A 57671-nucleotide genomic window follows, 5' to 3' on the forward strand; every position below is an offset into this window, starting at 1 on the left:
TACAGAAGCAGGACTTCGTGTGAACGCGATGACGGACGTGACCGGCTTCGGTCTGGCGGGGCACGCACGCGAGATGGCGCTGGCCAGTGGCGTCGCCATCGAATTCACGATGCGTGACATTCCTTTGCTCAACGGTGCCCTTGAATGTGTGCGCGCGAAGACGATTCCTAGTGGACTGGTCACGAATCGCGAGTTCGCCGAATGTGTTGTCGAACCACAGGCGGACATCGCGCCCGATCTGCTGACGCTGTTTTTCGATCCGCAGACAGCCGGAGGACTGCTCATCTCTCTTGATTCGCGGGATGCTGCGAAGCTCGAGAACATCACTCGTGAAGTGGGCACACCGGCCATGCGCATCGGGCGCGTGATCGAACGCGGTGATGGGAAACCCATCCGCCTGCTGTAGGAAAGCTATGTCGACCGCCGCACGCCACTACGAAGATCTTCTAGCGGAGCACTACCTCTGGATGTACGGGGTGCCGTTCGAAACGAAAGTTGCGGAACAGAAATCTCTGCTCGCGCATGCTATCGCTTTGCTAGCACCCGGTCTTGACCGGGGGGTCGCGTTCGACCTGGGTAGTGGTCCCGGGGTTCAGAGCATTGCGCTTGCCGAGCTGGGGTTTGCTCCTGTGATCGCGATCGATTCCAGCCGGCGTCTTCTGGACGAGTTACTCGCGCGCCGTACGGCTCATCCAATCGAAGCACGGCACGCGGACCTGACTACACTGAGCGCCCTGAACATGCCTCAGAATGCCTCTGCAATTGTTTGCATGGGAGATACGCTGACCCATCTTCCTTCCAAAACTGCTGTTGAGACGCTGTTCGCGGATGCACATCGAAAGCTCGCACCCGGCGGCATTTTCGTTCTGACCTACCGAGACCTGACCGGCGAACTCCACGGGATCGATCGCTTTCTGCCCGTCCAGGCTGATGATCGTAAGATCATGACCTGCTTTCTCGAGTATGTGAGCGAAGAGTCTGTCCTCGTCCATGATTTGATTCATGTGCGAAAGGAGAGCGGATGGGAGTTGAAGAAGAGCAGCTATCAGAAGCTCCGTCTCGCTCCGGACTGGGTAGCGACTGCTCTCAGCAATGCCGGCTTCGCGAGCGTACGTCAGGAGCAGGCAGGCAGGCTCCTCCTCTGTGTAGCGAAGAAGTAGCTGCGAACAACAGCCAAGGTGAGGTTCAGCCGTTCCTCGCCTACACGGAACGGAGCTCGCGAGAGCGTACGTATGCCGCAGTCCTCCTCTAGTTCTGGAAGAACTCGGTCATCTGTGGTGCGGCATCGGCTCCATTAGGGATGTTGGCTACGCCGAGTGCTTTCATCGTAAGTGACAGCAGGCTGCGGTGATCGTATTCCTGCGTAGTGCCCGAGTGTCCAGCCTTCACATGCGAGCCGACAAGAACCGCGACGACGTGCCCACCACCATTGGTGACATCATCCGCCGACTCATCAAACGTAATGATGAGGAGTCCGCTTTGCGAGAATGCAGGATTCGCAAGCAGTGGTGCGACGTTGGTCTGTAGCCAGTTGTCCGCATGCTGCAGACGGCTGCTCAACGAGCAACTAAGGATGCTGCCATCCGCGCAGCTGTGAACATCATTCTGCGCATTCGGAATGATGAAGGAATAGTTTGGCAGCCTGCTGCTGTTCAAATCAGTTGCAAATTGCGCGAAAGGCACGACACTTGCCGTGAGGGCTGCGCTCTGCTTCACATCGCTGAGATACACGAAGGGATTGTGGTGCTGCAGATATGAGCCGCTATCGCCGCCGAGGTAACCAGTCGAGGGCAATGACTCCGCGTACACCTTCCACGTCTTGCTGGCGGCTGTCAGTTCTCGCGCGACGTTATCGGTACTCACCGTATCTCCGTAGAAATCATTGTTGGTCAGTGGCAGCCCGGTCGTGAGGATGAAGTAATTGGGAAGCGATGGGTGCGAATTCGCGTAGTAGTGCGGCACCATGGCTCCCTTGGTCATCAGGCTGTTCAGGTAGGGCATGTTCTGGGTGCCGATCACGTCGCCATAGTTTGCGTTTTCCAGAGTGATGATCGCGACATGCTGCACCTGCGGCACGCTCGCTGTCGCGCCTCCCGAGCCATTCCCCACGTTGCCTGAGTAGCCGCCGCAGCCTGAGACGAGAACAGCAACTACCGAGGTAAGCAGGAGAGACGTAGGCGTTTTAGACATATAGCCTCAGATGCTGCGAGTTGCAATCGGGTAAGTACGGCAACTCGGCTCAAGTTGCTTCGTGTCTTGCGCTCAGGCTTATCTATGTCGTCTTACAACCTCTGCTCTGCGCGGATGAGTTGATCCGCGACTTCGTTAAGATTGCGGCCGGTAAAGTCCGGTGCTGACACAAGCGGAAACCAGGCAGTCCCGAACCGTTGCACCAAGGCCGCCTTGTACCCGCAGGCGCTCGCGCCGATCAGATCCCACGGATGTGCTGCGATCATCGTCAGGCGGGAAGGCTCGATTGCAAGGTCTTGCGCTACATACCTGTAAGGCTCTGGGGCAGGCTTGTAGGTGCGTACCGCCTCGACAGAAAATACACGGTCGAAGAGCGTCGCCAGTCCAGCATGCTCGATCTGTTTGTGTGCAGTGGCTTGCGATGAGTTTGTAAGTGCTACTGTGCGGAATCCATGCTCTCTCAAACGGCGCAAGGCGTCGGCTACTTCAGGATGGGGCGGCAGCGATCCCAGCGCCTGTACGATGTCGCTGGCTTCGTTCTCGTCCAGGGCGACATTGTGACTCTCCGCAACCATTCGCAGCGCCGCGTCGGCCAAGACGCCAAAGTCCGCGTACTGATTTACCTGGGTCATGGTTTGAGAGTAGAGGAGGAGCTGAGCAAACCACTGTTTCAGGACGGCGCCCTCGCCGAACAGCTTCTCGAACCGAGGCCGCAGTGCGCTGACATCGAGCAAAGTCTCGTTTACGTCGAAGACCAGGACGGAGGCCACTGCCCCCTGCTGCTTTGTCACGATTCATCTCCAAACCGAAAGTGTGTACTCCGATTTGGATTCCTGCCTGGTGGAAGAGGTGCGGCGGTGGTCGGCATTTCTCTTCGATGGCGTGCGCGCCGAAGCGCTGCAAGCGCAGATATCAGCGAAGGGGTGGAGCGAAACCTGCGGGTCAAACATAGACGCCGGCGAACCGGAGGGCGCGCTTCCCTGCGCGCAGCATCAGTTGTGGTGTTCGCGTCCGTTCTGAATGCTAACAGGCTGTACATGCGAAGCGGGCTGCATGCCCTCTGCCACTGTTCCTGGCACCATCTTCACGAGACGGCGAAGGGCGTCAGCGACGAGCGGGTCGCCCTGCTGCCGCGAGCGCACGGCGACGAACGATTCCAGCGCCTGAACGCCCGAGGTGCTATGCATGCCAAGACGAGCGAGGCCGTCGTAGTAGTTCACGACGGGAACGATGTGGAAGGTGGGCTCCTCGTCGAGAAAGAGCGCGCTTGCCTCACCGGTTCTGCGCAAGCAGGTGTCAAACTCAGAATCCGCCTCGGTGTAAGCCTTGGCCGCGAGATACGCACGTCCGAGGTAGAAGTGCATCAGCCACACGTCGGCGATCTTCTGCCCTTCGCGCAGCTCAGCGATGGCCGGAATCGGCTTGCCAGATTCCAGGAGCGCTGCTCCCGCAATCAAATGTGCATACGAGCGGGCGTCCACGTTCAGCTCTGATCCGAGGCTATTCGCAATGACGTTTGCTTTCGCGGGAGCACCTGATTCGACATAAGCGAGCGAAGCCAGCACGCGCGGCCCTACGTCCTGCGACAACTCAGTGGCATGGTCGGCGGCGCCCAGCGCGGCGGCTGCATGGTGGCGATAGCTCTCCGCTTCGGCCAGGTTCGCCCACTTGATGGCGGCCTCGTCGCGGTTCTTCTTGCTGCTGTCCTCCTCAGCGCCCTTGCGGAGCAGCGCAGTCGCATCCTCCAGCCTGCCCTCGTAGAGCGCGAGGTCGGCCTTGCCAAGCATGGCGCGCGATGCACCGGCGTCATTCAAAGCGCTGAGTGCGTCCCATGTCGCTGAAGTCTGTGGCCGCCCGAGTGCGAGCTCAGAGATCGCCTTTCCGACAAACGCCAGATTGAACTTTGGGTTGAGTTCGAGTACCCGGTCCTGCTCGGAGATGGCCCGCTCGAACTGGCCGGCATACATCGCGTACAGCCCGACATTGTTCCGCTGCAGCACGTTGTTCGGTGCGAGCGACAGCGACTGGATACCTTCCTTGAGCGCGCGATCCATGTCACGCGCGTAGAAATACGCCAAGGCCAGATTGGCGTGACCCGCTGAGTCGGCCGGGTACTTGCTCAGCAACTGGGTGTACTCATCGATGGCCTTGGGATAGTCCCGCTCCAGAAGATAGTAACCGCCTCGCGTACGATACCGCTCGCGTTCCGACATGCGACCGATGGTCGCCATCGCCTGCTGAAAGTAGGTGGCAGCCACCTGCTTGTTGCCAGAGTTGTACTCCATGACGGCGAGACCGGAGTAGGCACGGCCCATCTTCGGATCGAGCTTCAGCGCCTGTCTGTATGCGGCGATGGCCTCCGGGTAATTGCCACTCCACTGAAAGTCCTGTGCCTGCGCATAGGCCTTCGCTGCTTCAACCGATGTGGTGGTGTACGTCTCGGCCGCGTTCAACTGCGCTGAGGCGGGCGTTGTATCACCGAGCGCCGTACGGATGCGGGTCGCCAGCTTTGGCAGATCGCGCACCACCTCATCTCGCGCCTGCGCGCGAACACTATCGTGTTCGATCACTTTTCCAGTGACGGTGTTCACTGTGCGGGTGCTCAGCACAAAGCCGCTGCCTTTGCGCTCGACTTCTCCGGACACGATGTACGCAATGCCCTCGCGGCGGGACAGCATACGAGCGGCGTTCTCGTCCAAATCGGCGCCACCGTTCGTCAACTGCCGAACCAGCTTCTTGGCAGCGCTCCGGTTGTAGATATTGATGAACGATGCGCCTTCGAGGGCGGTCGCAATCGGCTGCTCGAGCGACTTCTCGAAGACAGGGTCGCCTGTCTTGTTTTGAAAATCGGCGACGAGCACTGAGACTTCCGGCGGCACGCGGGTGTCTCGCCGCAAGGACTTCATCAAGAGACCGAGGGCGATCAGCACGATGGCGACTATCGTCAAGTCATACAGGCGCCTGCGGCGGCGCTGTCCGTTGTTGAGCACCGCGGCATGGCGCAGGCCGGCTTTGTCGTAGTCCGCGTCCCACAGAACCACGTCACCCACGCCTTTGAGCGCGTAGGTGCCAAGCCGGCGCATGCGAATGCCGTCCAGGTCACCGATGGTGCGACGGGCGGCGTCGGTGACGATGATCTGTTCCGCAGAGCCGACGGACTCCGCGCGCGCAGCGAGGTCGACGTCAGAGCCGTGCCAGCTATTTTCGAAATACTCTGGCGTGCCGATATGCAGCCCGATCCGCAATCGAAGGAAGCCGGAGGGGGTCTGAATGGGATCGTCGCGTAAGCGCTTCTGAATGGCGGCACAGCACTCGAGGGCGGTGCTCGGGTCCTCGAAGGTGAGGAAGAACGAGTCACCGATGGTCATGATCTCGCGGCCGTTGTAGAGGGCCAGCGTTTCGCGGACAGACCGGAGGTGGCGACTCTGGATATTCGCGAGATAGGCGCGGTCGCGCGAGGAAGAGTCCGGGCCAAGCGAGGCCGCTCGCTTCGCCGCGCTCGAGCCGACCATGTCGGTGAAGACAAGCGCGATCGGTACGGTAAGACGCTCTACCTCTTCAACGTATTCCGTTTGTTCCACAAGGAGTCGCTCTATCAGCCTTCGGGCCTACAGCATAGCGCCTAAGCGGGTTTGTCCTCTAGTGCTGGTTTGCAGACAGCGCGCAATATCTTGCAGTCGCCTGCTGTTCGCAAGCGGGACGAATACAAAGTAGATATGTGAATTTAGTCGAGGTTGACGCAGATGGCGATTGACAAAGCTCTAGCCAAGTTCTGACACTCAGATAACCCCCCTCGGCCCCTGCACTGAATCAAGCCTCGCTCCAATCCTGGAGCAGCGGCAAATCTATGGGTGAAATCATGCGTCGTTTGCTGTCCCTTCTCGTTCTGCCTGCCATTCTCGTCCTGCCAGTCTTCCGCGCCTTTTCGCAAACCGCAGGCCAGAACATCAACATGGTGTCCGGCACTACGTTGCCCGGAGGAGACCCGTATCTGCAGCGCCAGAACGAGCCGTCCATTGCAGCATCATCCCGCAACGCCGCGAGACTGATGGCCGGTGCGAATGACTACCGCACGGTGGACATTGCGGCGCCAGCGGGCGTGACCGATGAGACGGGCGATGCGTGGCTGGGCGTGTTCAAGTCCTTCGACGGGGGCGCCACGTGGCAGAGCACATTGCTGCCCGGGTATCCGCAGGACACGACGGCAGTGGGTCTCGCCTCTCCGTTACACGGCTTCAGCACAGGAGCGGATCCGCTGGTGCGGGCGGGCACGAACGGGCTGTTCTACTACAGCGGCATCGTCTTCAATCGCGGCACCAATCAGGGTGAGGTGTTCGTGTCACGCTTCATCGACCTGGCGAACAAGGAGAATGGCGATCCCATTCAGTACCTTGACGCTGCAGTGATCGACGGCGGCACCTCTGGACAATTTCTCGACAAGCCATGGCTTGCCGTTGATGTGCCGCGTGGTTCCGCCACATGCACCATCTCGACCAAGCAGGATGGTAAGACCGTCACGCAGACCATCCCGGCAGGAAACGTCTACATCGGCTACAGCGCGTTCGTAGGCGGCACCAACAACACGCACACCCAGATTCTGGTGGCGCGATCGACCGATTGCGGGCAGACCTGGACCAAGCCCACCAAGCTTTCCGAGAGCTACCAGGTCAATCAGGGGACCTCGATCGCGATCGACCCGACGAATGGGACGGTTTACGTCGCCTGGCGCCAGTTTTCGAGCACGAATACCCCGAATGCGGTTCTGGTAGCCAAATCGACGGATGGCGGCAATTCGTTTTCAAAGGTGACCACGGTCCAGTCGCTTCCTGACTTCAACCTGGCGACACCGGCCACGCCGGCTTTCTTCGATCAGGGTATTTCGAGCACGATGTTTCGCAGCAATGCCTACCCCACTCTCGGGGTGGATGGCAGCGGCGTCGTGTACCTGGCCTGGTCGCAACGCGGCGTCAATGGCAATGCCGATGCGCGCATCGTGCTCTCTACGTCGTCGAACGGCGTGAACTGGAGCGCTCCTACCCCGATTGACAACACCGCGATCATCGATACTGCGGGCACCAGCTTCACCCACGGCAGCCAGCTGATGCCGAGCCTCACTGTAGCCGGCGGCAAGGTGATGGTCCTCTACTACGATCAGCGCGAGGATCACACTGTCGGTCAGTACTCGCTGCTCAGGACTCCGGCGAACGACCTCTTCTACAGCGAAACCAGGGTGCCGATCTCGGGCGATGGCGGAACGCCGGATGCGTCCACCGCTATCTTCACGCCGTTCATCTCGGACGCCGGGCTCGGCACGCGCCACACGCTCGATGTACGCGTCAGCCAAGCGGACACCAGCCGTTCACCGCTCTTTCAATCTGCGTACGTCTCGCACTATCAGTTCGGCGTCTTCGACGGCCAGTCCAGCATGGATACCTCGCTGCACCAGTTCCAGTTGAATCCGCCCAACCTTCCGATGTTCCAGGGCGGCACCGTGCCGTTCATGGGCGACTATATCGAGATCGGCAATCGCGCCTTCCTGTCTCCGGCTGAGGCGAACAGCAACAACTGGCAGTTCAACGTTGGCACGAGCGGAAGCTCCGTCGGTTTCGCCTCCTGGACGTCGAATCAGGACGTTCGCCCGCCGGCGAACGGTGATTGGCAGCTGACCAACCCTGCCTGCCAGGTCGCTCCACTGGACGGATCACGCAATCAGAATATCTACTTCAGCCGCATCAGCCAGGGCTTCTCGTTCCTGGCGCCACAGCAGAACAAGCCACTGCGGACCGACCTGCAGCGCGCTTTCGTGCTCGACCTATTCAACTCAACCGACCAGCAGCACAGCTTCGCGCTCACTCTCCCGGCTCAACCTGCTGGAAACGGCTGGGCATCGTTCGTCGTTGCACCAACGCCGCTATCCAATCCGCTTCCCAGCGCTACGACGACGATCCATGTCACCCTTGCGCCGCGCTCGGGTGCAACGCGTAGCGTGTTCGCGCTCTCGACCAACGCAACGGCTCCGATCCAGGTGCGAGCGATTGAGATTCCGAATCCGGGTGCAGCCTCCGTCGCGGGCACGGCGCTCAGTGGGTTCATCGTTCTCAATGGCGATTCCACTGTTCCACCCCTAGTCAACCCCGATTCCGCCCCGGGTTTGCCCGGTATTCAGACGCTTGAGCTCTATACGCCAAACATCTCGAATCCGAATATCTCTAACCCCAATATCTCCAATGTCAACTTGGCCAACCCGAATATTTCCAACCCGAATATCTCCAATCCGAACATTTCCAATCCCAACATCTCCAATCCGAATATCTCCAATCCGAATATCTCTAACCCCAACATCTCCAATCCGAATATTTCCAATCCAAATATCTCGAATCCGAATATCTCCAACCAGAGCATTTCGAACACGGCCGTGAGCGACATCAACTACACGGTGACGAACAATGGCAACACGAACACGGGGTACCAGGTCAGGCTGGTTCAGTTGGCGTCTGTGCCGGGCAGTCCCAAGCTGCAGCTCATTCTGAGCCGCAACTACAACACTCCTGTCAGCCTGGGCTGCCAGTTGCTGCAGGAGAGTACGAATATCCCGATCGCGAACGTGGTCAACCCGACCACGATCAGCCCCAGCGATGTCGGTAGCAACACGTCCAACCTGCAAGATCCGGAGCAAAACCCGACTCTGCACCTCGCACCGGGCGAATCAGCAGTGATCACGATCCGCGGGTTCGTCGAGCAAAGCGAGATGCAGGGCATTTCCGATGCGATCGTGCCTGCCGTACTGGCTGAGGGACTGAGCGGGTCCGGCAATGCCGTGGCTCCACTTCGACTCTTGTCCCAGACGTTCAACTACATCCTGCAAGGGGAGCAGCACTCGTTCACGCTGACGCCCTTCGGCGGAACCGCACCCTATGTATGGTCTCCCGTGAGCCTGCCGGCGGGTTTCCTGCTCGATCCCGCGACCGGCACCGTAACCGTACCGTCGAATACCCCGGCCGGCCTGTATACCTTCTCCGTTCAGATCAAGGACGCAACCGGGGCCACCGCTATCCAGTCCTATTCGATCCTGGTCGTCGCGCCCCTGCAGATCACCACAAAGACACTGCCCGACGGCATCGCGGCGTCGCAGAACTACAGGACCAGCCTGGCTTCGACGGGCGGCACCAGCCCAGTAAGCTGGTCCGTTACGACCGGGCACACGCTTCCGACCGGCCTCGCTCTCTCCTCGTCAGGTGGCCTGGCCAGCAATGGGACGGCTCTCGTCGCAGGGAGCTACGACGTCTACGTGACGGTGACTGACAGCACTCCGGGCACCCCGCTGACCGCTTCGACAAAGCTGACGCTCCGCGTCAATCAGTTGCTGAGTGTCTCCTTCTCCTCTCTGCCAGACGCCGTCATTGGAGCCTTCTATGACGCCCCTCTCACATCAACGGGTGGCGTGACACCGTACGTCTGGTCCGTGTCGGGCAATCTGCCGGCTGGTCTGGCGCTGGGCACCTACAACAATGTGCCCGCGATCTACGGCACCCCTACAGCAGCGGTGAGCACCACCTTCACCTTGACGGTGCAGGACGCATCGAGCCCGAATCAGAGCGCGTCGTCCCTGCAAACAATCCGCGTGTCCAGCCCCCTGTCGATTACAACCGCCAGTCTGCCGAACGGAAGCGGCGGATCGGCCTACAACGCTGCGCTGGCAGCTACGGGCGGTCAACCGCCGCTGACCTGGTCAGTCTCGTCGGGCAGCTTGCCGGCTGGGCTAGCCTTGAACGCGACGACAGGCGCTCTCAGCGGAACACCGACGGGCTCCGGCAGCTTCCCGTTCACGGTGACAGTCCGGGATGCGAGCACACCGGCGCAGACCGCTTCGCACGCTTACACCCTCGTGATCACCCAACAGCTCACCTTGATCTTCACGGCCCAGCCAAGCAACTCGTCACCGGGCAGCCAGATCACCCCATCCATCAAGGTGCAGGTGCTCACAGCGAGCGGAGCGAACGTGCCGAACGCGACCGTGACCCTGACCATCGAGAGCAATCCGGGAGGATCGACCCTCACAGGATCCACAGTCGCTACGACCAGCAACAAAGGGATTGCGCTGTTTCCCAGTAACACGCTGAACAACTCGGGCGTTAACTACACGCTGCGAGCTACAGCAATCACCAGCACGGGCGCGACCGGCACAGTCGTCTCTGCTCCATTCTCGGTCCGGTAGGATTCCAGGGCCGCCCGATTGGTTCGGGCGGCTCTTGAACTCCTCCCGAGAATGGGTCAGGCTGCATCGCTCAACAAACTTGCCCATCGGCCACGTCCGTGGGACAGTGGAGCACAGGAATCCAGCCCTCCATGCAGGACACGTCAAGCTCTGATCGAATTACGCGCGCCATCTTCGAGCATGCGGCTGGTATCAGCCGTGAGCGCGATATTGCCGGCATCATCCGACTGAATGCGGACTTTGCGCGAGATCTGTCCGGAGCCGACCGGTGCAGCCTGTGGCTACTGGACCAGGAAGCTCACGAGCTCTGGACGAAGGTCGCGCATGGTGTCGAGCAGATACGCATCCCGGAAGGCCAAGGGCTGGTTGGCGCTTGCGTGCAGACGGATCAGGTAATCCTGGTAAACGATACGGCGAACGAAGGACGGCTGCTGCGCCGCGTGGACCAGTCGAGCGGCTATCGGACGGAGCAGGTGCTTTGCGTGCCTCTACGCACGGAAGGCCGCGTGATAGGCGCGCTGCAGCTGCTGAACAAGCCGAGCGGCTTCACCCCCGATGATGCGGAGTTGATGGGCCTGCTCGCGCACTTTGCAGCGAGCGCGATCGAGAGCGAGCGGCTGCGCCAGGATGCTGAAGGGGCGCGACTGCTGCGGCACGAGATCGACCTTGCGCGCGACGTACAGACACAACTTCTTCCCGTGCTCGAAGAGGAGATCGCAGGCATTGAATGCCACGGCTTCTGCCGCCCGGCCAAGATGGTGGGCGGCGATTACTATGACCTCATCCCATCCGAGAGCGGCTCGTTCGCCTTCACACTGGGCGACGTGTCTGGCAAAGGAATTCCCGCTGCAGTGATGATGGCGAGTATCCAGACACTGCTACGCAGCCTGCTTGAACGCGATGTGGAAGATCTTGCTGGCCTGATGAGCAGCCTCAATCGCACGCTGTATGCCAGTTCGACGCCGGACCGCTACTCGACTCTCTTCTGTGGCGTGATCAGTCGCGATCGTCGCGATCTACGCTACGTGAACGCAGGTCACATTCCGCCGCTGCTGTTGCACACGGACGGCTCGCTCGAGCCGGTGGAAGGAGGCGGGCTGCCGGTCGGCATGGTGCCGCAGTGGAGCTACGAGCAGCACAGGGTCGCGCTTGAGCCTGGCGACATGCTGGTCGTCGTTTCCGATGGCATCATGGAAGTCCGCGACCGCGAAGGAGAGTTCTGGGATGAGGCCTGCGTGTCGGCTGCGGTGCGCGAGCACGGCGCGAGGTCTGTGCCTGAGCTGTCGCAAAAGCTGTGTGCCCTGGCCGACCAGTACGCCAACGGGGCGGATCAGTACGACGACATGACTGTGGTCGCTGTGCGCGTCTCCTGACGCCTGCATCAGCTGAGTTCGACCGTCTCCCCTTCCACAGCAAGATCCGTCGCCGGAAATTCGCAGCGCGCCTCTGCCAGGATGCGCTCGAGTGCCACATCGTCGTGCGTCGGATGATGATGAAACAGGATCAGCCGCCCGACGCCTGCGCGACGTGCTACCTCGGTCGCATGCAGCCAGTGCGTGTGGCCCCATCCTCTATGCTGCTCATACTCTTCCGGCGTGTACTGGGCATCGCAGACCAGCACATCTGCACCCACTGCGGCACGGACGAGCGACGCATCGCATTCCGGGTCGCCATGCTCATGATCGGTGGCGAAGACGAACGACCTTCGGCGGCAGTCCAGGCGATAGCCCACCGATCCCTGTGGGTGATGCAGGGGGAAGTTCGTCACCCGCGTTGTGCCGAAGTGAAGCTCCCGGCCCGCCACGCAAACAAACCGCCTGGCTGCAGGCAAGGTGGAGAGGCGAATGGGATAGTACGGGGGAGCCATTTGTGCTTCGAGGATCTTCGACGTCCGCTCCGGCGCACTCGCGGCATAAATGGTGATTGAGTGATCTGGAGAGTACAGTGGCGCGAAAAATGGAAGCCCCTGGATATGATCCCAGTGAAAATGTGTCAGAAATAAGTGCAAATTCAGAGGGCGCCCCTCGGCTGCGGATAGGAGGGTTGCGCCGAGCTGCCGTGCACCGCTGCCAGCGTCGAAGATCAGCGTCTCGCCAGAGTCGAGTTCTACCTGGAGGCACGGTGTATTGCCACCCACGCCAGCATTCCATGGATCGGGAGTGGGCAGAGCGCCGCGAACCCCCCAGAACTTGACCAGCATCCGGTATCGCCCTTTCCTCAGAAGCTGGCTTTTAGCAGAATGGAGCGAGTGTGACAGGCTGCGGTAGGCGCGTCAATAACCATAGACAGCTCTGAGCTGGCCGCAAGCGCTCAGCGTTCATTACGGTCACAGAACATGACATAGGTCCCAGATAGCTGGGCTTAGTGCCTCGTCTGTGGCGCCGGCCGGAATGGATTGGGCACTTCGGTCGACGAGTGCGTGCCGTTCAATCGCGCACACACTGCAAATTCCGCGTCCGCCTGCTGAGTTAACCCACGGCGGCGGTAGACCTGGCCCAGCTTGAAATGCAGCGCCGAGGCGGATGGTGCGAGGTGCGTCGCTTGCTCGAGCTCACGTTGAGCATTCGCCAGATCGCCTTTTCCTTCGTACGCGCGCGCCAGCCGCTCGTGAATCGTCGCATTTTCCGGCGCGAGGCTGGCAGCGCGTGTGAGCGCCTGCACAGCGCCTTCGGTATCTTTTTCTGTGGCCAGGAGATCACCAAGGTTGAGGTAGGGCTGCGCGTCTGTCGGCTGAGCGCCTTGCCATGCAACCGCAAGCTGGAAGGCTTTCTTCGCATCCTGCGTTCGCCCGAGCCCCTGGTAGGAAAGCCCGAGATTGTCCTCGGCTGCCACATCCTGCGGCCGCAGGGATAGCACGTGCTCGAAGCTGGCGATGGCCTCCTCGAAGCGATTCTCGTTGTATTTCGTGCGCCCAAGCAGATACCAGGCTTCCGCGTCCTGCGGCCTCTCCGTTGTTACGGCCGTGAACCACTTATCCGCATCGGCGAAGTCGTTGAGCAACACGTAGTCCGAAGCGACAGCTCGCAGGTCTTCAGCGCTCGGCCGCTGGTACTTCGCGCCTGCAGTGTAGGCATCCAGCGACTCGCGCGGCTTCTGCTGCCGCAAGAACACGTAGCCCAACAGGAAATGAGCTTCCGCTTCGGAGGGGTGCTGGACGAGATAGCGGGAGAGAGCTGCTTCCGCCTCAGGCAGTTGCCCTGCCTGCACCATGGAGCGAATACTGTTGAGCGAATTATCCGCTGGTGCAGAGGTCTGTTGGGCGAGCGCCGCTGAAGCGAGCAGCAGAATGCACGCTGCTCTGCTGAAGAGCATCAGGCAATCACGTTTGAAGCGCATCACTTCTTCTTCTCTGGGGCAGCGCGATGCGTGCTGGCGGTTGCGTCGTGGGCAGCTGGCGAACAGGTCGGGCAGAGCTCGCCAGTGATGCCATGCCCCTGCTCGACCGTGTAGATCCGATCCACTGCCGGCAAGGTGAGCTTCTCAATGAGACCGCCGGGCCAGCGTATCTCGACCGCGTCCACGTGTGCAGCATCGCCAAGCCCAAAGTGCACGCGTGGATCGTTCGACGAAGCGAAGCTGCCGCCGCTCAGCACGTCTCCGTGTTGTCGAGCTTTTTCCGTCGTCACCCAAACGCTTGCACCCGTCGCATCGCGTGGCGCACCAGCGCCGCCGACGAGCCGGAATTCGACCCAATGGTGCCGATCCGCACTGACATTGCGCAACAGAGTGGGCGAAACATCAAGGTTGTTCAGGACGACATCAACCTTGCCGTCGTTGAATAAGTCCCCATAGGCTGCTCCGCGCGCCGGGATCACCGAGGCCAAGCCGGTTCCCTGCACTGCGGGCACAAGCGAGAATCGGCCCTCGCCAAGGTTCCGAAGGAGCAGCGGGCGCTCAGCGAAGCTGGTCCCCCAATCATTCTGATCGACCTGGCGGTACACATGCCCACTTGCAAGGAAGATGTCCTTCCATCCGTCGTTGTCGTAATCGAAGAAGCCGTTCCCCCAGCTCAAGAATGGAATCGTGTCTTTTGCAACGCCGGATTCGTAACTCACGTCTGTAAAGTTTAGGTCTCCGTCATTGCGGTAGAGCACCTTGTAATCATCAGAGAAGTCGCTGTTCAGGATGTCCAGCCGCCCTGCATTGCGAATGTCACCCACGGCGATACCCATGCTTGCCGTTTCGCGTCCATCGTGATTCACGGCATAGCCGGATTCGAAGCTGAGATCTTCGAACGTGCCATCACCCTTGTTGCCGTACAGATAGTTGGGTGTAGAGTCATCCGCGACCAATAGTTCCGGCCGGCCGTCGTCATTCAGGTCGACGAACAACGAGGTCAGCCCGTAGTAGCCAGGCTTATCCGACACCCCGGCTTTGTCGCTCACATCTGTGAACCTGCCATTGCCGTCGTTGTGAAAGAGGTGATCGTGCTCACCACGCAGTCCGCGTGGTCCGCAGAAAACACTCGCACCCCGATATTGACAGTAGTTCGAGACGACCGCATTCGATCCGGCCACAGGAGGATTTCTGAAGTCGTACACCGTGTACCCGGGCACAAACAGGTCGAGCTTCCCGTCACCGTCGTAGTCACCAAAGGTCGGCCCCGTGGACCAGCCGCCCAGCGCGACGCCCGCCGACTCTGCTATGTCCGTGAACGTGCCGTCATGGTTGTTGTGAAAGAGTCGGTTTTTCCCCACGTTGGTGACGTACAGATCCGGCCAGCCATCATTGTCGTAGTCCGCAGCCGCGACACCAACACCCCAGCGATCATTTTGAACGCCTGCTTTTGCCGACACATTCGTGAAGGTACCGTCATGATTATTGTGGAATAGCGCGGCGTGCGGCGGCTCGGCGTGTCCATTCATCGCGTCATAGGTCATGCCGTTGACCAGGTAGATGTCGAGCCATCCGTCCCTGTCGTAGTCAAGCAGAGCCACGCCACCTCCAAGCGACTCCACGATCAAGCTTTTCTCCGGTGAGCCGCCTCGATAGCGCCATGCCGCAAGACCCGCTTCACTGGAAGCGTCTTTGAACACGGTCGGTCCCGTCTCGACGAAGCCGCCAGCCGTAATCGGCCGATGCTTCGCATCGTGCACTGGCGCATAGACGCCCCCCGTGCTGGCGCCCCCGGCAGGAGCAGGCGCCTGCTGCGCGCTGCAAAGAGCAGCCGCGACACACACCCACACAAGCGATGTTCGTACGAACCAACGCCTCGGCTCTTCGCGTGATGAGAGCAGGACGCGCCGCTGCCAACACTGCTTAGTGAGCACCGCTCTTGATGTCGATCGATTCATTCGCTTGTGCGGCAACGTGTTCGCTCGCCTCCCGCTGCAGGCGGCCATAGGTGTGCATCTCCTCCTGCGCGGCAGCCGCCTTGCCCTGGGCGCGGTAGACCGAAGCGAGCAGGAAGTGGATCGAAGGCTCGCGCGGCGAGTCTTTTTCTGCGAGTTCGAGGTCAGGCAAAGCCTCACTGTGTCGGTTGAGTTTCACAAGAGCCCTTGCCCGCTCCACGCGCGCCTGCATCAGCCGAGGGCACAGCGTCACAGCCTGGTTCAGTTGAGACAGCGCATCCTCGGGTGGACCGTTCTGCTCAAGGATGGTGTTGCCCAGCTTCCAGTGAGCGGTGCAGTTATTGGGATCGTGCGCCAGACCTGCCTCAAACTCTGTCTTGGCTGAATCCCATTTGCTAAGCGCCCAATACGCGTTCGCCATGTGCAGATGCGGCGACGATCGATCCGGCGCCAGGTCCACGGCCTTCTTGTATTCGACGAGCGCGCCATCGTAGTTCTTCATGCTCTCGTCGATCTCTCCCGTCACTTCGTGAGCCACGACTGAGTTGGGATCGATCTCATTGATCTTCGTGAGTGATTCTTCGGACAACTGCAGATACGTATTTCCAAGCAGATACCAAGCCTCCTGGTCGCGCGGATTCTGCGTTGTGTACGCCTTCAGCAAGGTGATCGCCTGATCGTACTTGCGCTCACGGATCAGGACCTTGGCCATCGAGACCTGCACGAGTGCATCCTGCGGATTGGCATTGAGAGCGACCTGCAGCGGCGCCTCGGCCTTCTCGGCCTCACCGAGTTCGAGATAACTCATCCCCAGCATGGCCGAGGCGGTCGGCATCTGCGGGTTCAGCTTGAGGCCGGTAGCCAGCGTGTCGGCCGCATGGCTGTAGTCGTGCCGATTGAAGTAGAGGCGCCCGAGATTGTTGTAAGCCGCTGCCAGGTGCGGCGCGAGACGAATCATCGAACGATACTTCGCAATTGCTGTGGTCTCGTCGCCCTGCTTTTGCGCCGCCTGTGCGTCGGCGTACAGCCGCTGCACCTCCGGTGTGACCTCGTCGTCCTGCGCGTGAGCGGAACGCCACGCAGCTGTCGGGAGGGCCGTCGCAAGCAGAAGAAGTGCAAGGGGAGCGACTCTGGAGCGCATTGTGATGCGGCCAGGGATGAGCATCATGACACCGAATTATAGAGCGGCAGCAAAGAGAAGGCCGGACTGATTTACCAGTCCGGCCAGTTGTCCCAGGGAGGGCAACGCTGACTTAGAACTCGATTCGGAACTGCACCTGTCCCTGTCGGTTGCTGTTGCTCTGGTTATGGTTCGTCAGTTGACCGAAGGTGCTGTCGCTTCTGTTAGTGTCCGGGCCGTTGAGGATTGCACGGTTGAACAGGTTGAAGTAATCGACCTGCAGGATGCCCTGAAAGCGCTCACCGAAGTAGAAGTGCTTACGGACGTTGGCGTCCTCGTTGTAATACGCCGGGTTGCGCAATTCCGAATAGTTCCGCTTGGCATTGCCCAGGACGTATTGCGACGGAGTGGCCACGAAGGCGTCCGTGTTGAAGACCTGCGGGTTGGTCTTGGTGTTTGGGTACTGAACGAGCGCCTTCTTCTGGCTGCTGGCAGAGAAGGTCTTCAGCCCCACGCCGGGCACACGGTTTGGCCTGTTGAAGCCATTCGGGAAGGGCGTTCCGTTTTCGTTCACACCGAAGGCGGTGCCCGATTCGTAGTCCAGAATCCAGCCCACCTGCCAGCCACCCAGCAGCTGGCCGGTCACCCCGTGATTGTTGAAGTGCGCCTTGCCAGGTCCAATCGGCAGCTCGTAAGTACCGCTGACCTTCAGGGTCTGGGGTTCGTCCGAGTTTGACACTGCCCACTCGGCGCTCTGGTTGTACTTGTTGATCCCGCCTGCGGTGAAGCTGCTGAATCCGCTGCTGGTGTTGTCCATCAGCCGCGAGAGCGTGTAACCCGCGAGGAACGAGAGGCCGTTGGTGAACCGCTTCTCTGCCTGGAACTGCAGAGACTGGTAATAGGTCGTACCAGAGGATTCGAAGTTGTTCTGAATGTTGGAGTACTGCGGGTACGGCACCAGCGACTGAGCGACAGTAGCCGAACCACCAAAGTCGTTGACGAAGTTGGCGTATGGAAGCGTGAAACCCTCCGATTGGGCGCAGCCGCTCTGGAAGCTATCAGTCAGGACAGAGCCGTTGACATTGTCGGAGCAGGTGCTGATCACACTACCATACTGACTGAGATACTTGGGATCCAGCTGGTTGATCGGGTTCAGATTGCTAGGCAGGTGGATCACACGGTTGCCGACCCACGCTACCTGCAAGAAGGTGCTCCACGGCAGCTCGCGCTGCACGTTGAAGTTCCACTGCTGACTATATGGAGCGTAGCCGTAGGTTTTGCTGAGCGCGTGGATTGTGTTGCCCACGCCAAGCCCCGGGCTGAATGGAGTGGGCGCAGGGTTGGGCAGCTGATTCGCATCCCAACTGCCGAATGAAGAGGTGTTGTTGCCAGTGCTGTTGCGGCTGAACGAACCGACGAGCAGGTTGCCGTAATTCACGGCCACCTTATTGGTTCCGTACTCGTAGGCGCCTCCGTTCAGGAAAGCGATCGAGAATCCGGCCTGCACCACGGTTTTGTTGTTGATCTGGTACGCGAGGCCGAGGCGGGGGCCAAGGTGACCGTAGTGGATGTCCGCTCTGTCGTAACCAGCGCAGCCGGTGCAGGAACCCAGCCTGGTCGCCGCTCCGGCACGCCCATCCGCTGCCGGATTCAAGCCAGGGTGATTCGGATCAAAGAACACAACGAGGTTGTGGTTCTCAGTGAAAGGCGCCTGGATGTCCCAACGCAGGCCGACGTTCAGCGTCAACTTCGGCGTGAGCTTGATGTCATCCTGGATATAGGGAGAGATTGCGAAGTTCCGCAGACGCAACTCTTGCGAGTTGCTGCGATTTGCGGAGTTTGGCAGGCCCAGCAGGTAACTTGCAAATGCGCTGCCCGTATTGTCCAAATTGCTCGGATCTGCCGTCTGCTTCTGGCTGAAGTTAAACTGACCACCGGCTGTCTGCTCTTCGTTGTCGTCCTGATAGGAGCGGCGGAATTCTCCACCGATATTGAACGTGTTCCGTCCCTTGCTCCATAGGTAGTTGTTGACGATCGCGATGCCCAGCTTGCGGTTGATCGACTGCAGCCATGCGCCATCAGTACCCCAATTGGTGAGCTGGTGATTACCGTCGAAGGTGATATTCGGAGGAATGACACCCTGCTGAACGGCCGGGAAGCTGAACTTGGTCTGGTTGAACTGATTGTTAACTTCGCCGATCCAGCCGAAGCCGGCCGTCATGACGAGGTTGGAGGTCAGCGTGTTGTTGTAGGTCAGCAGAAAACCGCTGCCCTTGGCCGGCTCAAATTTTTGGCTGTTCAGCGGGTTGGGTGAAAGCACGAAGTCCCGATTCGGATTCCCATCGAAGCTGTAGTTGCTAAACGTATTCCGCCATTGGCTATAGTGCAGACTCTGGCGTGCGTTCAGGTTCTGATCGATGGTGAAGCCCCACACGTGCTGAATGTGTGGGTTGATGAACGGTGCGTAGCTGCGGTTCGAATCAAGGCCGGGGCGATCTGGATCGGGGAGGTACTGCAGAAGAGAGGCCGAGGTTGGGCTGATACGACCCATCGGAATCACATTGCCGGGGAACTGCTGGCCGGTGAGCGGATCGAAGATCGGGATGACATTACCGCTATCATCGACGAAGTCACCGAAATCTCCGGTCTTCTCCCGTGCGGTCGGCACTGTGTTTGCCGCAGTGGCCAGGCTGTTCTGCTTGTACCACTCCTGGCTGTAGTGGAAAAAAGTCTTGTCCCTGCCGTTGTAGACCTTCGGGATCCAGACCGGACCGCCAACGGTAAAGCCGTAGTTGTTCTCGTGATCCGTAGGGATCCCGGGATGGGACGTCCAGTACTTGTTGTTGAAGAAGCCCGTGGAGTCGAAGAAGCTGTTGCGATTGATCTCAAACAGATCGCCGTGGAACTTGTTTGTCCCTGAGGCCATCTGGTAGGTCAATGCGCCCTGACCGAGGCCGAACTGCGCGGAAAAGGTCGAACGTTCGACGCGGAACTCCGAGACCATCTCGAACGGCGGGTTGAAGTTCGTCGTGTAGCCTTCGGTCTCCGGCTGCGGCGCAGGGATGCCGTTGTAAAGAATCTCCTGCTCGAAGTCGACACCGCCACCAATGCGATGCGAGAACGTGCTGCCCGTGGTGCCGGGCGCGAGGAACTGCAGCTGATCGATTTGACGGCCGCGGCCGCTCACCTGGTTTGGCAGCGACGCGACGACCTCAGGCTCGATCGTCGATCCAAGCTGCGGGGCGGTGGTGTTCAGCGCGATCGGGTTCGCCGTGATCTCGACCGTTTCATTGGCAGCGCCGTTCGGCAAGGTAAAGTTGATGGTCGAGATCACTGTGACTTCGACATTCACCTTGTTCTGCACGGAGCGCTTGAAGCCGGTCTTCTCGACGGCCACGTCATAAACGCCGGGCGTAAGACCCGTGAACGAGTAGGTACCCGCGCCGGTCGTGACGGTGTGGTTCTTGACCGCGGTGCCTTCGTTGGTGATGGTGACGCCCGCGTCGGGGATCACGGCGCCGGACTGATCTGTCACGGTTCCAGTGATGCCGGCGTTCGCCTGTGCAAGCGCCGTGCGTCCAGCAAGAAGCAGGAGGCACAGGGCAAGGACGTAATAAGCGCGTGCCAGGACAGACGAGCGCCTGCCGCGTTCAGGGTAGTGGGTGTTCACAATGGCCTCCTCAAAACAGCGCAGTGGGACAAAACGATTCCAGCGTTGCGGCAGTTGACTGGCTGCCTGCGAAACGCAGCATTTGTGTGTGTGTTAACGCTCACACAACTGGCTGGCGAAAACCCTAAGTCTGGCCCGATCTTGTTGTCAAGTGAATTCGCCAAACCCGCCCCAGCGTTCCCTCCCCAGCCATCGGTGTCCCCACGTCGGATCGTTCCAGGACCGCTTCCCGCAGTGTGTAGCTCCGCGGGCAGACGACTCTTTTTCCTCCTGTGGCGCCCATGGAAAGCAGCACGTCCGAGTGCCCGATTCGGCTGTTGAGGTTCCCGCGAAACTCTCCGTCGAGACCCCTCGCCCGGATGGCCGAGGCGACTGGCAAGAAGCCTGCTGGATGCTTAGGGAAGATCGAGGATTCGCAGTTCCGATTGACGTGAACGACGGCCCTTCATGCTGGCCATGTACCAGTTCCCGGCTCTGCGCCCGGATAGACCGTGGGCAACGAAGGTCTGATGTGGAAGGCGTGGCGCTATTTTGCCTGCAAGAGGTTTCCATACCCGACGATGATGGTCGACAGAATGAGCAAGAAAAGCCCTGACCCAACCAGAGTCCGGGTCCGTCGACTTGTGTCCCGCCATTCATGCAGTGCGATGCCCCACAGAGTGGCGAAGATGATGATGCTGGCCATGTGCAGAGTCCAACTTGAGAAGTCGTATTGCCCCATCTTCGTCTGCCCCATGGAGTAGAAGAAGAACTGGAAGTACCAGATCACCCCGGCAAGGCTCGCAAGCAGATAGTTCCGCAGAAGCACGTCAGGCGGAATACGTGATGCCTGCTGGGGATCGCGCCTGTCTGCTTCCATCCTGGTCTCGCCCGTTGCCACAGTGCTGCCCATGGGGTTCGATCCGGGAGCGCCAAGAAACTGCGCTGCCGATCTGTTCCGGATGATGAGCACGGCCGACCAGATGAAGTTTGTGATGAACCCTCCCCAGAGAACGACAACAAGCACAGGAAGATTCTGCCAGAGGGCCGGGCGATGCTGAGCCAGGAGCGCACTGCGCGTCAGCGCAGCCAGGGGCTTTCCTGCTGCAAGGCCGTACGCAAAGCAGGAACTCATGACGCCGGCAAAGATCGCAACGGCCAGGCCCTTGCCAAACGAGAAGTCGCGCTCACCCAGGGCGGCTTTATCGACTGCCGAGACTTCCCTTTCCTTGGAGTATCCGGCCATGCCATTGACGGCAATCGCGAGAAGGCACACTGCCACTCCCAGCAGGATCATGCGACCGCCGCTCTGATGAGCGATGGTGACGATCTGCCCGCTGACCAGCGGAGGCATCAGTGTTCCGAAGGCCGTGCAGAAACCCAGCGCAATCGCATACCCGAGCGCGATGCCGAGATAGCGGATCGCCAGACCAAACGTGAGGCCGCCGACGCCCCATAGAATGCCCCAGAAGATCGCGGTCTTGACCACACTTGGCGGAGCGGCCCCGAGCAATGACGAGAGGTGCGGCACAAAGATCGACCCGAGAACCAGCGGCGCGACAATCCACGCGGCGAAGCCCTGAATGATCCAGTAGATCTCCCACGACCAGCGCTGGATGGGCCGGAACGGAATGAAGTTGCTCGCGGATGCTAAGCCGCCGATCCAGTGATACATCACGCCGAGCAGAGGATTGGTTCCCAAGAGTGCACCTCAGGCCCAGATGTCGACGCAAGCGCCATGTCCGAACCGCTGAACATCGTAGCCCACGGGTGAACGCAATCCTAAAAGAACCCTCTACTGAATATCGGTCGACGCGTCTACACTCTCCATGCTGCAAGCAGCGAGGCTCAGGAGAACGAGCGACGTGGACGACGCCTTAGGAAAGCTCGACGGCTTCCTCATCGAAACCATCCTGCGGATTGCAAACATCACGATGGTTCCGCGTGACCGCGTATGCGCCTTGCTCGCGAAGTGCAACATACACTTCGAGGAGTGTATGAGCGACGCTCCGCTGCATGAAGGGCTGGTCCCCTTTTACGCCGAACTAGCTTTGACACAAACAGCCATCAAACACCGCATGTGCGCGGTGACCATTCTGTTTCTTGCGGGACCGGAAGCGCCGTACACCGGCGGTCACGCCATCCCCGTCGATGGCGATGGGGTTTTTCTCCGGTGAGCCCGAGCATGCGCAACAGCGAACTGCCTGCGATCGTAGCGATCGACCTGGGCGCGGAGAGTTGCCGCGTCTCGACGCTTGAGTGGATTGGCGAGACCCCTCGAGTCCAGCTTGTGCACCGCTTTCCGAATGCACCGGTTTCCCTGGGCCACTCTCTGGTGTGGGACCTTGACCGGATCCTGCTTGAACTGCGCGCCGGCGTGACGCGCTGCGCTGAACAGGTCTCGTCGAAAATCGCTTCGATCGGCGTCGATGGATGGGCCGTTGATTATGTTCGGCTGGATAGCCATGGGTCGCCACTACATGCGCCATTTTGTTATCGCGATCCGCGCACCGAGGTGATTGCGATTCAGCTGCAAAGGCGCTGTTCGAACGTGGACTTGTTCGCGCTCAGCGGCGTTCAGCCGCAGCGTATCAATACTCTCTTTCAGCTGCTCGCGGACGAGGCCTCGGGCCTGTCGCCATCCACACCATGGGTCACACTACCCGAGTACGTGCTCATGACACTCGGCGGCCAACGTGTGGCCGAATACACGAACGCGACTCACACGGGGCTGGTCGATCCGAAGCGCCGGACCTGGAGTCGCGAGCTGTTCGAGATCAGCGGCCTGGACAGCAGCGCCCCGCCCACGATGGTCGATACAGGCACCGACATCGGCATGCTCTCCGCCACATTCAGCGACATGGCGGCGCTTCGCGGAACGCGGCTAATAGCAACGGCCTGTCATGACACGGCTTCCGCCGTCGCCGGTATTCCGCTCGGCGGCGACGGCTGGGCGTACATCAGTTCGGGAACGTGGTCGCTGGTCGGCACGCTGCTGGATGAAAGCATCATCACAACCGACGCACAGGTAGCCGGCTTCACCAATCTGGGCGCCGCTGGCAATCGCATCTGTTTCCATCGCAACGTGAATGGCATGTGGATGCTACGCCAGGTGATCCAGCAGCTTTCTTCACCAGGTGGCACGTGGTCCATGGCTGAACTTCTGGCTGCGTGCGAAACGCTGGATCCACCTGAACACCTGCTGGATGTCGATGATCCCGCCTTGCTGCTGCCGCATAACATGGCGGAGCACATCAATGCGCAACGGCGTGCACGTGGGGCATCCCCCATCGACGAGACGAGCCGGTCTGTGCCCGCGTTCGCCAGCCTGATCTTTCACAGCCTGGCCGCACGATACGCGGAGGTTTTGAGCGATCTGCAGCGTATCGCTGGGAAACGCATGAAACGGCTTGCGATCGTCGGCGGAGGAAGTCAGAACAAGCTGCTTAACCAGCTGACGCAACAGGCGACCGGGCTGGAGGTCGTTTGTGGAGTGGCCGAAAGCTCAACGATCGGGAATTTCGCCGTACAGCTCGCAACCCTGGAAGGGCACCAGAACTCCCGTGAGAGAATCGCCCACTGGGCCAACGTCCTTACCGCTCCGGACGAGTGTTGATATGCGCATCTCGCTTTTTGTCGCTTGCTATAACGACACACTGTTTCCGAGTACAGGCAAGGCCGTGGTTTCGCTGCTCGAGCGCCTCGGGCATACGGTGGACTTCCCACTGCAGCAAACATGCTGCGGGCAGATGCACTTCAACACCGGCTACTGGCAAGAGGCGTACCCGATTGCGAAGCGGTTCATGGATGTGTTTCGCGACGCTGAGGCCGTTTGCATTCCATCCTCCTCCTGCGTTGCCATGATTCGTGACGCGTACCTAACACTGGCTGAACGCAACCACGATGCACGCATGCAGGAAGACCTCGCAGCCGTCTTACCGCGCGTGCATGAGTTCACAGAATTGCTTGTGGACCGGCTCCATGTGGAGGATGTGGGCGCCTACTTCCCTCATCGTGTGACTTATCACCCGAGTTGTCATAGCCTTCGCAGTCTCTGCCTGGGCGACAAGCCGATGCGGCTGCTGCGCAAGGTGCGCGGCCTGGAGCTCGTCGAGCTGGAGAACGCCGACCGCTGCTGCGGTTTCGGCGGCACGTTCGCAATAAAGAACGCCGAGGTCTCGACTGCCATGCTGGGGGACAAAGTGCGCGCGGTGCAGAACACGCGGGCGGAGTACTGCACTGCCTGCGACAACTCCTGCCTGATGCACATGGAAGGCATGCTGCACCGGCAGTTCGCCGGTGTGCAAACCGTACACATCGCAGAGCTGCTCGCTTCCGTGGCGCCGCATTGAGTCTTGTTCAGTTGAACTCGCGCGGCACCGACTCCTTCCCAGAGGCTGCGGCCATTCTCTTGCGCGAGTCGCAGCTACGGAAGAACGTGGCGCACGCCACCGATGTGATCCAGAGCAAACGCGCCGCGCTAGTGGCTGAGAAGCAGGACTGGTCGGCGCTTCGTGATGCGGGCGCGGCCATTCGCGATGAGAGCCTGCGGAGGCTGGATGTCTACCTGCAGCAGTTTGAGCAGAACTGCATCGCGGCCGGCGGCGTGGTGCACTGGGCAGCCGATGCTGCCGAAGCACAGCAGATCGTCCTCGGGCTACTCCGCGAACAGCACGTCGACGAAGTTCTCAAGATCAAGTCGATGACTTCGGGAGAGATCGGACTCAACGAGTGGCTCGAGCGGCACGGAATCCAGGCGCACGAGACCGATCTGGCGGAGCTGATTCTTCAGCTTAGCCGGGATCAGCCTTCGCACATCGTCGTTCCGGCGCTGCACAAGAACCGGCAGCAGATTCGCGATCTGTTTGCCCGCGCCATGAACCTGCCCGATCTTTCCGACGATCCCCATGCACTTGCAGCGGCAGCGCGCGACTATCTTCGTGAGAAGTTCCTGCGCGTGAAGACGACCATCTGTGGAGCCAACTTCCTGATCGCGGAGACGGGCGGCATCTGCATCGTGGAGTCTGAAGGCAACGGGCGCATGTGCCTGACGCTCCCCGACACGGTCATCGCGATCGCCGGCATCGAGAAGGTCATCCCGCGTCTGATTGACCTCGGAGTTCTGCTGCAGACGCTGCCGCGCTCTGCGACGGGTGAACGAATGAACCCCTACAACTCTGTCTGGAATGGCGTCATTCCCGGCGATGGTCCGAAGCGCCTCCACGTCATTCTTCTCGACAACGGTCGCAGCGGCATTCTGGGCGACGCACTGGGTCGACAGACACTACGCTGCATCCGCTGTGGCGCATGCCAGAATGCCTGCCCGGTCTACCGGCAGACCGGCGGACATGCTTACCAGTCGGTGTATGGCGGTCCCATCGGCGCGATCCTCACACCGCAGCTGCTTCACTTGCAACATGGGCAGTCGTTGCCGTACGCCTCGTCCCTTTGCGGAGCGTGTTACGAGGTCTGCCCGGTTAAGATCAACATCCCAGAAGTCCTTACGTATCTCCGGTCACGTGTCGTGCGCCAGGGCGGCGGCAAGCTGCGCTCCGTCTTCGATCAAGAACGGATTGGCATGAAGGTGCTGGCCAGAACCTTTCTTGCGCAGCGACGTTTCGAATTTGCGCAGCACATGGCCAGGACAGCGCAGTCGCCGTTTGTGAAGCGTGACGGATATATTCATTCGCTGCCCGGAATGGCCGGCCGATGGACCCTCTCACGGGACCTGCGTGCGCTACCGTCTCAAACCTTTCGAGAGTGGTGGACGGCCAGGCAGCACGGGGGTTCATCGGTGTGAGCCGCGAGACCGTCCTCAAAAATATCTCGACCGCGATGCAAACAGGAGCAAGCGATGCGCAAGGTCCTCACCATGCACCGATTGCCACGCCGTCCCACGCAGCAGAGGAGGTCACGGCTCTCTTTATTGAGCGGTTGGAGGAGTATGAAGCACGGGTTTTCCGCGCCTCACCCCTCGATCTGCGTGCAACGATCGCGCACGTCCTGCACGAGTCTGGAAAGACACGCATGCTAGTTCCACCTGAAATACCGGCAGAGTGGCTGGAGCCTTCAGTCTGTTGGGTGATCGACCAGTGTCTTCCAAACGATGAAATCGAGTCGTTCGACGGGGTGTTGACCTCGGCCACTGCCGGTGTCGCGGAATCCGGCAGCATCGTTCTGCGGCATGGCCCATCGGAAGGCCGTCGTGTCCTGACCTTGCTGCCCGATTACCATCTCTGCGTTCTCATGACATCGCAGATCGCTCCGTCCTTGCCCGCCTGTATGACCCTGCTCGCGCAAGAGAAGAGCCTTCCCATCACGTTCATCTCAGGGCCTTCCGCCACCGCCGACATCGAAATGACGCGCATCAAGGGCGTTCATGGGCCGCGTTTCCTCGATGTTGTTCTGGTCCGCGATTACCCCTGAGCGGCAGCTTGCGAGCTGGCACTCGGGCCCGCTTGCGCGCAGGCAGTCACGGGAAACCGAGCCGCCATTGATGTTGGCCTGCAGCGAGTAGCTATAGATCACCCCTGGCCCGACCGTCGAGTCCTGAACTCCCCCGAGACCGCTGGCTGTCGGCGCAAAGGATGCGCTGCTGAATGCGCAGTATCGTACGTGACCGATGCTGAGAGCGGGCTGTCGGCGGACGCTCCGGTCGCCTTCGTCGTCAAGTTCACAGTCAACCGTTTGCAGTCGCGGTGACCGAGCTGCCAGCCACGGACTGGATCGCGCTCGCTAGAGCGGCGGCGATTGCAGCACTGCCTTAATTGTGTCCGAAGCTAACGGTCGCGACCTGACCTTCAACGCTCGCCCTGGCGGACCCGGAGTCATAGACCGTGTAAAGAGATCATGAGCCCAGTCAGAGTGCCGCCTGACGAAGTCGCCTTGAAGTCTGGCGTACTGTGGCAGAGCTTACTGCAGCCGCCTTCTGCGATCGTCGCAGAAGGCGAGAGTGCATCGTTCGCAGCCAGACCGGTGGCAAGGCTCGTTGTGCTGATGGTCGTGCCAGACAAGGTGGCGCTCACAGGTGTGCCACTGGCATTCAGCCCATTCGTGAGCGCCTGAGCTACAGTGATTGATGTGCTGCCTTGGAAATGTTGGTACTTGCTGTGAAGCCGTTGACCGTGAATGGCGACGGTGCCGCCGTCGTTGGCAAAGCGGCTGCTCGTGGGTGTGCTGCCAATCTGGGTAGGCGGCCTCGGAACCGGAGATCGTCGCGGGATCCGGTCCGCTGGTCGCGACACCTGCACCTAAGTGCTTTGCTCTGAGCCTCCGATTGGATGCTGCCGGTTGCCGCTGTGGGAGGAAACGGTCGCTAGACCATTATCAGTTCCCGACAGGACACGTTGCCGGCTGTCGTAGGTAAGAGACCGTGATGGCAGCCTCGTCCTTCGAGAAGGTAGGGTGGCCCTTACTCGCGCATACAGAGGCAGCCTTTGAAGCTCTACTTGCTTTCAGACGATCCTCTGTCCAGCTTTCGTACGCTGCTCGCCGGCCCTCTGCGACTCGGAAGTAATGCACAGCTCAACGGCCTGATGAGAGCGGAGGCTTCGTCGAACCGGTGGGAGTTGATTTGGGGGGGCTCGCTACAGGTTTCACCTCAAGGCACTCACTGAGATAGGGCCTGGGTCACCAGGACTTCGATAGAGGGGATGGCCTGGTCTAGCAAAACTGCCCTTGGTGCTTCCATTTGCCTTAGCTCCTGCAGATCGTCATTCGCTGTTGATCGGGGAAGAGTGGCCTTTCGTGCCAGCGCGTCGAGAGCTCCGAGTCCGATCGTCGCAGCGCGGCTGAGATCGCGAGAGACCGGAACAAGCTCTGCCGTCAGCGCAGACTTTGGCAATACCGGCTGGAGCGTGCGGTTGTTCTCAGACCACTGCGTCAGCCGACGCCGTGCATCCTCAAAGTCGCCCTCGCTCGCTTGTCCCGCCGCGATCCGGCGGACCACGAGCGAGAAGTCCCGAGCCTCCCTGCTCTCTGCTGGGATTGCGTCGACTAATCGGTTCAGCGGTGTGTAGGCGGTGTAGCTCCGCAGTTCTTCACGCTTGTACTCCTTCGGCGGCTCGACCACGCTTGCGAGCACACCCAAGGCCACAAGGTCGTTCCCGACGACGAGCCGTTGAAAGGGCGGCCGGTCGAGGAAGCTAGGCTGGCTTCCGTACCAGGCGAGATTCTGTTCGAAGAGGTCGAGCCGGCGGTACATCGATGCGACGTCGGTGTCCGATTGCAGAGACCACAACCGCTCTGCCACAGCTGCGGCTCGCGGCCAAACACGCGTGGTGAGAATCTCAGGTGTCAAAAACTCCGTCCATTCCGCGGCTTCCCCGCCCACGATACGTGCCTTTTCCTGTGGCGTGAGCTGCGCTGCGGACTTGTCCAGCGGATCAACGGCAAAGTGCCGGGACGCTGGTTCATTCAGATCGAGGTAATAGCCCCATGACAGTAGTCCACGATTGCCGGCGCGTGCAGCCTGCGCGAGCGAATCCTGCCCTCGCCACGACTGAATGACGACATCCTTGGGCGTGCCCGGCTGCAACACCTCATCCCATCCAACAGTCACCTTCCCATGCTGAGTCACGAGTCGTTGCACGCGGCCGGTGAAGTAGGCCTGGAGCGCTGCGTTGTCCTTTAGATTGTGCGCGCGCATGAATTGCTGAATGCGGGGGTTTGCGTCCCACTCCTTGCCGTTGCACTCGTCTCCACCGATATGGAAATACGCATCGGGAAATAGAGCCGCCATCTCGCCGATGAAGGCATCGAGAAAGGTGTATGTGCTCTCCCGGGTCGGATCCATGGCAGGGTCGAAGATTCCCCATTTACGGATGATCTCGTAGGGTCCATGCCCGCTCGCCAGGTCGGGATACCCAACGAACCATGAGGTGGCATGTCCGGGCATGTCGAACTCAGGGATCACGCGAATGCCGCGGTCGTGCGCATACGCCAGGATGCCGCGAACCTCTTCTTGCGTGTAGTACTGCCCGTCGGACCCTTCCTCCTGCAGCAGCGGGTAGCGACGGCTCTCGATACGAAAGCCCTGGTCTTCGCTCAGGTGCCAGTGGAAGACGTTCAGCTTGGCCGCCTCCATCAGGTCCAAGTTCTGGCGAATGACATCGAGTGGCATGAAATGCCGACCGACGTCGATCATCAGACCGCGCCACGGAAATCGCGGACTGTCATCGATGCGCACGCCTTCGATCACGTAGCCCTGGGGCGCGTTCCGTACGAGCTGCAGCAGCGTCTGTAAGCCGTGCAACGTACCAAGAGACGTTGGCGCGCTGAGCTCGATCGCGTTTGCGGCCACGACAAGGCGGTAAGACTCGTCTTCGCCGAGCTCCTGCACAGGTTTTCCTGAAGCAGTTGTGCGTATCACCAGCTTCGGAGTCGCCGCAGTCGGTTGTGGAAAGCGAGCTATCCCTGTTCGCCTCTGCAACTGGAGAAGGAAGCGGTCACGTGCGCGGTCCAGTCGAGCATCTTGGAATCCCTCGAATACCACCTGCAAGCCACCGTCGATCGGCACCTCACCGGACCCAGCGACGACTGTCACCGGCAGGGGCATAAGAGTGGACTGCTGGTCGGCAGCATTTGCCGGAAGGCATGCGGCCATCAGGAGCGTCACGCTGAGTGCGCGTCCCCAGGCGGTCATGAAACGTCTTGGGAGCAAGGAAAGCTTGCGCGCGATCAGCGGATCGGCGTGGGTCATCTTCAGAAACATCCAATCCTCTTGGTGATGAGAAGGAGCAAAGCCGCGGCACTCGATGGCGCGCGGCCCGCTTTAGAAAAGGAACCGAGCGGAAAACTGAAACTGTCTTGGTGTGTTCACATCCGCCGTGATCACTCCAAACTGTGGTGCATAGGTAGCCGGATCGTTTACCACGTTTTGGATGCTTGGGAACGAGGGCGCCGCAAACTGCGGCTTGTTCTCAATGTTGAAAGAGGAAACATCGAGATGGAGGCTCTTCTCCTTCGCAAGCGCAAATGTTTTGCCCAGTGTCAGATCGACATCCTGCGCTCCCATCGTGCGCACGTGATCCAGGTAGGCTGGTGTGTTCCCAGCAACGAAAGGACTCGCAGGCACGGCGAAACATGCCGGGCTGAACCACTGCTCTGCAGTGCGCGGCATGCTCTTGCCCGGATCACAGGTCACGTCTGCACGCTGATTGAGAAAGGATGGGGTCACGCCTGAAGGTGGCGAGTTGATAGGGACGCCTGTACTGAGATAGGCGATACCGTTAATCGTCCATTCGCCAAGGATGACATTGGCGGGACCGGTGAGCGAGAGCGCCCGGCCGCGCCCGACCGGCAGGTCGTAAGAGGCCTGTGCCGTGAACTGATACTTCACATCCTGCGGGCTGACGGACCACTCCAGGTTGAGATTCCTGCCATCCTGTGGCGCCCCCGCGTGCGAGCCTACGAACCCGAGTGGCGGGTTGCCGTCGTTCGTCATCAGCTTGGCCCACGTGAAGGATGCCAGTGCGGTGAAGTGGTCGGTCAACCGCTTCTGTACCTTTGTCTGCAACGAACTGTATTCGGAGTCGCCACCCGGATAGCCATGCACGAGCACGCCGTTCCCTGATCCATAGTTGCCGCTTCCAAACTGCGGGAACGCCTGCAGGGCAACGAACAGCGGGACTGTCGGAGATCCGTAGTTCGCGTTCGTTGGCGGCAGAACAGACTGCCACTGATTCGGCGCAGTGGCGTCCAACAGATCGCCTTGGTAATGACCAATGGTTGCGAGGTCCAGTTCATTCAGGTCGAGCACGCCAAGCGGCAGGAAGAGTCCGCGGCTGCCCACGTAGGCTGCGCTTACCACATAGTGACGCGGCAGCTCGTACTCCAGGCCGAAGTTGTAGTTATAGGTCGTCTGCGTTCGCTGCTTATGCAGGACGGTGTTCAGAGTCGTGCCCAGGTTATTCGCAAGCCCCGACGGAGCAGTGATGAGTGGCACGACGCCTTGAGGGAATGGGTTGCTGAGCGAGTAAGGTCCGGTCGTGCTGGGATCAGGGCTGCCGTCCGGCGCACCCGGGCAGAAACTCGAGCCGTTTAAAACCGTGTTGCCTGCCGCGTCGTAACACGTGGAGTTCCAGTTCGTCGTCGACGAGTAGCCGTCGCTATCCTGGGCCGCACCAGCGACCATCTCCGAGCTGGGACCGTAGTAGATGCCCGCTCCTGCTCGCACCACCAGACGAGGAACAGGCTGCCAGGTCACGCCGAGTCGAGGACCGAAATCCGCCTTGTTGGTCTGGAATGGCGAGCGGTGACTTCCATTCGTGTAGATTTCCGCACCCGTATAGGCGACCCCACTTGCTGTGGTACTCGCGTTGGGCTGGAAGTACTCCAACCGGTTATGCCGCTCCGTGCGTCCGCCGAAGATATCCCAGCGTAGCCCTGCAGTGACAATCACCTTCTCGGTGGGATGCCACGTGTCCTGGACAAATGTTGCATAGTAGTTGCTCGCCTCGGCCACAAATAGGTCTTTGGTGAAGTTGGTGTTCTCAACACCTGGGGCAGCTCCCATTCCAATCAGGAACGAAGCGAAGTCGCTGCCGCCAATACCCGTGCTTGTCTGCTGATCCGTTGCGGATATATCAAACTGATAGTTGCCTGAAGGGGCGGGCGGCTGTCCCGCGTTCAGAAAGCGCTTCATGTACTCGGCGCCGACACTCAGCTCGTGCTTTCCAAGTACCTTTGTGACCGCAGCGCTCACATCATGATTCATGCTCGCGAAGCGAAAGGTGTTGTAGTTGGCCGTGCCGCCGATCCCGCCACCCACATCTGAGAAGGTGACGTACGGCAGCGTCTTGTAGACCTCTTCCTGCGCGAGCGAGGATGGGAAGCCGAGCGTGGTCAGGTCCACGCCAATCTGGCGGGGATCGCCCCCCTGGTTTTCGTAGTGGCGTGTGAATGAGTAGCGAAGCTGAATGGCAGTCGTCGCATTCAGCGTCAGGTCATCGCCTATCAGGAAATTGCGCCCGTTCGTGACATTCTGGGCATAGTTCAAGTCGTAGTCGTTGTTGAATGCATTCACACCTGAGGTGAATAGGCGATCGAAGGAGAAGCGGCCGAAGAGTCGCTGCCGCTCACTGATCGCATCATCGATGCGAACGTCGAAGCGTTGTGCGCTTGTTGGATCGAGCCCCGGGACGTACAGGTTGTTCACTGCGCCGTTCGTTGCCTGGTCGCAGGTGGTCGGATCCGGAACGTTGCATTTGGGGAACTTCGAGAGGAACTGCAACGCGATTGGATTCGGGTTCGGGATGACATTGTTTGCGAACGGTTGGCGCGTTCCGTCTGCATTCTCCGGCACCATCGGGTTGTAGATGGTGAAGCTATCAGCGGAGAAGTCGCCCTGGCGCTCTCGCGAAGTGGGCACAGTGAAGATGTTCGAACCGTCGAACTGCTGCTGCTGCGTCGCTTCGTAATCCGCGAAGAAGAACAGCTTCTTATGCAGGATCGGGCCTCCAATCGAGCCGCCCTCCTGATACCGATGGAACGCTGGTGATTCGTTGCGCGATCCACTGGCAAGCTGACTCTGCTTGTTGAAGTAGTCGTTCGCTGCCAGAATATCGGGTCGGATGTAGGTGAACACATCTCCGTGGAACTCGTTGGTCCCGGACTTGCTCGCCAGACTGATCACACCCGCGCCGCCGCTCTGGTAAGAGGCGGGTGTGTTCTGTGTCTCCACACGGAATTCGTTCACGGCGTCCTCGGGAATCTCGAGTGCCGGAATGATGGCGGCTGCGTTGTTCTCCGCGATACCAACCGGGCTTCCGTCAAGCATGAAGTAGACCGACCCCTGAACGGCGCCGTTGATCGTGTACGACGAGACATCGACACCGGGACGACCACTTGAGATATTTGTGATCGCGAACGAGCTCGAGGAATTCGGTGAACCGTTCGCCGGAGTGACACCTGCGCTCAGCTGCACGAGATCGAACACGTTTCTCGTCAGCAGAGGAACTCGTTCGATCGTGGCCGCAGACAGAAGCTGGCCCACCGTCGAGCTGGTCGTCTCTGCAAGATCGTCGCTCGCCGTGACGTTAACAACGTCCGTGGCGCCTCCGATGTGCAGAGCGATGTTCAACTGCGCCACTTGGTCCACGCTGACTGGGACGTTCTGCTCCTCCACTGTCTGAAAGCCAGAGTGAGTCACCGTTACGGAGTAGGTGCCAGGGTTCAGCGAGATGAACGAGTAGAGACCCGCGGCGTTAGTGACGACCTGCTGAGTTAGGCCGGTGGCGCTGTTGGTCAGGTTCACGCGCGCGCCAGGGACGACCGCGCCGGACGGGTCCGTGATGGTGCCGCTGATGCCTCCGCGGCCAGCCTGAGCGAGCGCCACTGCGCCACTGACTGCGACTATCGCCAACGTTCGTCCAATCCGGAAAGTGCCCAGTCTCAAGCCAACCTCCATGAATGCGTGCAGCTTGTGCCGATCGCGCACCCCGGACTGCGATCGGCCTCAGCGGTCCGGCGCGTCAGGCAAGAGTGCGTTGGCCTCTGTTGAATCGTTTGAACACGAAGAAGCTAGCGCCGGGAGTTTGCCTTGTCAACCGGAAATTAACATCCGATTGCTCGATATAAGCAGGGACGGAACTGGTTCGTCACAAGAGTGGGCGGGTCGATTCCCGCTCGATCAGGACCGGTTGGAGCCACTCGAGAGGGACGGGCCCGCGCGACTTCACTTCCGCACGCAACTCCTCCAGAACGCACTCCGCACCGCGCCGCCCCATCTGCTCCATAGGCTGGCGCAGAGTTGTCAGGGACGGCGTGGAGAGCCACGCGGGCGGCACATCATCGAACCCGACGATCGAGCAGTCCATCGGCACGCGCAGGCCATTCGCATGCAACGCACGGACTGCCCCCAGCGCGGTCAGGTCGTCAAATGCGATCAGTGCGGTGAACTCAGGCCCCCTCGCCAGCAGTTCTGCCGTCTTCGCCAAGCCGCCTTCGAATCCGGATGTAGGGTCGGGCGTACTTGCCAGTTGCCGAATCCATTTGCCAGACAGCTTCACGCCTCGCTCATCTGCTGACCGCTGAATGCCCCGCCATCGAAGCAGGCTGTCCGTGAGCGTGCGAGGCCCACGGATGATTGCAATCTTGCGATGGCCGAGCGCATGGAGATGTTCGAGCGCAAGGCATCCGCCACGTTCGTTATCCACGATGATTGATGGAATGCCTTCGGCCGAAAGGTTTCTGCCGACGACGACCGTCCGCAGCTCGCGCTTTCGTAGCTGGTCAGGCAGCGCCTTCACGTCGAATAGCCAATTCGCCACCACGATCACGCCTTCTACCCGGCGCTCTCTCAGCAGATCCAGATAATCCACGAGCTTTTCGTGATTGTTGTTGGCGTTCATCACCAGCGGGAGGTATTCCGTACGCTGGAGCGATCCCTCGATGCCCCGGAGGATGAGAGAGCAGTACGGGTCAGACAGATCAAACACCACCACACCGATCGTGTGGCTCCGTCGGTTGCGCAACGATCGCGCAAAGGCATCCGGGCGGTAGCCCAGCCGCTCCGCTGTGTCGCGGATCCGCTTCTTTGTCCGCGCCGTGATGCGCGCCGACAATGGTGCGTCGTTCAGCACAATCGAAACAGTGGAGGGCGCAAAACCGCTCTCGCGCGCCACATCGGTGATGTTCACATGCTGTGAGTTCGATTTCACAATGTGGGCCGTTCCTGCTCGCCTCACGCAGTATGCACCCATGGCTTGCACGCGTCCACGGCCGAATCGCAGCATCGCCTGGAGTTGTTGCATGAGCGGTATACCTTTGGATCGCCGATCGTTCGCGTCCTTAGATCCCTGAACTCATGTGACAGGATCCGAGGCGCTAAAAACCTGGCATGTAACCTTGGCTGCCGATTGATGCCGATGCCAGCGCAGCCAAATCCGCAGGTCCAGCGATTCAGCGCCGGTCAAGGCGGAGTTGGGGTTAATGTCTCGCCCTCTGCTGGCATCGAAGTGCGACCCGGTGTCGGACAGGTAAGCACGTTCCGGAAGTCCATTTCTGATGGATGGTCCTCCGGCACCGGCACGCAACTTGGGATGATCACAAAGGGATACAGTCAGTCCCGTGCTGTTTCAGTAAGGGATCGGCCGATCTGGTCTGTACCGCGCTATCGATTGGGAGATCAGCAAGCTTGCTGAAACACCGGAGTGGGTTACTGCAGATCATCTTGTTTGCAACCGATGGAAATAGTTTTGGCCGGGGAAAGCATGAGACGCAGCGCCACACCGGCAGCAATGGTGTGTACGGTTTCGGCCCTCTTCGGCCAGTCGGCTAGACAGGCCGTTCCGGATGGCAAGCAGCTCGCTATCGGCCAGTATTGCTATCGAATGCTCAGCCCAGTACGAGAATCAAGCTTGCGCACCCTCAGGCGAATGCTGTCGAAAGCTGAGAAGTGCACCTCATAAGCAGGTGCCGAAGGTGAAGCTGTCAAGGCTTTTGGCCGAGACTGGCTTATCGGCCGTGCCACAGAACGAGCGCTGTTCGACGGGCTATCAGAACCCGTCAAACACGGGCGAACACGACGGAGTCGAGAACAAATTCGCGACTTCCTCGTCATCGCTCAAGACACGGGGATGCGGCCACGAGAGATCTTCTGTATGCGTATCGAGCATATCGATTGGGCAAATATGCGGATCTGGAACCCGCAGGGTAAGACCGCGAAGGCTCGCAGGTTTGTTCCAATGAGCGAGCGCATGCACGAGGTGCTGAAGGCCCGGTGCGGAGAGGCGAAAGAGGGGGTGGATATTCCCTTCTCCGCGTTCGAAGACCGGCCACCTGAACAGTATTGCTGTTGGGTTTCGTGCACTCCGCAATCGAGTGGGAGTCAGCAGCAAGATCGTGCCATATTCGGCGCGGCATACCTATGGCAGCTTCACCGTCGAGGCGACCGGCAACATCTTCGCGGTCGCAGACTCCATGGGGCATGTCGATATGCAGTCGATGAAGCCGTACCAGCATCATCGGTTGGACCCACTGCGAGACGCAATTAATCGGCGCAACCAGGAAAGCGCGGCACGTCACGTTTTACGTCACGTTGGCGGATCAGACGTTCCCGGCAGAAGAAATGCCGAATCTAAGTATTTGTTTTCAGAGGGGATATTGGTGGACGCGGTAGGAATCGAACCTACAACCTGTCGATTAAGAGTCGAATGCTCTGCCAGTTGAGCTACGCGTCCAGGGGTGAAACAAAGGAGGGAGAGTGCGGCACGATTGCGCCACCGCTCTTCCATGTTTATAGCACGCCGCGATCAGAAGGTGAAGGCGATGCCGCCGGAGACCGAGCGGTCTGCCTGGGCGAAAAACAGCGTACTGCCGTCTGGTGTCACAAACGGGTAGTAGCCCTGCGCGAGCAGATTACGCACATCGAAGACCGCCTGCGTCTTGCCTGGGAGAATGCGCCCGATACGGATCGGTTGACGGATGAGCAGGCTCAAATACGCGTCGCCATCATGCGCTGAGTAAGCGTTCACCGCAGTGATCGTGTTCTCCGGCTGCCAGCGGTAGGAGGTGCGCCAATGCGTGCCCACCTTCTGCAACCGGCCCTGCGCAGCCACGGTCACCGCCGGGGTTCGATGCGAGCGCAGCGCGTGTACTGTCTGACTCACTGTCTGCGTGTTCTCGGAGGGGTTGGGGTCCAAGCAGGTCAGCGCCGGCCCCTCTTCTGCCTCGGCAGAGAGCGCGAGTGAGGAGAGCACAGGGTAGGTCGCGCTGACGGAGAACCCGTATCCACCAAAGGTCCCAGCAGCCGTGCGGAAGACACCCGACACGGGATCGATCAGCAGATCGCCGCCGGTTGCATCGGCATCACTCACATAGCCGCTGCCCTGGATCACCGAATGCGCGATGCGATCGTGGAAGGCGGCCAGCATGAAGCCACCGCCACCCTCTGCCTCGTGGCGCAGCCGCACTTCCTGGTGCAACCCACGTTCGAGCGAAGCCACCCCGCCTTGCTGTGCGACCGCAGGAAGCAACGTGTCCTCATCGGCCAGGGCTGCTCCGTCCTGCGCCTCGCGCGACGTGGCCGCTCGATAGCTCAGGCTTGTGGTTGCACTGTGCAGCGTGATTGATCCGAACGGGCGTCCACTGACGACGGTGCCGCGCTGCGCGCCCATCAGATGCATGGCGATCAGTTCGTTACCGAACTCGATCCGAAGGTTCGGGCTCATCTCGGACGTCTCCGAAGTGCGCAGGGTGGCTGCCTGGTAGCGACCTGCTCCGTAACTGCCGCCAGTCAGGTCGGGCATGTCGCTGTAGGCGGCGACGACCCGCATTACGCGGCCGTCGGCGACCTCGTTCTCGTAACCCAGCATGTAAGCCGACTGCAGACCATCGGTGGCGTTGAGCGAGGTGCGCACCAGCGTATGCACGCCGTGGGTCGTGCTGCCCTCATATTCGAGGCCATGCCGCAGGCCGCCATTGCCAAAACTGCGCAGACCGCCCGTGGTGGCGACCCGGGCACGGCTTTGCGCCGGTCCAGCGGCGTCGGACACGATCATCGGCCCCTCGTCAGAGAAGCGCAGCATCGGCCGGTTGGTTTCGGCGCGCAGTGTCCATTGCCAGTCGTCATCGGGCTCGCTGGCTTTGCGCCGTTCCGCCGGTAGCCACTGCACCACGTCGAAGAGCGTGTTCAGCGTGACATCCGCGATGGTCTTGTGGTGCGCCATCAGGCGCAGATTCTGGCGGAGCGAAGGCAGGTAAGCCTCCTCCGTCGCCTTGAGTTGATACATGCCGGGCAGCAGATCATCGAGACGGAACATGCCGCGGATATCTGTACGCGCGACGGCGACGACAGAGGAGTCGGCGCGCAGCAATTCGACGAGCGCATCCATCTGGGGCGCACCTCGGCGATCGCGGACGACGCCCGTGATCGAGGCGGTCTCACTTTGCGCTAGCGCGGGGGCGACAAGAGCGGCGGAAGCCAGAACCGAACACGCGATTTGGACCAACTGCTGTCTCACTGCTGACGTTGCAACCACCTCATCGGCAATGCTGGAACCGCGCTTTGCTTACTCCGCGGCCCCGGTCGAACGTGCGCTTAGTCTACCGTGAACGGTGCCGACTCCGCTAATTGCTGCTTCGTCACGCTGTCGTTCACCTTAATGGTTACCTTGTACTTCCCGGGGGCCAGGCTGGCCAGGGGAACTGCATATTCGACAGTCACCTGGTCGCCGTTCGGGGACAGCTTCCGGCTGTCCTCCTCTGTGTTCAGGACCGTCTTGTTGGTCGCCGTGTCCACGATCTCGTATTCGAGCTTGGCGTCGTTCTGCTTGCTCTTGTCGTCGATGCCCAGGTTGTAGACCTGCATCCAGAAGTTCAGCTTCTGGTTGCGATGGAAGCTGGCCGGGGTCGTTGCGTTATCCATCACCCGGGGGCGGACAAATGTATTGCCCAGGATGAAGCTGCCGGTACCGATCTGCTTGGACGGCACGCGCTCCATTTTGTCAGCCAGGATCAGCGAAGAGGCCGCGAGCTTTTCATCGTCGTACTTCGGAACCTGGAGACCCTGCGCCCAGACCCCGACATGGTCCGGATTGTTGACGTCCTTGATCGCGATATCGACGCGGTAGTGGCCGGGGCGAAGGGGCAGCGCCTTCCAGTACACCTGGGAGGTCTCAAGCGTGCGCGGCAGCAACTCGCTCGGCTGCTCCACGACCACGGTGTCCTCAAAGGTCTGCGCAATCCGGCCGGTGATCGTGGTTACCCGCCCCAGGATGTTCACCACACCCTTGGAGACGCCGTCCTTGGTGCTGAAGGTGATCTCCTTGTTGCGAATCTGAAGCGTGATCGGGACCAGCACCGTATCGTCGGTCACCTTCACGAAGTCAGTCCGCACGTCGAAGGGAAACACGGGGCCGTTGAGCACCTTGTGCTCGGTCATGAATGCTTCGAGGTCCTTGAACTTGATCTGCGGCGCGGCCTGCAGCTTGGCGTACTGCTCCAGCCGGTCGAACTGCTTGGTCGCCCGCGACTGGGTTCCGGGGCCACCGCCGAGGTTTTCAAGTCCGCCGGTAAACCGATCAGCCTTCTTGGACTGACCCATCTGCTCGTACATGGTAAGACCCGCGCCGGGAACGTGCAGCAGTGCATCCTTCTCCGAGCGATCCAGCGTCATGTGATAGTCGCCGCACTGGCAGCTGTCCACAAATTCGATATCAATGTTGTCGCCGATGCCTTCGATGTACCGGTAATGCCACACCTCGAAGGGGAAGGTCGACGTCTCGCCGCCACCCTCTTCCATGGGGCGCTCGTAGGTTCCGCCGCTGGGGTGAGAGTCGATACTGTCCGGCTTGCCGTACGCAATGTAAATGTGGCCGCGATCCGTCTTCCACCCCGGCTTGCCCGCGGCGTAGTGCTCGTCCGCGTAGGCGATGCGGCGGTAGTGCTCTTCGCGGAACTCGTTCTCAGGCGACTCGGGATTCGGATTCCGCCGCAGCCAGAAGTTCTCGATGAAGGACTCGCGCTCCTCATCGTTGCCCAGGCTCTTGAACGCCTTTTCCTCCTGGTCGGTGATGATCCAGCGCACATCTTCGTCAAGCCACTTTTTATAGGAGCCCTTCAGCTCGGTCTTCAGATCTTTCTGCTGATCCCGGCGCTGCTTGTCGCTGAGCGGGCGGTTCAGCGGGTCCTGCGCCGAGTCGCCGGCCGGTGCGGGCGCGGACTCCTGGGCGTGCATCAGGACAGGCAGAGAAAGAGAGGCGGCGAGCAGGACAACCGAACAAAGACTGCGGTGGCGAACCGGATACATATGGTTCCTGGATACTCCTTGAGGGTGGCTCTAGTCTATGGTTCGCCAAGCGGGGAGCACAACCGCATCGGGCTACAAATATTGAACATCCGTTCACACTGCCGGGCATCCCTATTCCCTCGGAAATCGCTCCCGGGCTTGGTATTCTGACCCGGCAGGCCCGTCGACAGACAATCCGGGGGCAGTCGGCGCTGCCGGCACCCTTCCCACCGGATCTTTCCGTAGTAAAGGAACTATTCGACTCACCTGTCCGTATTCCAAGTCAAACGCCTCCGTCTGAACGACGAGATCGGGTCGCTCCTGATGAATCGCAAGCGCATTGTGTGGTCTGTGGTCATTGTTGCCGTGGTTGTGCTGATCGTGGTGGGAGTCGTTGCCGCCCGGTCCAGTTCGGCCTACGCCAAGGTCGTGCCGGGCAAGGTTGTGCGGGAAGACATCCTGTCGCAGGTCAGCGGCACCGGCCAGATCAAGCCGAAGGTCTACGCCAACGTGGGTTCTGAGACAATCGGCCGCATTACGCACCTCTATGTCAAAGAGGGCGACCATGTGAAGCGGGGCCAGGTGCTGGCCACCATGGAGAATGTGCAGCCCTCGGCCGACGTGGCCAGCCAACAGGCGACCATCCAGTCGTCGAAGACCGATCTGGAGTCGGCGCATGCGGCCGAGAAGACCGCCGAGGCCAACCTGGCCAGCGCGAAGGCCACCCTGGAGCAGAAGGAGCTCGACTGGAAGCGCGGGCAGTCGCTCTTTGAGGCGCAGCTCATCCCCAAGTCCGATTACGACAACCGCAAGGCCGCTTACGACGTCGCCGTCGCCGCTGTCGCCCAGAACCAGGCAGCCATCAACCAGTCGCGCGCGCAGACCGCGTCCGCTGGAGGCAAGATCGACCAGGCGACCGCGACACTGCGCCGCTTCAAAGATGTGCTGAACCGCACCGTTGCGCTGGCGCCGTTTGATGGCATCGTCACCAACCTGCCGGTGCGCGAAGGGGAGACGGTGGTCGTCGGCATTCAGAACGCCGAAGGCAGCACCCTGATGACGATCGCCGACATGTCGATCGTGACCGCCGAGGTCAAGGTCGACGAGACCGACATCGTCAACGTGCAGGACGGGCAATCGGCGGACATCACGGTCGATGCCCTGCCCGGCCGTACCTTCAAGGGCCACGTCAGCATCGTGGGCGATCAGGCGATCCTGCGCTCCACCGGCATCGCGACCAGCCAGAGCACGACCGGCACGGAAGAGGCGAAGGACTTCAAGGTCGTCATTACCCTCGACAACCCCTCCGCCGAGCTCCGGCCTGGCCTCTCCGCAACGGCGAAGATCCTGACGGCGCAGAAGAAGGACGCGCTCGCCATTCCGATCCAGGCGCTGACCACCCGTCGGCCGAGCGAGACGGTCGACAGCGGGAAAGGATCCGTGGTCGATGCCGCCTCGGCGAGCAAGGAGCCCGAGGTTCAGGGCGTGTTCGTTCTGCGCCACGACAAGCGCAAATTAACCGCTTCGTTTGTGCCAGTCACGACAGGCATTACGGGGACCACTGACATCGAAGTGACCGGGGGGCTGAAGGCGGGCGACGAGATCGTCACCGGACCCTACAAGACGCTGCGTGAGTTGAAGAGCGGCGCACAGGTGAAGCCGCTGGATGCAAACGCCAGCGCGACTCCCACGTCCACTACATAGCAGACAGCGAAGGAGCCCCATGGCGGCCGAGACGATGACAGCAGTGGACCCGACGAACCCGGCAGCAACACCGCGCGGCGACGTGATCGTGGTCGAGGACCTGTGGAAGACCTACGACATGGGCTCCGAGCAGCAGGTGCACGCACTCAGGGGTGTGAGCCTGCGTATTCAGCACAACGAGTACGTCGCTATCATGGGCCCCTCGGGATCAGGCAAGTCGACACTCATGAACCTGATCGGCTGCCTGGATTCGCCCAGCCGCGGCGCCTACACATTGAACGGCCACCGCGTCAGTGAGTTGAATGACGACGAGCTGGCCCGCATCCGCAATCGCGAGATCGGCTTTGTCTTCCAGACCTTCAACCTGCTGGCGCGTGCCAGCGCGCTGCACAACGTCGAGCTGCCGCTGATCTATAACGGCACCCCGGCCGATGAGCGCATTGAGCGGGCCAAGGGCGCACTGCGCGCCGTCAATCTTGAAGAGCGCATGAACCACAAGCCCAACGAGCTCTCCGGCGGTCAGCGGCAGCGCGTCGCGATTGCCCGCGCGCTGATCAACCGGCCCTCCATCATCCTGGCCGACGAGCCCACCGGTAATCTCGACTCGAAGACCGGCGAAGAGATCATGGCCTTGTTCGACGAGTTGCACAAAGGCGGCAACACGATCGTGCTGGTCACACACGAGCCCGACATTGCCGAGTTCGCGCATCGCATCGTGCACATCCGCGACGGCGAGATCGCGAGCGATGTGCAATCCTCGCGCGTACGCCACGTCTGACGCAGGCGCGCTGGTCACCCCGGCGCGAAGCCGTTATTGTGGGGGCAGCCTCATGACACTGTCCCTTCTTCGCCTATCCTCCACCGCGCTGGCTGCCTGCCTCGTGGTTCCGTATGCTTCGCGCGCCCAGTCCCCGGCCCCGGCCGCAGCGCAGACCGCTCCTGCCGCACAGACCGGCACTGCAAGTTCGCCGGCAGCACGTGAGAAGGCGCTGAACGCCATCTTCGCCGCGTACTGGGAGCAGCGGCTCAAAGACGAGCCGGAGATGGCTTCCCTGCTCGGCGACAAGCGCTACGACGACCAGCTCTCGGACTATTCGGTCGCTGCCTACAATGCGCAGCTCGAGCGCGGCCGCCAGTTCCTGGAACAGCTCGGCGCCGTTCCGGACGGTCAACTGCCCGAGCAGGTCGAGCTCAGCAAGGACCTGCTGGTGCGCACACTGATCGAGCAGCAGGAGGGCGCGCGGTTCAAGCCGTGGGAGATGCCGGTGAACCAGTTCAGCGGTCTGCACCTGATGCTGCCGCAACTGGTGCCGCAACTGCTGTTCGATTCGGCCGAAGACTACGATCACTACATCGCGCGCCTGCGCAAGATGCCGGCCGCCTTCCAGCAGATCACCGACAACATGATGACGGGCATGGACGACAACCGCACGCCGCCCAGGTATCTGCTGGAGAAGGTGCTGGTGCAGGTGCAGGCCCTTGCTGCCAACAAGCCCGAGACTTCGCCCTTCGCGCTACCGCTCACCAAGTTCCCAAAGTCGATTCCCGCGGCGCAGCAGGATCAGATCCGTCAGCAGGTGCTCGACGTGGTCGCGAAGCAGGTGCTGCCGGCGTATGCGCGGTTCGCACGCTTCCTCGCCGCGCAATATGTGCCGCACGGGCGCACAGATCCCGGCATCTGGTCGCTGCCGGACGGCCCTGCCTACTACAAGTACGTCGTCCGCCGCAGCACGACCACCGACCTGACACCGGAGCAGATCCACGCCATCGGCGAGCAGCAGCTCGTCGCCGACGAGACGGAGATGACGGCCATCGCGAAGCGGCTCGGCTTCGCCGACCTGAAGGCGATGCGCGCGTCTATTCCGGGCAATCCTAAGCTGCATGCGACATCGGCCGATGCGCTGATCGCGGTGTACCGTGGCTATCTCGACGGCATGCAGCCCAAGCTGCCGACGCTGTTCGGGCGTCTGCCGAAGGCGCCGCTCGATATCCAGGCCGTGCCGGCATTCATGGAGAAGGACCAGGCCCCGGCGTACTACGAGTCGGGCACGCCCGATGGACGGCGGCCGGGCACCTTCTTCGTCAACACCTACGATGTGACACACCGCGCGCTGACGACGGCAGAGACAGTTGCCTATCACGAGGGGCTTCCCGGACATCACCTGCAGATCTCCATCGCGCAGGAGCTGGCCGGGATTCCGGAGTTCCGGAAGCACAACTACTACACGGCGTACACCGAGGGCTGGGGGCTCTATGCCGAGCACCTGGGCAAGGACGCGGGGTTCTTCACCGATCCGTACAGCGACTATGGGCGGCTGGAAGCCGATGCGTGGCGGTGCATTCGATTGGTGGTGGACACGGGTGTGCATCAGCAGCACTGGACGCGGCAGCAGATGGTGGACTACTTCCACGAGCACTCGGCGATCGACGAGCCGAGCGTGCAGGCGGAGGTGGATCGCTACATTGCATGGCCCGCGCAGGCGCTGGGCTACAAGGTGGGGCAGATGAAGTTCCTGGTGTTGCGGGCGCGGGCGCAGAAGGCACTCGGACCGCGGTTCGACATTCGCCAGTTCCACGACTTGGTGCTCGATTCCGGCGCGCTGCCGCTGGATGTTCTGGACGCGCGCGTGAACGCGTGGATTGCGTCGCAACAGCAAGGCAAGGCACAGTAGCAGGATGACGACGCACGCGACGCAGAAGGCAGCCGAGCCGATCACGACCACCAGCAGCAGCCATGGCGCGAGCCCCGCAGGCAAGCGCATCGCGATGCTGGGCGCAGGCAAGATGGGCTCGATCCTGATCGAAGGGCTGTTGCGCAGCGGTCGCATCGAGGCGTCGCAGATCACGGCGACGGTTCAGCATGAGAACCGCGCGTCGGCGCTGGCCGAGCGGCTGAAGATCCATGCGACGACCGACAACGTTGCTGCGGTGCGTGATGCGGACCTGGTCTTCATCGGCGTGAAGCCGTTCACGGTGATCGATGTTGTGAAGCAGATCCGGCCGGTGCTGACGGCGGAAAAGCTGGTGATCTCGTTCGCGGCTTCGGTGAAGACACGCGCGATCGAAGATGCGACCGAGCTGCTCGGCATGCCGGTGGTGCGGGCGATGCCGAACACACCAGCCACCCTGGGCGCGGGCATGACGGCACTCGCCGGCGGCCGCTTCGCGACGGCACACCACCTGGCGCTCGCGGCGTCCCTGTTCGAGAGCGTCGGGCGCACGGTGCAGGTGGATGAGAAGCACCTGGACGCGGTTACCGGACTGTCCGGCTCGGGGCCGGCATTCATCTACATCATCCTCGAGGCGCTGGCCGAGGCGGGCGTCAAGGTGGGACTGCCGCGCGACACGGCGACGTTGCTGGCCGCGCAGACGACGTACGGCGCGGCGCGGATGGTGCTTGAGACGGGAGAGCATCCGGCGCTGCTGAAGGACGCGGTGACGACGCCCGCCGGCTGCACGGCGGATGGACTACTGGAGCTCGAAGAAGGCGGCCTTCGCGTAACGCTGATCAAAGCGGTGATGCGGGCGACGGAGCGGGCGCGGCAATTGGCGGGCGGCTGATCGCGTATCTGGTCGCACCGTTCGCTTCGCGACGGATGCTGCTACACTTCAGAGCCATGAAGCTGGGAGTTTGCATGCTCCTTTGCGTTCTGACGGCACTCAGTCAGCCGGGAAATCAGAACGGCTCAGCGGCGTCCCCTGCTTCTACGAGGCAGGCGACGATCCGGCTACGCGGTACTGAAGCTCTGAGACGGGAACAAGCTCGCAGCAAAACAGATCTTTGCGCCGCGGTGCAGGCTGGTGGAAGTGCCGCGATAGGCCGCTGTCTGATTGCGGAATTCAAGACGACAGAGCGGGAATATCTCACCTACGTCCGCTGTATCGGCGCACTGCTGCGGCCCCTAGTGTCGAGGCATTCTGGAACAAGTCCGTCCGATGGTCCGCAACGCCTCCCTTTCGATGCAGCCGAAGATACTTGGCGCACGTACCGCGACCAGAGCTGTACCTCCATGGCGACCCAGTGGGAAGGCGGCAATCAAGCTCCGATCGCGTACGCAAACTGCCGCCTCACCCTGACTTGGAATCACTTGAATGAGCTGGCCGACCTCTACGCAGACCTCTGGCACTAGCCAGATGCTGGAGCCTCACGGAAACGGCTGGCCAGTAATCCCTCCTTTTCGCGCGGCGGTAGGCTGCTTTCCCGGTCGAGGCGTGCGCGTGCGACGCGACTTAGAATTGGGGGAGAGGGATCGATGGCGACGGCGGGCTCAGTAGCGGCGACGACTCCGGGCAGTGCGGTGCGGGCGCCGTGGCTGCCGCGGTTTGCGTGGGCGGTGGTGGTCTACAACGTGCTCGTGATCCTGTGGGGCGCGGTGGTGCGCGGCACGGGGTCGGGCGCGGGCTGTGGCGATCACTGGCCGCTGTGCAACGGGCAGGTGGTGCCGCTGAACCCGAAGATCGCGACGGTGATCGAGTTCACGCACCGCATGATGAGCGGCGGCACGCTGCTGCTGATCGTGGCGCTCACGTTGCTGGTCTTTCGGAGCACCGTGCAGCGGCACCTGGCGCGCGTCTTCGCGATAGCCGGACTGCTGCTAACGCTGAACGAGGCGCTGCTCGGCGCGCTGCTGGTGAAGCTGGGGCTTACCGCGCAGAGCACGTCACCGCTGCGGCCGCCGATGTTGGCGCTGCACCTGTCGAACACGCTGCTGCTGATGGCGGCACTGGCGCTGACGGCGCACTTCCTGGGCCGGCGCGCGGCGTATCAGCGTGGTGAAGTTACGTTCAAGCATCGCGTGCCGGCGGTGATCGGCCTGTTGTCGGCGATGGTGATCGGGGTGACGGGATCGCTGGCCGCACTGGGCGACACGCTGTTTCCGGCTGCATCGCTGCGGGCGGCGTTTGCGCAGGACTTCTCGGCCACGTCACAGTGGCTGATCCGTTTACGCGTCCTGCATCCGCTGAGCGCCGTGATCGCGGGCGGGTTCCTGCTGTGGCTGCTATGGCGGTCGGTCTTCTCGCAATCCGAGTCCGTGCAATCCGGCTCAGCGCCGTCAGGGTCAGCGCAATCAAGGGCAGCGGGCGGCGTGAACGAAAGCCAGCGGCGGCTGGGTTTGTGGCTGGCGGGGCTGCTGGTGTTCCAGTTCGCGCTGGGCGTGCTCGATGTGCTGCTGCGCGCACCGGTGTGGATGCAAGTGATGCACCTTGCGGGCGCGGATGCGTTCTGGTGTGTGCTGGTGGTGGTGACGGCGCGAGTGACGCTGGTGGAAGCACCTGTTCGCTCGCGCTAAGTTCGGGTTCGCTCGGGGAGTGTGGCGAGCAGTCGATGCGATTTACCAGTGCTGCTGTGGATGATCAGTTTCGGGTTGTGGCAGCATCTGCTTGCTCACCTGACAGGTGTGGTCTACCGGGGTGCATCCGACAGCACGGTAGCGGATTGACTCGCCATCCTGGCCGTATGCCCTTCGCCGGCAGCGAATCGGAAGACACCGTCAGGATGCGTGCAAACCCAAAGCATCTGCCTTATTTGCGTTTCCATCCGTCCACTTGAAGGTTTCACGCTGCGTGACCAGTACGTAGCGGGGCGAGGGTGCGGCTTTGACAGCAGAGGGGCGGGGGGCTGTATAAGCGTAAGCGGTTACATCGTAGTGAAGAAGGGGGGTTCACCACTATGGCTTTTGGCTTCGTGATGTCCGGTTCGCGTGTGGGTTTGCGGCTGCAGGGAGGCGTGCTGGCGCTGGCTGCGTGCATGCTGGCGACGCCGCTGAACAGCGCTGCGCAGGCGACGCAGTACAAGGACGCGCCGCCGGTGCTGCTGGGTGCGGCGTGGTATCCGGAGCAATGGGACGAGGCGACGTGGGAGCGCGACCTGCAGAGCATGGAGGCGGCGCACATCCACCTGGCGCGGGTGGGTGAGTTTGCCTGGAGCGCGATGGAGCCGAGCGAGGGCCACTACGACTGGACGTGGCTGGACCACGCGATCGCGATGGCCGCGCAACATCACGTGGTCATCGTGCTGGGCACGCCGACTGCTGCGCCGCCAGCGTGGCTGACGACGAAGTATCCGGAGACGTTGCGCGTGGATGAAAACGGACGGCGCGACGAGCACGGCAATCGGCAGCAGTTCTCGTTTGCGAACACGAAGTATCGCCAGCTGGCGCACGGCATTGCCGAGGCGATGGCGGTGCGCTATGGGCACAACCCGAACGTGGTGGGCTGGCAGCTGGACAACGAGTATGCGAACGACTCGTTCGGTCCGGAGGCGCGCGCGCAGTGGCATGCGTGGCTGAAGCAGAAGTACGGCACGATCGACCGGCTGAACACGCTGTGGACGACGCAGTACTGGAGTCAGACGTACGACAACTTCGACGAGATACCGGCGCGGCACGATGAGGAGAATCCGGCGCTGCTGCTGGATTGGCGGCACTTCGTGAGCGAGACGTGGAAGAGCTATTCGGAGAACCAGATCAGCGCGATCCGGCCGCATGCGGATCCGCGGCAGTTCATCACGACGAACACGATGGGCTGGTTCGATGGCTTCGACAGCTACGTGGTGCACAGCGTGCTCGATATAGCGGCGTGGGATGACTATGTCGGCGGTCCGGCGTACGACTGGGCGAACAACGGTGCAGCGCACGACCTGACGCGCGGCTACAAGCAGAAGAACTTCTGGGTGATGGAGACCGAGCCTGCGTTTGTGAACTGGCGCAAGACGAACAATCCCCTGCCCAAGGGCCAGGTACGCGAGATGGCGTGGCAGGCCGTGGGGCACGGCGCAGATGCGGTCGAGTACTGGCAATGGCGCAGCGCGCTGAATGGGCAGGAGCAGTATCACGGCACGCTCGTGGGGCCGGACGGCAAGCCGGTGCCGGTGTATGCAGAGGTCCAGCAGGTGGGCGCGGAGTTCGAGAAGGCAGGCAAGGCGTTGGCCGGCACGACGCCGGTGTCGCACGTGGCCGTGCTGCACGACTTCAACAGCCGCTGGGCGATCGACTTTCAGCGGCACGCGGCGAAGTTCGAGCCGGTGGAGGAGCTTGTCGATTTCTATCGGCCGCTGCGGCAACAGACGGATGGGGTGGATGTGATCTCGCCGACGGCCGACCTGAACCGCTATGCACTGGTTGTGGCGCCGGCGCTGAACGTGCTGCCACAGGCGACGGCCGATCACCTGATGGCTTATGTGCAGCAAGGCGGTCACCTGGTGCTGGGTCCGCGCAGTGCGATGAAGAACGAGTTCGACGCGCTGTGGCCGAACCGGCAGCCGGGACCGCTGCAGATCCTGCTGGGCGGCAAGGTGGAGGAGTTCTACGCGCTGGATGCACCGGTGACGGTGACGAGTCAGGGTCTGGGCGACGGTACGGGGAACGTGTGGGCCGAACTGCTGGAGCCACTGACGGGGAGCAACCAGGCCGAGGTGGCGGCGCGCTACCAGCCGAGCTCCGGCAGCGCGGGCTGGCTGGATGGGCAACCGGCGATCCTGACCAAGCAGGTCGGCAAGGGGTCGGTCACGTATGTGGGCTTCTGGCCGGATGCGAGGATGCTGGCGTCGTTGTCACAGCATTGGCTGCAGAACGCGAACGTCACGCCGCTGGTGGCGCATGTGCCGGAGGGTGTCGAGGTGTGCGAGCGCGCGGGCGAGGGAAAGCGTGTGGTGATCGTGATGAACCACACGGAGCAGACGCAGCAGGTGACGCTGCCTGCGGGGATGCGGGATTTGCTGGGGAGTGGCGAGACGAGCCGGCTGGATCTGGCGCCGCATGGGGTGGCGGTACTGGAGGCGGCTGGGCGCTAGCGGCTGCGCGAAGAGGTTCGTTCAGTGCGTATGCATGGGCGCGAAACTCGGACGAACCGTCTTGCCGGTGTCAGGAACTGATCTCAGGAGCTGCTCTCTCGCTTGCTGCTCGTTCGCGGCTTCGGCTTGCCCTTGGGCTGCAGGTTCAGCTCAACCGCGGCGCGGATGACTTGCTTCAACGCGGCCTCGTTGATTGCCTCGCCTTCGTGGATGTCGATGGCGCGACGAACGTTTCCGTCGAGGCTGGAGTTGAACAGACGCGAAGGGTCCAGCAGCGAAGCTCCTTTGGCGAAGGTTAACTTGACAACGGATTTATAAGTCTCGCCCGTGCAGACGATGCCGGCATGCGACCAGACGGGAGTGCCACGCCACTTCCACTCTTCGACGATCTCTGGATCGGCCTCGTGGATGAGTGCGCGGACCTGCGCGAGTGTCTTGCCGCGCCAGTCGGCGAGTTCCCTGATCTTGGCGTCGATGTTGGCAGAGGCAGATTGGGTTGACGGCTCTGGTGGCTTCATGTGCTGCTCCAACCCTTTTTACGACGGGCGAGCGATAGTGTACGGCACCCGGAAGATGGTTGTGGAGCTTAGCTCACGCCAGCTTTGGGTACAGGTGCTCGATCACCTTGGGGAGGTAGTCCTTTACGAAGTTTTTCGCGGTGGCGCCCGGGAAGAAATGTGCCGCCTTCTGTTCCAGAACCAGGTTCGCGAGACCGTGGAGGGTCGCCAAGCCACAGAGCATGGTGGCGGCGTTGTCGAAGTCCTTCGGGTCTGCGTCTGCCTTGCGCTGGTAGGCGAGGATGGCTCGGCCAAGGCGCAGGCCGGGAGCCTTGCTGGCTGCGGCGAGCCGCGGGTCGGTGCGATGGACGAGATCGTTGCGAAACATCAGCCGGAAGTGGCCGGGGTAGTGAAGCACGAAGTGGATGAAGGCGAGGCTGACGGCGCGCACATCGGCGACAACATCGTCGAGGTGCCCGGCTTGTTCGATGTACTGATCCGCTCGCTGGTAGGCGAGGATGGCAACCTCGGTAAGCAGGCCACTGGCACTGCCGAAGTGGTGCGCGGGAGCGGCCGGTGAGACTCCGGCGCGGCGCGCAGCGTTGCGCAGGGAGAAGCCCTCGATGCCGTCTTTCGCGATGATCTCATCGGCGGCTTTGATTAGCGCGGTGCGCAGGTCGCCGTGATGGTAGGTGAGTCGTTCTTTGGCCATTGCCTTGGCAGTCTTGACAGTGTTTAGATTGGCGAGTATTGTCATGAATAGTTCAGTTGATCTGGCTGCGTGGGACGCTCACGTTCCACAACTTAACAGTGTACAGATTATTGGCGAAGGTGGAAAGCCTTCCGAAAGGAATACCGAATGAGTAGCAAAGTCTGGTTTATCACGGGAACATCGCGCGGTTTCGGACGCATCTGGGCGGAAGCAGCCCTGAAGCGCGGAGACAAAGTGACGGCGACGGCGCGCAAGCTGGAGGACATCGCCGACCTGAAGGAGCGATTTGGCGATGCGGTGCTGCCGCTGCAACTGGATGTGACGAACGCGGAACAGGTCCCGCAGGTGATCCAGCAGGCGTACGAGCACTTCGGCCGGATGGATGTGCTGGTGAACAACGCCGGGGTCAGCCTGATCGCGACGGCTGAAGAGGCGACGGATGAACAGATGCAGCGCGTGTTCGACGCGAACTATTTCGGCGTGGTGCGTGTGTTGCGAGCTGCTCTGCCACTGCTGAGGAAGCAAGGCAGCGGGCACATCCTGGGGGTGACGAGCAGCCTGGGCCTGACTCCGATGCCGTTCATCGGGTTCTACTCCGCGACCAAAGCCGCGGCGGAAGCGCTTCACGAAACACTGGCGAAGGAAGTAGCGCAGTTCGGCATCAAGGTGACGATCATCGAGCCTGGCGCGTACGCGACCGACTTCGGCAAGAGCGCCGTCCGAGCCGAGGGCATGCCGGTGTATGACGAATATCGCAAGCAGTTCGTGGCCGGACTGATGCGTCTGAAGCGTGGCGCTCCTGAGGCGACGGCAGAGGCCATCCTTACGGTTGTGGACGCGGAGCAGCCACCACTGCGGTTGATCCTGGGAAGCACATCACTGCCGCAGGTTCGCGCAGTGTATGCAGATCGGCTTGCGACATGGGATGCGTGGGAGCCAGTGTCGGACGCTGCGCAGTAAACACCGATCGAGTGGCCGGCCAGATGAGGATGGCGCTGTGATGGCGCTTCCTCGCTGAGCGGGCGGGTGCGACTCAGGCGGTGCGCGCCGTGGGACCGCCTGGCTCGCCCGCGTACTGATGGATGGCCTCGCACGGCATGGTGATCTGTACCTGTGTGCGATTTGTGCCGTCGGGCTGCGGGCGCGAGCCGATACTAATGGAACCGCCGTACTTTTCGACGATGCCCTTCGATACCCACAGACCGAGCCCGGTGCCATGTTCGCCCTTGGTGCTGAAGAACGGGGTGAAGAGGCGGTCGACGTTTTCGGCGGGCACGCCGGGGCCGCTGTCCTCGACCACGAGGCGCGACATGGAGGGCTTGCTGCCGGAGAGCGTGGAGGCGCGCACGCGGATGCTGCCGCCGTGGGGCACGGCATCGATGGCATTGCTGATGAGATTGATGAGCACTTGGCGCAGATCGCCGCGCGTGGCGAAGATGACGCAGGCAGTCTCGGCAGTGATCTCGGTGGCGATGCCCTTGCTGCGGAAGCGCGGCGTGAAGAGGCGCATGACATCGTGTGCCAACTCGTCAATCTGAATCGGCGAGGGCGTGCTGTTGTCGCGATAGAAGGCGAGCGTCTGCTTGGAGATGGCGGAGACGCGCTGCAACTCATACTCCGCCATGCTGATGTACTTGCGACCGTTGGTGGAGAGCGACCGTTCCTGCTTGAGCAGGAAGACGAGGTTGGTGAGCGATTCGAGCGGGTTGTTGATCTCGTGCGCGATGGTGGCGGCCATGCGACCGGTGACGGCGAGCTTCTCGGCGGTGCGCAGCGCCTCTTCGCGCGTGCGCTGCTCCTGAACGTCGGTCGCGGTGCAGACCCAGCGGGGCGATTCTGTCTCGCCGCCGAAGGTGACGGCGCGAATCATGTACCAGTGATAGTCACCTGTCGGCTGCTGGCGAAGACGCGCCTCGAGCGAGAAGCCGGCGTGATCGCGGCGCGCGCGCGTCCATGCCTGCTCGCAGCCGGCGAGGTCGTCCGGATGCACGACGCGGGAGTCGCACCAACGCAGGCTGTCCTGCTGGATGGCGCGCCGCCATGCGGGGTTCGCGTAATTGAGATTGCCGTCGGAATCGAGCGTCCAGACGAGCTGCGTGAGGGCGTTGGTGAGCTGGCGGAAGCGCTCTTCGCTGGCGCGGGCGGTGGCCTCAGCGCGCAGGCGGGTCTGGTGCTCGTTGGCTTCCTTGAGGGCGCGACGCACGGCGGGGCCGAGGCGGTCGAGCCGCTGCTTGAGAACGTAATCGGTCGCGCCACGGTGCAGGCTGTTGATGGCCACCTCTTCCCCAACGACGCCGGAGATGAAGATGAAGGGCACCTGGGGGTCGCGTTCGCGGACCATGTCGAGCGCGAGCATGCCGTTGAAGCCGGGCACGTCGTAGTCGGCGAGGATGACGTCGTACGGCCGCTGCTCGAGCAGGCGCACGAAGTCTTCCCGTCCCACGGCGTGATGCAGGTCGAGGGAGAAGCCGTCGCGCTCCATGCGGGCGACTGAGAGATCGCGGTCGAGGAGGCTGTCCTCGAGCATCAGGATGGAGACGGGCCGGGGGGAGATGGGCACGGACTTATCCATTCCGGAGCACCCTGGCGCTGCCCGGCGGCGGCTCATTGAGCACAGCCCAGAAGACGCCGAGGTCCTGCACCGCTTTAATGAATTCTGAGAAGGCGACCGGCTTGACGACAAATGCATTCACACCGAGCTGGTAGCCGGTGATGACGTCTCGCTCTTCGCGCGAGGAGGTGAGCAGGACGACGGGCAGATGATCCATGCCGGGCGTCTTGCGGATCATGGCCAGCAGTTCGAGACCATCGATCTTGGGCAGCTTGAGGTCGAGCAGGACGACGGCGGGGTTGCCGACGGCGCGGCCAGCGTGCACGCCGCGGCGGAACAGGTAATCGGCGGCTTCCTCGCCATCGCGGGCGATGATGACTTCGTTGGCCAGCCGGCTCTTCTCAAGGGCGTTGAGGCACAACTCCAGGTCGAGGGGATTGTCCTCAACGAGCAGAATCGGTTTCAGCATCCAGTCCTTCTTGTCTTGCCGGGAGTGTGAAGAAGAAGGTCGCGCCTTTGCCGACCTCTCCCCGCGCGTCGACGCGCCCCCCATGTCGAGTAATAATTCTCTGAATGTTCGCGAGGCCGATGCCGGTTCCTTCGTACTCCTCGGCGCGGTGCAATCGCTGGAACACTCCAAACAATTTATGCGAATACTGCTGGTCAAACCCGACGCCGTTGTCGCGGACCGAGAAGATGTGATCCTTGCCGCGCAGTTCGACGCCGACATGCACCTCCGGGTTGGCTACCTTGCGTGTGTACTTGATCGCATTTGAAAAAAGATTGATGAGCACCTGGCGCAAAAGGTTGATATCCCCGCGCACGATCGGTAACGGGTCCATGGTGAGACGGATCTCGCGACCGTTCGCCTCCTGCGCGTAGACGTCGGACCAGGCGGCCTGGGCGAGCTCGTGCATGTTGACGGCGTGCTGCGCGATCTTGACGCGGCCGATGCGGGAGAAGTTGAGGAGCGTGTCGACCAGCAGGCCGGCAAAGCGAGTGGACTCGATGATGGTGTTGAGGTAGCGGCGTCCCCGCTCGCTGAGACGATCGCGCTCTTCCTCAAGCAGCAGTTCAGAGAAGCCGGAGATATGACGGAAGGGCGCGCGCAAATCATGGGAGACGGAGTAGGAGAACGCCTCGAGCTCCCTGTTGGCGAACTCGAGTTCGGCGGCGATGTCGGCCATCTCCTCGGCGCGGCGGAGCACGATCTGGATGATGGCGCTGCGCAGCTCGGTTGCGGCCTCGATGTCGGTCTCTTCCCAGGGACGGGCCTTGCCGCGAACGGTCTCGGTCCAGGTCGCAAAGGATTTGCGCGGATGGATGGCGAACCGGCCGTTGGCGGTCTCGATCTGCTTCGCGGGCTCGCCTGCCCACTGAATCGTTTCGCGCAGCTCCGGGCGGAACCAGAGCAGGTACGAGCCGTGCACATTCGAGATGGAGATGGCGAGCAGGCCGCTGGCCGTGGTCGCCCATGAGGCGGCTTCGGGAAATTCGGCAGCGAGCGATGATGTGACAAAGACGTGGCGCTCGCCACGCTCGAGCAGCCAGTCTGAGATACGCAGCACCTCGTCGGAGGCAGGCGTGCGACCAATCAGGGTACACTCGCGGCCGAGCACGAGCGCTACGCCGCCGGCACTGGTGAGCTCGAGGAGATCGCCGGCGTGATCGGTGAGGCTATAGAGGTAACGATCCTCCGTTGCCATGGAGGTGAGCAGGCGACGCTGCACGGTGCGCAGCTCGACGGTGCGAGAGAGGCGTGCCGCTTTGAGTTCTGCGGCGACCTGCGCGGCGAAAAATTGCACGAGCAGATCGCAGGAAGCGCGCAGGCGGTAGGCGACGTGACGCGGCTCACGGTGATGGAGCGAGATCAGCCCCCAAAGGCGGCCATCAATCACGATCGACACCGACATGGACGCGATCGTGCCCATGTTGCGCATGTACTCGCGATGGATGGGCGAGACAGAGCGCAGGATGGAGCCCGACAGATCGAGCGTCGGCTCTCCAGGGTTCAGAGCGCAGATTGGCGATGGCGTGTAGTCGACGTTCGGGATGATGCGGACGCGATTGAGCGCGTAGAGACGACGCGCCTGCTGCGGCACATCGGACGCCGGAAAGCGCAGATGGAGATACGAGGGCAGGCGGTCGTTGCGATCCTCGGCGAGCACGATGCCGGTGCCGTCTTGGTCGAAGCGGTACAGCAGGGCGCGATCGAAGCCGGTGAGCCGGCGGATCTGCCGCGCGGCGACGGCGCTGATCGCCTCGATGCCGGTGAGCGTCGGAATGCGCGAGATGATCGAGTACAGATCGGCGTTGAGGGCATCGACGTCGAGCGGCGCGGACTCGGCTTCGAACTCGAGCACGAGGAGACTGCTGCTGCGATAGGAGACGATCTCGAAGTGCGGCGCGCCGGGTTCATCGGAGAGCGGAGCGGTGATGGCGAACTCGGCGGTAGCGGACGGGCGAGCTACCTGGAGCTGGCGCGAGAGCCGGTCGAGAGACGACGCCGGTAGTAGCGAGCCGATCGTGCGGCCGAGGATGCGATCCAGAGGACGATCGAGAAAGTGCGCGGCCGACTCGCTCGCGTGCGTGATGATGCGGGCCCGCAGATCTTCTTCCGGGCCGCTGAGGGCCAGCAGGAAGCCGTGTGGCTGAATGCTGCCGGGCGTGTGGATCGGCTCGCGATCGCAGCTCTTGAGATCGAGCTCAGCCAGGGCGGCTTCAGAGAGATCTGGAAGGCCTGTACTCATGAGTTCGTGTCCACCGCTGGGATGCAGAAGCTGTGCAGAATGCCGCTTGTGCGCAGCCAGTCCTCGAGGCCGAGGAAGGTCTGGCGCGCGGCGTCTACCGCAGGGTCAACATGAGCAGTGGAGAGTTCTTGTTCGATCAAACGGCAGAAGGCTTTCCAGTGTGCGCCGGTCTCCGGGCCGAAGCCGTAGAAGAAGCTGAGTCCGTGCTCCGGAGTGAGGGCCAGGCGCACGGCGAGATTGCGGACCAGAACCTGGCCACCCAGCCGCGAGCCTTCGAGGACATACATCGATCCGAGCAGGCCGGCCGTGGTGTCGAGTGCGGGGACGTAGGGCGCGATTGAAGAAGCAGGCCCGACGGCGGGCGTGCCGAGGGCGCGGAGATCGCTTGCGAGCAGGGCGGCACGTGCGCGCTCGGCGAGCAGGCCAGCGAAGGGCGCGGGAGCAAGACTGCGGGCGCGTTCCTCCCACGCGGACCAGTAGCCGTAGAAGCCGGTGAGCACGGCACGGTACTGATCGAGGGAGAGATCGCCACCGAGTGGGAGCGCTGTTTCGAGCGACTCGTGGAGATCCGCCGTGCCCTGGCGGAGGGCCTGGAGGATGGTCGGTGCGGTCATCCGTGGTTCGCGACGGCGGAGGCCTGGGGATTCGCGGCGGCGGACGCGGGGAGATTTGTGACGGCGGAGGCCTGCGCGCTGCGTGCGCCCTTGCGAGCGATCAGGGTGGCAACGATGGCGGCGCCGAAGCCGTTGTCGATGTTCACGACAGTGACGTTGGGCGAGCAGGAGTTGAGCATGCCGAGCAGAGCGGCGACGCCGCCGAAGGCTGCGCCATAGCCGACACTGGTGGGCACGGCGATGACCGGCGCGGGCACCAGGCCGCCGACCACGCTGGGCAGTGCGCCTTCCATGCCGGCGCAGACGATGGCGACCTCGCAGCGTTGCAGTGCCTCGTGCTGGGAGAGCAGCCGATGCAGGCCGGCCACGCCGACGTCGTAGTAGCGCTCGACCGGCGCACCGAGGAAGGACGCGGTGATGGCCGCCTCTTCAGCGACGCGAAGGTCGCTGGTGCCGGCGCATAGCACCGCGACCGTACCGGCCGCGGGCGCTGTGCCGGCGGTAGCTGCCTGGCGCAGCGTGACACAGCGCGCGATGGCGTGAAACTCAGCGTTCGGCACGCGAGCGGCGACCGCGTGCCACGCGGCTTCGCTGACGCGGGTGGCGAGCACGTCTTCGCCCTGCGCGGCCATGCGGGCGAAGATCTCGGCAACGTGCTCCGGCGTCTTGCCTTCGGCGTAGATCACCTCTGGAATGCCGAGGCGCAGGCCGCGGTGATGGTCGATGCGAGCGAAGCCAGCGTCTTCATAGGGCATCGTGCTGAGGCGCTCGAGCGCGGAAGAGGGCGAGAGTGCGCCGGCGCCGACGGCCTCGAGCAGCGCAAGAACATCATGGCGGTGAAGTGGAGCGCTCACGGC

The 57671-nt window shown here is 61.6% G+C and carries 39 protein-coding genes, 1 tRNA gene and 1 pseudogene (2 of these 41 cut by a window edge); 18 read left to right on the plus strand and 23 right to left on the minus strand.

Features of this window, described 5'->3' with window-relative positions:
• Both selD and AC5IJH_RS02845 read left to right on the plus strand, forming a co-directional pair.
• Positions 1 to 406, plus strand: partial view of a selenide, water dikinase SelD gene (gene selD, locus AC5IJH_RS02840; RefSeq protein WP_491901280.1) — the 3' end only. The gene continues 659 nt to the left of window position 1, outside the view; the window shows 406 of its 1065 coding nt (coding positions 660-1065); the start codon falls outside the window, past its left edge; the stop codon is at positions 404 to 406.
• Between the two features lie 61 nt (positions 407 to 467).
• Complete coding sequence (locus AC5IJH_RS02845; RefSeq protein ID WP_491901281.1) at positions 468 to 1160, plus strand: class I SAM-dependent methyltransferase; 693 nt, start codon at positions 468 to 470, stop codon at positions 1158 to 1160.
• Positions 1161 to 1248: 88 nt separating this feature from the next.
• Here AC5IJH_RS02845 and AC5IJH_RS02850 read toward each other — a convergent pair whose 3' ends face one another.
• From AC5IJH_RS02850 to AC5IJH_RS02860, 3 genes are all read right to left on the minus strand, one after another.
• Entirely contained in the window at positions 1249 to 2190 is a 942-nt protein-coding gene (locus AC5IJH_RS02850; RefSeq protein WP_491901282.1) for an alkaline phosphatase family protein, read from the minus strand.
• A 92-nt stretch (positions 2191 to 2282) separates the two neighbouring features.
• Positions 2283 to 2981, minus strand: coding sequence for a haloacid dehalogenase type II (locus AC5IJH_RS02855; protein WP_491901283.1), 699 nt, complete (start codon positions 2979 to 2981; stop codon positions 2283 to 2285).
• Between the two features lie 201 nt (positions 2982 to 3182).
• Positions 3183 to 5771, minus strand: coding sequence for a tetratricopeptide repeat protein (locus tag AC5IJH_RS02860; protein WP_491901284.1), 2589 nt, complete (start codon positions 5769 to 5771; stop codon positions 3183 to 3185).
• Between the two features lie 278 nt (positions 5772 to 6049).
• Here AC5IJH_RS02860 and AC5IJH_RS02865 point away from each other — a divergent pair, with 278 nt between their 5' ends.
• Positions 6050 to 10405, plus strand: coding sequence for a putative Ig domain-containing protein (locus AC5IJH_RS02865; protein WP_491901285.1), 4356 nt, complete (start codon positions 6050 to 6052; stop codon positions 10403 to 10405).
• 131 nt (positions 10406 to 10536) lie between these two features.
• Positions 10537 to 11778 carry a PP2C family protein-serine/threonine phosphatase gene (locus AC5IJH_RS02870; RefSeq protein ID WP_491901286.1) on the plus strand — a complete coding sequence of 414 codons (1242 nt, stop codon included), beginning with the start codon at positions 10537 to 10539 and terminating at the stop codon, positions 11776 to 11778.
• Positions 11779 to 11786: 8 nt separating this feature from the next.
• Here AC5IJH_RS02870 and AC5IJH_RS02875 read toward each other — a convergent pair whose 3' ends face one another.
• The 6 genes from AC5IJH_RS02875 to AC5IJH_RS02900 all read right to left on the minus strand — a co-directional run bounded on the left by AC5IJH_RS02875 (position 11787) and on the right by AC5IJH_RS02900 (position 22167).
• On the minus strand, positions 11787 to 12605 hold the full coding sequence (locus tag AC5IJH_RS02875) for an MBL fold metallo-hydrolase (RefSeq protein ID WP_491901287.1): 819 nt from the start codon (positions 12603 to 12605) through the stop codon (positions 11787 to 11789).
• Positions 12606 to 12766: 161 nt separating this feature from the next.
• The gene (locus tag AC5IJH_RS02880; RefSeq protein WP_491901288.1) at positions 12767 to 13741 is read right to left on the minus strand and encodes a tetratricopeptide repeat protein; all 975 of its coding nucleotides are present in this window, start codon (positions 13739 to 13741) and stop codon (positions 12767 to 12769) included.
• On the minus strand, positions 13741 to 15699 hold the full coding sequence (locus AC5IJH_RS02885) for a CRTAC1 family protein (RefSeq protein ID WP_491901289.1): 1959 nt from the start codon (positions 15697 to 15699) through the stop codon (positions 13741 to 13743). Before AC5IJH_RS02885 ends, AC5IJH_RS02880 begins: the two co-directional genes overlap by 1 nt.
• Complete coding sequence (locus tag AC5IJH_RS02890) at positions 15665 to 16864, minus strand: tetratricopeptide repeat protein (RefSeq protein WP_491901290.1); 1200 nt, start codon at positions 16862 to 16864, stop codon at positions 15665 to 15667. Before AC5IJH_RS02890 ends, AC5IJH_RS02885 begins: the two co-directional genes overlap by 35 nt.
• 85 nt (positions 16865 to 16949) lie before the next feature.
• Positions 16950 to 20486 carry a carboxypeptidase-like regulatory domain-containing protein gene (locus AC5IJH_RS02895; RefSeq protein WP_491901291.1) on the minus strand — a complete coding sequence of 1179 codons (3537 nt, stop codon included), beginning with the start codon at positions 20484 to 20486 and terminating at the stop codon, positions 16950 to 16952.
• 526 nt (positions 20487 to 21012) lie between these two features.
• The gene (locus AC5IJH_RS02900; RefSeq protein ID WP_491901292.1) at positions 21013 to 22167 is read right to left on the minus strand and encodes an L-rhamnose/proton symporter RhaT; all 1155 of its coding nucleotides are present in this window, start codon (positions 22165 to 22167) and stop codon (positions 21013 to 21015) included.
• Positions 22168 to 22294: 127 nt separating this feature from the next.
• Between AC5IJH_RS02900 and AC5IJH_RS02905 the strand changes: the two genes are divergently transcribed.
• The 5 genes from AC5IJH_RS02905 to AC5IJH_RS02925 are packed head-to-tail and all read left to right on the plus strand — an operon-like array spanning position 22295 to position 26891.
• On the plus strand, positions 22295 to 22642 hold the full coding sequence (locus tag AC5IJH_RS02905) for a hypothetical protein (protein WP_491901293.1): 348 nt from the start codon (positions 22295 to 22297) through the stop codon (positions 22640 to 22642).
• A gap of 8 nt (positions 22643 to 22650) precedes the next feature.
• Positions 22651 to 24081 carry a rhamnulokinase gene (locus AC5IJH_RS02910; protein WP_491901294.1) on the plus strand — a complete coding sequence of 477 codons (1431 nt, stop codon included), beginning with the start codon at positions 22651 to 22653 and terminating at the stop codon, positions 24079 to 24081.
• A 1-nt stretch (position 24082) separates the two neighbouring features.
• On the plus strand, positions 24083 to 24817 hold the full coding sequence (locus AC5IJH_RS02915; protein WP_491901295.1) for a (Fe-S)-binding protein: 735 nt from the start codon (positions 24083 to 24085) through the stop codon (positions 24815 to 24817).
• The gene (locus AC5IJH_RS02920; protein WP_491901296.1) at positions 24814 to 26265 is read left to right on the plus strand and encodes a LutB/LldF family L-lactate oxidation iron-sulfur protein; all 1452 of its coding nucleotides are present in this window, start codon (positions 24814 to 24816) and stop codon (positions 26263 to 26265) included. Before AC5IJH_RS02915 ends, AC5IJH_RS02920 begins: the two co-directional genes overlap by 4 nt.
• Complete coding sequence (locus AC5IJH_RS02925) at positions 26262 to 26891, plus strand: LutC/YkgG family protein (protein WP_491901297.1); 630 nt, start codon at positions 26262 to 26264, stop codon at positions 26889 to 26891. Before AC5IJH_RS02920 ends, AC5IJH_RS02925 begins: the two co-directional genes overlap by 4 nt.
• 1183 nt (positions 26892 to 28074) lie before the next feature.
• Here AC5IJH_RS02925 and AC5IJH_RS02930 read toward each other — a convergent pair.
• From AC5IJH_RS02930 to AC5IJH_RS02940, 3 genes are all read right to left on the minus strand, one after another.
• Complete coding sequence (locus AC5IJH_RS02930; RefSeq protein ID WP_491901298.1) at positions 28075 to 30177, minus strand: beta-N-acetylhexosaminidase; 2103 nt, start codon at positions 30175 to 30177, stop codon at positions 28075 to 28077.
• Between the two features lie 60 nt (positions 30178 to 30237).
• Positions 30238 to 33828, minus strand: coding sequence for an outer membrane beta-barrel protein (locus tag AC5IJH_RS02935; protein ID WP_491901299.1), 3591 nt, complete (start codon positions 33826 to 33828; stop codon positions 30238 to 30240).
• Between the two features lie 235 nt (positions 33829 to 34063).
• Positions 34064 to 35125 carry a LacI family DNA-binding transcriptional regulator gene (locus AC5IJH_RS02940; RefSeq protein ID WP_491901300.1) on the minus strand — a complete coding sequence of 354 codons (1062 nt, stop codon included), beginning with the start codon at positions 35123 to 35125 and terminating at the stop codon, positions 34064 to 34066.
• An 882-nt stretch (positions 35126 to 36007) separates the two neighbouring features.
• Here AC5IJH_RS02940 and AC5IJH_RS02945 point away from each other — a divergent pair.
• Positions 36008 to 36422 (plus strand): annotated as a pseudogene (locus AC5IJH_RS02945) (tyrosine-type recombinase/integrase); the annotation flags it as partial.
• Positions 36423 to 36570: 148 nt separating this feature from the next.
• Here the strand turns inward: AC5IJH_RS02945 and AC5IJH_RS02950 are convergent.
• The 3 genes from AC5IJH_RS02950 to AC5IJH_RS02960 all read right to left on the minus strand — a co-directional run bounded on the left by AC5IJH_RS02950 (position 36571) and on the right by AC5IJH_RS02960 (position 40215).
• Positions 36571 to 36646, minus strand: a tRNA-Lys gene (locus AC5IJH_RS02950).
• A gap of 72 nt (positions 36647 to 36718) precedes the next feature.
• Entirely contained in the window at positions 36719 to 38446 is a 1728-nt protein-coding gene (locus AC5IJH_RS02955) for a carboxypeptidase-like regulatory domain-containing protein (protein WP_491901301.1), read from the minus strand.
• 59 nt (positions 38447 to 38505) lie between these two features.
• A complete protein-coding gene (locus AC5IJH_RS02960) occupies positions 38506 to 40215 on the minus strand; it encodes a GWxTD domain-containing protein (RefSeq protein ID WP_491901302.1) in 1710 nt (569 codons plus the stop codon).
• A gap of 303 nt (positions 40216 to 40518) precedes the next feature.
• On the opposite strand from AC5IJH_RS02960, the gene AC5IJH_RS02965 reads away from it, so the two are divergent.
• The 7 genes from AC5IJH_RS02965 to AC5IJH_RS02995 all read left to right on the plus strand — a co-directional run bounded on the left by AC5IJH_RS02965 (position 40519) and on the right by AC5IJH_RS02995 (position 49690).
• On the plus strand, positions 40519 to 41898 hold the full coding sequence (locus AC5IJH_RS02965) for an efflux RND transporter periplasmic adaptor subunit (RefSeq protein WP_491901303.1): 1380 nt from the start codon (positions 40519 to 40521) through the stop codon (positions 41896 to 41898).
• A 19-nt stretch (positions 41899 to 41917) separates the two neighbouring features.
• A complete protein-coding gene (locus AC5IJH_RS02970; protein WP_491901304.1) occupies positions 41918 to 42676 on the plus strand; it encodes an ABC transporter ATP-binding protein in 759 nt (252 codons plus the stop codon).
• A gap of 52 nt (positions 42677 to 42728) precedes the next feature.
• Entirely contained in the window at positions 42729 to 44570 is a 1842-nt protein-coding gene (locus AC5IJH_RS02975) for a DUF885 domain-containing protein (protein WP_491901305.1), read from the plus strand.
• Between the two features lie 94 nt (positions 44571 to 44664).
• Positions 44665 to 45459 carry a pyrroline-5-carboxylate reductase gene (gene proC, locus AC5IJH_RS02980; protein ID WP_491901349.1) on the plus strand — a complete coding sequence of 265 codons (795 nt, stop codon included), beginning with the start codon at positions 44665 to 44667 and terminating at the stop codon, positions 45457 to 45459.
• A gap of 74 nt (positions 45460 to 45533) precedes the next feature.
• Positions 45534 to 46028, plus strand: coding sequence for a lysozyme inhibitor LprI family protein (locus AC5IJH_RS02985; RefSeq protein ID WP_491901350.1), 495 nt, complete (start codon positions 45534 to 45536; stop codon positions 46026 to 46028).
• Between the two features lie 123 nt (positions 46029 to 46151).
• On the plus strand, positions 46152 to 47189 hold the full coding sequence (locus tag AC5IJH_RS02990; protein WP_491901306.1) for a COX15/CtaA family protein: 1038 nt from the start codon (positions 46152 to 46154) through the stop codon (positions 47187 to 47189).
• A gap of 458 nt (positions 47190 to 47647) precedes the next feature.
• On the plus strand, positions 47648 to 49690 hold the full coding sequence (locus tag AC5IJH_RS02995) for a beta-galactosidase (RefSeq protein ID WP_491901351.1): 2043 nt from the start codon (positions 47648 to 47650) through the stop codon (positions 49688 to 49690).
• A gap of 83 nt (positions 49691 to 49773) precedes the next feature.
• On the opposite strand, the gene AC5IJH_RS03000 is transcribed toward AC5IJH_RS02995, so the two are convergent.
• Positions 49774 to 50208 carry a DUF1801 domain-containing protein gene (locus AC5IJH_RS03000; protein ID WP_491901307.1) on the minus strand — a complete coding sequence of 145 codons (435 nt, stop codon included), beginning with the start codon at positions 50206 to 50208 and terminating at the stop codon, positions 49774 to 49776.
• A 73-nt stretch (positions 50209 to 50281) separates the two neighbouring features.
• On the minus strand, positions 50282 to 50899 hold the full coding sequence (locus AC5IJH_RS03005; RefSeq protein WP_491901308.1) for a TetR/AcrR family transcriptional regulator: 618 nt from the start codon (positions 50897 to 50899) through the stop codon (positions 50282 to 50284).
• Between the two features lie 147 nt (positions 50900 to 51046).
• Between AC5IJH_RS03005 and AC5IJH_RS03010 the strand changes: the two genes are divergently transcribed.
• Positions 51047 to 51859: an SDR family NAD(P)-dependent oxidoreductase gene (locus AC5IJH_RS03010; protein WP_491901309.1), complete on the plus strand. Its 813-nt coding sequence runs from the start codon at positions 51047 to 51049 to the stop codon at positions 51857 to 51859.
• Positions 51860 to 51932: 73 nt separating this feature from the next.
• On the opposite strand, the gene AC5IJH_RS03015 is transcribed toward AC5IJH_RS03010, so the two are convergent.
• The 6 genes in view from AC5IJH_RS03015 to larC are tightly spaced (at most 4 nt apart) and all read right to left on the minus strand, a layout consistent with a single transcriptional unit that may run on beyond the window.
• Positions 51933 to 53459, minus strand: a complete 1527-nt coding sequence (locus AC5IJH_RS03015; protein ID WP_491901310.1) for a two-component system sensor histidine kinase NtrB — start codon at positions 53457 to 53459, stop codon at positions 51933 to 51935.
• A 4-nt stretch (positions 53460 to 53463) separates the two neighbouring features.
• Positions 53464 to 53919 (minus strand): response regulator, encoded by a 456-nt coding sequence (locus AC5IJH_RS03020; RefSeq protein ID WP_491901311.1) that lies wholly within the window; start codon positions 53917 to 53919, stop codon positions 53464 to 53466.
• Positions 53894 to 56200, minus strand: coding sequence for an ATP-binding protein (locus tag AC5IJH_RS03025; protein ID WP_491901312.1), 2307 nt, complete (start codon positions 56198 to 56200; stop codon positions 53894 to 53896). Before AC5IJH_RS03025 ends, AC5IJH_RS03020 begins: the two co-directional genes overlap by 26 nt.
• Positions 56197 to 56814, minus strand: a complete 618-nt coding sequence (locus AC5IJH_RS03030; protein WP_491901313.1) for a biliverdin-producing heme oxygenase — start codon at positions 56812 to 56814, stop codon at positions 56197 to 56199. The genes AC5IJH_RS03025 and AC5IJH_RS03030 overlap by 4 nt, the downstream gene beginning before the upstream one ends.
• On the minus strand, positions 56811 to 57668 hold the full coding sequence (larB, locus tag AC5IJH_RS03035) for a nickel pincer cofactor biosynthesis protein LarB (protein ID WP_491901314.1): 858 nt from the start codon (positions 57666 to 57668) through the stop codon (positions 56811 to 56813). The genes AC5IJH_RS03030 and larB overlap by 4 nt, the downstream gene beginning before the upstream one ends.
• Positions 57665 to 57671, minus strand: the 3' portion of a protein-coding gene (larC, locus tag AC5IJH_RS03040; protein ID WP_491901352.1) for a nickel pincer cofactor biosynthesis protein LarC. It continues 1397 nt past the right edge of the window; only the last 7 of its 1404 coding nucleotides appear in the window; its start codon lies beyond the right edge, outside the window; it ends in the stop codon at positions 57665 to 57667. The genes larB and larC overlap by 4 nt, the downstream gene beginning before the upstream one ends.

Source organism: Candidatus Dedyshia acidiphila (assembly GCF_051025295.1).
Classification (GTDB): domain Bacteria; phylum Acidobacteriota; class Terriglobia; order Terriglobales; family Acidobacteriaceae; genus KBS-83.

Coding starts and splice junctions, on each gene's coding strand:
- AC5IJH_RS02845 (WP_491901281.1), top strand. CDS start 468: ATGTACGGGGTGCCGTTCGAAACGAAAGTTGCGGAACAGAAATCTCTG.
- AC5IJH_RS02850 (WP_491901282.1), bottom strand. CDS start 2,190: ATGTCTAAAACGCCTACGTCTCTCCTGCTTACCTCGGTAGTTGCTGTT.
- AC5IJH_RS02865 (WP_491901285.1), top strand. CDS start 6,050: ATGCGTCGTTTGCTGTCCCTTCTCGTTCTGCCTGCCATTCTCGTCCTG.
- AC5IJH_RS02870 (WP_491901286.1), top strand. CDS start 10,537: ATGCAGGACACGTCAAGCTCTGATCGAATTACGCGCGCCATCTTCGAG.
- AC5IJH_RS02875 (WP_491901287.1), bottom strand. CDS start 12,605: ATGCTGGTCAAGTTCTGGGGGGTTCGCGGCGCTCTGCCCACTCCCGAT.
- AC5IJH_RS02880 (WP_491901288.1), bottom strand. CDS start 13,741: ATGCGCTTCAAACGTGATTGCCTGATGCTCTTCAGCAGAGCAGCGTGC.
- AC5IJH_RS02885 (WP_491901289.1), bottom strand. CDS start 15,699: ATGAATCGATCGACATCAAGAGCGGTGCTCACTAAGCAGTGTTGGCAG.
- AC5IJH_RS02890 (WP_491901290.1), bottom strand. CDS start 16,864: ATGATGCTCATCCCTGGCCGCATCACAATGCGCTCCAGAGTCGCTCCC.
- AC5IJH_RS02905 (WP_491901293.1), top strand. CDS start 22,295: ATGCTGCAAGCAGCGAGGCTCAGGAGAACGAGCGACGTGGACGACGCC.
- AC5IJH_RS02910 (WP_491901294.1), top strand. CDS start 22,651: ATGCGCAACAGCGAACTGCCTGCGATCGTAGCGATCGACCTGGGCGCG.
- AC5IJH_RS02915 (WP_491901295.1), top strand. CDS start 24,083: ATGCGCATCTCGCTTTTTGTCGCTTGCTATAACGACACACTGTTTCCG.
- AC5IJH_RS02930 (WP_491901298.1), bottom strand. CDS start 30,177: ATGTTTCTGAAGATGACCCACGCCGATCCGCTGATCGCGCGCAAGCTT.
- AC5IJH_RS02960 (WP_491901302.1), bottom strand. CDS start 40,215: ATGTATCCGGTTCGCCACCGCAGTCTTTGTTCGGTTGTCCTGCTCGCC.
- AC5IJH_RS02965 (WP_491901303.1), top strand. CDS start 40,519: ATGAATCGCAAGCGCATTGTGTGGTCTGTGGTCATTGTTGCCGTGGTT.
- AC5IJH_RS02970 (WP_491901304.1), top strand. CDS start 41,918: ATGGCGGCCGAGACGATGACAGCAGTGGACCCGACGAACCCGGCAGCA.
- AC5IJH_RS02975 (WP_491901305.1), top strand. CDS start 42,729: ATGACACTGTCCCTTCTTCGCCTATCCTCCACCGCGCTGGCTGCCTGC.
- proC (WP_491901349.1), top strand. CDS start 44,665: ATGCTGGGCGCAGGCAAGATGGGCTCGATCCTGATCGAAGGGCTGTTG.
- AC5IJH_RS02985 (WP_491901350.1), top strand. CDS start 45,534: ATGCTCCTTTGCGTTCTGACGGCACTCAGTCAGCCGGGAAATCAGAAC.
- AC5IJH_RS02990 (WP_491901306.1), top strand. CDS start 46,152: ATGGCGACGGCGGGCTCAGTAGCGGCGACGACTCCGGGCAGTGCGGTG.
- AC5IJH_RS02995 (WP_491901351.1), top strand. CDS start 47,648: ATGCTGGCGACGCCGCTGAACAGCGCTGCGCAGGCGACGCAGTACAAG.
- AC5IJH_RS03000 (WP_491901307.1), bottom strand. CDS start 50,208: ATGAAGCCACCAGAGCCGTCAACCCAATCTGCCTCTGCCAACATCGAC.
- AC5IJH_RS03005 (WP_491901308.1), bottom strand. CDS start 50,899: ATGGCCAAAGAACGACTCACCTACCATCACGGCGACCTGCGCACCGCG.
- AC5IJH_RS03010 (WP_491901309.1), top strand. CDS start 51,047: ATGAGTAGCAAAGTCTGGTTTATCACGGGAACATCGCGCGGTTTCGGA.
- AC5IJH_RS03020 (WP_491901311.1), bottom strand. CDS start 53,919: ATGCTGAAACCGATTCTGCTCGTTGAGGACAATCCCCTCGACCTGGAG.
- AC5IJH_RS03025 (WP_491901312.1), bottom strand. CDS start 56,200: ATGAGTACAGGCCTTCCAGATCTCTCTGAAGCCGCCCTGGCTGAGCTC.
- AC5IJH_RS03030 (WP_491901313.1), bottom strand. CDS start 56,814: ATGACCGCACCGACCATCCTCCAGGCCCTCCGCCAGGGCACGGCGGAT.